The sequence below is a fragment of the Streptomyces sp. 7R007 genome (assembly GCF_054850255.1).
Window position 1 is genome coordinate 56,378 of sequence record NZ_JBTWMV010000019.1, and the last position, 56,315, is coordinate 112,692.

General features: G+C 71.8%; 51 protein-coding genes and 5 tRNA genes (2 of these 56 running past the window's edge). 16 read left to right on the top strand and 40 right to left on the bottom strand.

The features are described from left to right. The 5 genes from ffh to nsdA all read right to left on the bottom strand — a co-directional run. A protein-coding gene (gene ffh / locus ACYF6T_RS24570; protein WP_461698994.1) for a signal recognition particle protein crosses the window boundary here: on the bottom strand, positions 1–805 show its 5' portion. The gene continues 746 nt to the left of window position 1, outside the view; the window shows 805 of its 1,551 coding nt (coding positions 1–805); its start codon is at positions 803–805; the stop codon falls past the left edge of the window. Positions 806–898: 93 nt separating this feature from the next. Beyond that, positions 899–3,346: a [protein-PII] uridylyltransferase gene (locus ACYF6T_RS24575; RefSeq protein ID WP_461698996.1), complete on the bottom strand. Its 2,448-nt coding sequence runs from the start codon at positions 3,344–3,346 to the stop codon at positions 899–901. Positions 3,347–3,372: 26 nt separating this feature from the next. Then, positions 3,373–3,711 (bottom strand): P-II family nitrogen regulator, encoded by a 339-nt coding sequence (locus ACYF6T_RS24580; protein WP_003997576.1) that lies wholly within the window; start codon positions 3,709–3,711, stop codon positions 3,373–3,375. Further along, positions 3,708–5,039, bottom strand: coding sequence for an ammonium transporter (locus ACYF6T_RS24585; protein ID WP_461698999.1), 1,332 nt, complete (start codon positions 5,037–5,039; stop codon positions 3,708–3,710). Before ACYF6T_RS24585 ends, ACYF6T_RS24580 begins: the two co-directional genes overlap by 4 nt. Positions 5,040–5,351: 312 nt before the next feature. After that, complete coding sequence (nsdA, locus tag ACYF6T_RS24590; protein WP_461699001.1) at positions 5,352–6,830, bottom strand: transcriptional repressor NsdA; 1,479 nt, start codon at positions 6,828–6,830, stop codon at positions 5,352–5,354. 446 nt (positions 6,831–7,276) lie between these two features. Between nsdA and ACYF6T_RS24595 the strand changes: the two genes are divergently transcribed. Then, on the top strand, positions 7,277–7,933 hold the full coding sequence (locus ACYF6T_RS24595; protein ID WP_461699002.1) for a bifunctional DNA primase/polymerase: 657 nt from the start codon (positions 7,277–7,279) through the stop codon (positions 7,931–7,933). A 102-nt stretch (positions 7,934–8,035) separates the two neighbouring features. On the opposite strand, the gene ftsY is transcribed toward ACYF6T_RS24595, so the two are convergent. Beyond that, positions 8,036–9,241, bottom strand: a complete 1,206-nt coding sequence (gene ftsY / locus ACYF6T_RS24600) for a signal recognition particle-docking protein FtsY (protein WP_461699003.1) — start codon at positions 9,239–9,241, stop codon at positions 8,036–8,038. A gap of 108 nt (positions 9,242–9,349) precedes the next feature. On the opposite strand from ftsY, the gene ACYF6T_RS24605 reads away from it, so the two are divergent. Continuing rightward, a complete protein-coding gene (locus ACYF6T_RS24605; RefSeq protein ID WP_461699004.1) occupies positions 9,350–10,321 on the top strand; it encodes an LLM class flavin-dependent oxidoreductase in 972 nt (323 codons plus the stop codon). A gap of 87 nt (positions 10,322–10,408) precedes the next feature. Here ACYF6T_RS24605 and ACYF6T_RS24610 read toward each other — a convergent pair whose 3' ends face one another. The 4 genes from ACYF6T_RS24610 to ACYF6T_RS24625 form a co-directional block, all read right to left on the bottom strand. Continuing rightward, entirely contained in the window at positions 10,409–11,827 is a 1,419-nt protein-coding gene (locus ACYF6T_RS24610; RefSeq protein WP_461699006.1) for a sugar porter family MFS transporter, read from the bottom strand. Between the two features lie 185 nt (positions 11,828–12,012). After that, positions 12,013–15,615, bottom strand: coding sequence for a chromosome segregation protein SMC (gene smc, locus ACYF6T_RS24615; protein ID WP_461699008.1), 3,603 nt, complete (start codon positions 15,613–15,615; stop codon positions 12,013–12,015). A gap of 206 nt (positions 15,616–15,821) precedes the next feature. Next, positions 15,822–16,025 carry a hypothetical protein gene (locus tag ACYF6T_RS24620; RefSeq protein WP_003997584.1) on the bottom strand — a complete coding sequence of 68 codons (204 nt, stop codon included), beginning with the start codon at positions 16,023–16,025 and terminating at the stop codon, positions 15,822–15,824. A 382-nt stretch (positions 16,026–16,407) separates the two neighbouring features. Beyond that, positions 16,408–16,689, bottom strand: coding sequence for an acylphosphatase (locus tag ACYF6T_RS24625; RefSeq protein ID WP_461699009.1), 282 nt, complete (start codon positions 16,687–16,689; stop codon positions 16,408–16,410). A 167-nt stretch (positions 16,690–16,856) separates the two neighbouring features. Here ACYF6T_RS24625 and ACYF6T_RS24630 point away from each other — a divergent pair, with 167 nt between their 5' ends. After that, positions 16,857–17,990 carry a CAP domain-containing protein gene (locus ACYF6T_RS24630; protein WP_461699011.1) on the top strand — a complete coding sequence of 378 codons (1,134 nt, stop codon included), beginning with the start codon at positions 16,857–16,859 and terminating at the stop codon, positions 17,988–17,990. Between the two features lie 31 nt (positions 17,991–18,021). Here ACYF6T_RS24630 and ACYF6T_RS24635 read toward each other — a convergent pair whose 3' ends face one another. Continuing rightward, positions 18,022–18,603 carry a flavodoxin family protein gene (locus ACYF6T_RS24635; RefSeq protein ID WP_461699012.1) on the bottom strand — a complete coding sequence of 194 codons (582 nt, stop codon included), beginning with the start codon at positions 18,601–18,603 and terminating at the stop codon, positions 18,022–18,024. A 118-nt stretch (positions 18,604–18,721) separates the two neighbouring features. Between ACYF6T_RS24635 and ACYF6T_RS24640 the strand changes: the two genes are divergently transcribed. After that, positions 18,722–19,123: a winged helix-turn-helix transcriptional regulator gene (locus ACYF6T_RS24640; protein ID WP_461699013.1), complete on the top strand. Its 402-nt coding sequence runs from the start codon at positions 18,722–18,724 to the stop codon at positions 19,121–19,123. Here the strand turns inward: ACYF6T_RS24640 and mutM are convergent. From mutM to recG, 8 genes are all read right to left on the bottom strand, one after another. Next, positions 19,096–19,956, bottom strand: coding sequence for a bifunctional DNA-formamidopyrimidine glycosylase/DNA-(apurinic or apyrimidinic site) lyase (gene mutM, locus ACYF6T_RS24645; protein ID WP_461699014.1), 861 nt, complete (start codon positions 19,954–19,956; stop codon positions 19,096–19,098). The two genes, ACYF6T_RS24640 and mutM, sit on opposite strands and share 28 nt — an antisense overlap. A gap of 68 nt (positions 19,957–20,024) precedes the next feature. Continuing rightward, positions 20,025–20,861 carry a ribonuclease III gene (rnc, locus tag ACYF6T_RS24650; protein ID WP_461699016.1) on the bottom strand — a complete coding sequence of 279 codons (837 nt, stop codon included), beginning with the start codon at positions 20,859–20,861 and terminating at the stop codon, positions 20,025–20,027. A gap of 7 nt (positions 20,862–20,868) precedes the next feature. Continuing rightward, positions 20,869–21,042, bottom strand: a complete 174-nt coding sequence (gene rpmF, locus ACYF6T_RS24655) for a 50S ribosomal protein L32 (RefSeq protein WP_003951102.1) — start codon at positions 21,040–21,042, stop codon at positions 20,869–20,871. A gap of 2 nt (positions 21,043–21,044) precedes the next feature. Further along, positions 21,045–21,689 (bottom strand): YceD family protein, encoded by a 645-nt coding sequence (locus ACYF6T_RS24660; RefSeq protein WP_461699032.1) that lies wholly within the window; start codon positions 21,687–21,689, stop codon positions 21,045–21,047. 133 nt (positions 21,690–21,822) lie between these two features. Next, complete coding sequence (locus tag ACYF6T_RS24665; protein WP_461699033.1) at positions 21,823–22,875, bottom strand: ATP synthase F0 subunit B; 1,053 nt, start codon at positions 22,873–22,875, stop codon at positions 21,823–21,825. Positions 22,876–22,934: 59 nt separating this feature from the next. Then, positions 22,935–23,414, bottom strand: coding sequence for a pantetheine-phosphate adenylyltransferase (gene coaD, locus ACYF6T_RS24670; RefSeq protein ID WP_461699114.1), 480 nt, complete (start codon positions 23,412–23,414; stop codon positions 22,935–22,937). 26 nt (positions 23,415–23,440) lie between these two features. Continuing rightward, entirely contained in the window at positions 23,441–24,040 is a 600-nt protein-coding gene (rsmD, locus tag ACYF6T_RS24675) for a 16S rRNA (guanine(966)-N(2))-methyltransferase RsmD (protein ID WP_461699034.1), read from the bottom strand. Positions 24,041–24,081: 41 nt separating this feature from the next. Next, entirely contained in the window at positions 24,082–26,283 is a 2,202-nt protein-coding gene (gene recG, locus ACYF6T_RS24680; protein ID WP_461699035.1) for an ATP-dependent DNA helicase RecG, read from the bottom strand. A gap of 169 nt (positions 26,284–26,452) precedes the next feature. Here recG and ACYF6T_RS24685 point away from each other — a divergent pair, with 169 nt between their 5' ends. Both ACYF6T_RS24685 and ACYF6T_RS24690 read left to right on the top strand, forming a co-directional pair. Beyond that, positions 26,453–28,303, top strand: coding sequence for an HSP90 family protein (locus ACYF6T_RS24685; protein WP_461699036.1), 1,851 nt, complete (start codon positions 26,453–26,455; stop codon positions 28,301–28,303). Beyond that, on the top strand, positions 28,303–31,230 hold the full coding sequence (locus tag ACYF6T_RS24690; protein ID WP_461699038.1) for a tetratricopeptide repeat protein: 2,928 nt from the start codon (positions 28,303–28,305) through the stop codon (positions 31,228–31,230). The genes ACYF6T_RS24685 and ACYF6T_RS24690 overlap by 1 nt, the downstream gene beginning before the upstream one ends. 3 nt (positions 31,231–31,233) lie before the next feature. On the opposite strand, the gene ACYF6T_RS24695 is transcribed toward ACYF6T_RS24690, so the two are convergent. Next, complete coding sequence (locus ACYF6T_RS24695) at positions 31,234–32,916, bottom strand: DAK2 domain-containing protein (RefSeq protein ID WP_461699039.1); 1,683 nt, start codon at positions 32,914–32,916, stop codon at positions 31,234–31,236. A gap of 255 nt (positions 32,917–33,171) precedes the next feature. On the opposite strand from ACYF6T_RS24695, the gene rpmB reads away from it, so the two are divergent. The 3 genes from rpmB (at position 33,172) to ACYF6T_RS24710 (ending at position 37,736) form a co-directional block, all read left to right on the top strand. After that, positions 33,172–33,357 carry a 50S ribosomal protein L28 gene (gene rpmB, locus ACYF6T_RS24700; protein ID WP_003993230.1) on the top strand — a complete coding sequence of 62 codons (186 nt, stop codon included), beginning with the start codon at positions 33,172–33,174 and terminating at the stop codon, positions 33,355–33,357. A 115-nt stretch (positions 33,358–33,472) separates the two neighbouring features. Next, positions 33,473–36,496: a BTAD domain-containing putative transcriptional regulator gene (locus ACYF6T_RS24705; protein WP_461699040.1), complete on the top strand. Its 3,024-nt coding sequence runs from the start codon at positions 33,473–33,475 to the stop codon at positions 36,494–36,496. 34 nt (positions 36,497–36,530) lie between these two features. Continuing rightward, positions 36,531–37,736, top strand: coding sequence for an FAD-dependent monooxygenase (locus tag ACYF6T_RS24710; RefSeq protein ID WP_461699041.1), 1,206 nt, complete (start codon positions 36,531–36,533; stop codon positions 37,734–37,736). On the opposite strand, the gene thiD is transcribed toward ACYF6T_RS24710, so the two are convergent. Both thiD and ACYF6T_RS24720 read right to left on the bottom strand, forming a co-directional pair. Beyond that, the gene (gene thiD, locus ACYF6T_RS24715; RefSeq protein WP_461699043.1) at positions 37,724–38,521 is read right to left on the bottom strand and encodes a bifunctional hydroxymethylpyrimidine kinase/phosphomethylpyrimidine kinase; all 798 of its coding nucleotides are present in this window, start codon (positions 38,519–38,521) and stop codon (positions 37,724–37,726) included. The two genes, ACYF6T_RS24710 and thiD, sit on opposite strands and share 13 nt — an antisense overlap. After that, complete coding sequence (locus ACYF6T_RS24720; RefSeq protein ID WP_461699045.1) at positions 38,518–39,486, bottom strand: thiamine-phosphate kinase; 969 nt, start codon at positions 39,484–39,486, stop codon at positions 38,518–38,520. Before ACYF6T_RS24720 ends, thiD begins: the two co-directional genes overlap by 4 nt. A 206-nt stretch (positions 39,487–39,692) precedes the next feature. Between ACYF6T_RS24720 and ACYF6T_RS24725 the strand changes: the two genes are divergently transcribed. Beyond that, on the top strand, positions 39,693–39,926 hold the full coding sequence (locus ACYF6T_RS24725) for an Lrp/AsnC family transcriptional regulator (RefSeq protein WP_003997603.1): 234 nt from the start codon (positions 39,693–39,695) through the stop codon (positions 39,924–39,926). A gap of 20 nt (positions 39,927–39,946) precedes the next feature. Next, positions 39,947–40,429, top strand: a complete 483-nt coding sequence (locus ACYF6T_RS24730; protein WP_461699047.1) for a DUF3515 domain-containing protein — start codon at positions 39,947–39,949, stop codon at positions 40,427–40,429. Between the two features lie 37 nt (positions 40,430–40,466). Here the strand turns inward: ACYF6T_RS24730 and ACYF6T_RS24735 are convergent, their stop codons facing one another. The 3 genes from ACYF6T_RS24735 to ACYF6T_RS24745 all read right to left on the bottom strand — a co-directional run bounded on the left by ACYF6T_RS24735 (position 40,467) and on the right by ACYF6T_RS24745 (position 43,475). Further along, positions 40,467–41,621 carry a D-alanine--D-alanine ligase family protein gene (locus tag ACYF6T_RS24735; protein WP_461699048.1) on the bottom strand — a complete coding sequence of 385 codons (1,155 nt, stop codon included), beginning with the start codon at positions 41,619–41,621 and terminating at the stop codon, positions 40,467–40,469. 82 nt (positions 41,622–41,703) lie between these two features. After that, a complete protein-coding gene (locus tag ACYF6T_RS24740; protein ID WP_461699050.1) occupies positions 41,704–42,714 on the bottom strand; it encodes an NAD(P)H-dependent glycerol-3-phosphate dehydrogenase in 1,011 nt (336 codons plus the stop codon). Continuing rightward, a complete protein-coding gene (locus tag ACYF6T_RS24745) occupies positions 42,711–43,475 on the bottom strand; it encodes a lysophospholipid acyltransferase family protein (RefSeq protein WP_461699051.1) in 765 nt (254 codons plus the stop codon). Before ACYF6T_RS24745 ends, ACYF6T_RS24740 begins: the two co-directional genes overlap by 4 nt. Positions 43,476–43,659: 184 nt before the next feature. On the opposite strand from ACYF6T_RS24745, the gene cofC reads away from it, so the two are divergent. Then, positions 43,660–44,298, top strand: a complete 639-nt coding sequence (gene cofC / locus ACYF6T_RS24750; RefSeq protein ID WP_461699052.1) for a 2-phospho-L-lactate guanylyltransferase — start codon at positions 43,660–43,662, stop codon at positions 44,296–44,298. 21 nt (positions 44,299–44,319) lie between these two features. Beyond that, positions 44,320–44,523: a hypothetical protein gene (locus ACYF6T_RS24755; protein ID WP_461699053.1), complete on the top strand. Its 204-nt coding sequence runs from the start codon at positions 44,320–44,322 to the stop codon at positions 44,521–44,523. Positions 44,524–44,626: 103 nt separating this feature from the next. On the opposite strand, the gene ACYF6T_RS24760 is transcribed toward ACYF6T_RS24755, so the two are convergent. The 4 genes from ACYF6T_RS24760 to leuC form a co-directional block, all read right to left on the bottom strand. Further along, on the bottom strand, positions 44,627–45,265 hold the full coding sequence (locus ACYF6T_RS24760) for an HU family DNA-binding protein (RefSeq protein WP_461699055.1): 639 nt from the start codon (positions 45,263–45,265) through the stop codon (positions 44,627–44,629). 137 nt (positions 45,266–45,402) lie between these two features. Next, positions 45,403–45,633: an SCO5555 family protein gene (locus ACYF6T_RS24765; RefSeq protein WP_461699057.1), complete on the bottom strand. Its 231-nt coding sequence runs from the start codon at positions 45,631–45,633 to the stop codon at positions 45,403–45,405. Between the two features lie 277 nt (positions 45,634–45,910). Further along, positions 45,911–46,504, bottom strand: a complete 594-nt coding sequence (gene leuD, locus ACYF6T_RS24770) for a 3-isopropylmalate dehydratase small subunit (protein ID WP_461699058.1) — start codon at positions 46,502–46,504, stop codon at positions 45,911–45,913. Between the two features lie 6 nt (positions 46,505–46,510). After that, a complete protein-coding gene (leuC, locus tag ACYF6T_RS24775; RefSeq protein WP_461699059.1) occupies positions 46,511–47,935 on the bottom strand; it encodes a 3-isopropylmalate dehydratase large subunit in 1,425 nt (474 codons plus the stop codon). A 186-nt stretch (positions 47,936–48,121) separates the two neighbouring features. Here leuC and ndgR point away from each other — a divergent pair, with 186 nt between their 5' ends. After that, entirely contained in the window at positions 48,122–48,838 is a 717-nt protein-coding gene (gene ndgR / locus ACYF6T_RS24780) for an IclR family transcriptional regulator NdgR (protein WP_026278050.1), read from the top strand. 72 nt (positions 48,839–48,910) lie between these two features. Here ndgR and ACYF6T_RS24785 read toward each other — a convergent pair whose 3' ends face one another. Then, on the bottom strand, positions 48,911–49,414 hold the full coding sequence (locus ACYF6T_RS24785; RefSeq protein ID WP_461699060.1) for a DUF4188 domain-containing protein: 504 nt from the start codon (positions 49,412–49,414) through the stop codon (positions 48,911–48,913). 83 nt (positions 49,415–49,497) lie between these two features. On the opposite strand from ACYF6T_RS24785, the gene ACYF6T_RS24790 reads away from it, so the two are divergent. Continuing rightward, positions 49,498–50,145, top strand: coding sequence for a MerR family transcriptional regulator (locus ACYF6T_RS24790; protein ID WP_461699061.1), 648 nt, complete (start codon positions 49,498–49,500; stop codon positions 50,143–50,145). A gap of 53 nt (positions 50,146–50,198) precedes the next feature. Here ACYF6T_RS24790 and ACYF6T_RS24795 read toward each other — a convergent pair. From ACYF6T_RS24795 to ACYF6T_RS24840, 10 genes are all read right to left on the bottom strand, one after another. After that, positions 50,199–50,271 (bottom strand) — tRNA-Glu (locus ACYF6T_RS24795). Positions 50,272–50,299: 28 nt separating this feature from the next. Next, positions 50,300–50,371 (bottom strand) — tRNA-Gln (locus ACYF6T_RS24800). 20 nt (positions 50,372–50,391) lie between these two features. After that, a tRNA-Glu gene (locus ACYF6T_RS24805) sits at positions 50,392–50,464 on the bottom strand. 19 nt (positions 50,465–50,483) lie between these two features. Beyond that, positions 50,484–50,556 (bottom strand) — tRNA-Glu (locus ACYF6T_RS24810). Positions 50,557–50,595: 39 nt separating this feature from the next. After that, a tRNA-Gln gene (locus tag ACYF6T_RS24815) sits at positions 50,596–50,667 on the bottom strand. Positions 50,668–50,759: 92 nt separating this feature from the next. After that, positions 50,760–51,491, bottom strand: a complete 732-nt coding sequence (locus ACYF6T_RS24820) for an HAD family hydrolase (RefSeq protein ID WP_461699063.1) — start codon at positions 51,489–51,491, stop codon at positions 50,760–50,762. Positions 51,492–51,534: 43 nt separating this feature from the next. After that, a complete protein-coding gene (locus tag ACYF6T_RS24825; protein ID WP_461699064.1) occupies positions 51,535–52,044 on the bottom strand; it encodes a hypothetical protein in 510 nt (169 codons plus the stop codon). A gap of 114 nt (positions 52,045–52,158) precedes the next feature. Then, the gene (gltX, locus tag ACYF6T_RS24830) at positions 52,159–53,643 is read right to left on the bottom strand and encodes a glutamate--tRNA ligase (RefSeq protein WP_461699066.1); all 1,485 of its coding nucleotides are present in this window, start codon (positions 53,641–53,643) and stop codon (positions 52,159–52,161) included. After that, positions 53,636–54,421, bottom strand: coding sequence for a fumarylacetoacetate hydrolase family protein (locus tag ACYF6T_RS24835; RefSeq protein WP_461699068.1), 786 nt, complete (start codon positions 54,419–54,421; stop codon positions 53,636–53,638). The genes gltX and ACYF6T_RS24835 overlap by 8 nt, the downstream gene beginning before the upstream one ends. A gap of 122 nt (positions 54,422–54,543) precedes the next feature. Continuing rightward, positions 54,544–54,732 carry a hypothetical protein gene (locus tag ACYF6T_RS24840; protein WP_461699070.1) on the bottom strand — a complete coding sequence of 63 codons (189 nt, stop codon included), beginning with the start codon at positions 54,730–54,732 and terminating at the stop codon, positions 54,544–54,546. Positions 54,733–55,302: 570 nt separating this feature from the next. Here ACYF6T_RS24840 and ACYF6T_RS24845 point away from each other — a divergent pair. Next, positions 55,303–56,315 carry the beginning of a sensor histidine kinase gene (locus ACYF6T_RS24845; RefSeq protein WP_461699072.1) on the top strand. It continues 2,824 nt past the right edge of the window, so the window shows 1,013 of its 3,837 coding nt (coding positions 1–1,013); its start codon is at positions 55,303–55,305; the stop codon falls past the right edge of the window.

The window sequence follows — 56,315 nt, forward strand, 5'->3', positions numbered from 1 at the left end:
CGGTGATCTGCCGGATCGACAGGGCCGCACCGCCGCGGGCGTCGCCGTCGAGCTTGGAGAGCACCACGCCGTCGAAGCCGACGCCGTCACGGAAGGCCTCGGCGGTGTTGACGGCGTCCTGGCCGATCATCGCGTCGACGACGAAGAGGATCTCGTCCGGCGAGACCGCGTCCCGGATGTCCGCGGCCTGCTGCATCATCTCCTGGTCGATGCCCAGGCGGCCGGCGGTGTCCACGATCACGATGTCGTGGACCTTGGACTTCGCGAAGTCGATGGAGTCCTTGGCGACCTTGACCGGGTCGCCGACGCCGTTGCCCGGCTCGGGCGCGTACACGGCGACGCCCGCGCGCTCGGCGACGACGCTCAGCTGGTTGACGGCGTTCGGGCGCTGGAGGTCGGCGGCGACCAGCAGCGGCGAGTGCCCCTGCTCCTTCAGCCAGCGGCCCAGCTTGCCCGCGAGGGTGGTCTTACCGGCACCCTGCAGACCCGCCAGCATGATCACGGTCGGCGGCTGCTTGGCGAAGCGCAGGCGCCGCGTCTCGCCGCCGAGGATCGTGACGAGCTCGTCGTTGACGATCTTCAGGACCTGCTGGGCCGGGTTGAGCGCCCTGGACACCTCGGCGCCCAGGGCACGCTCCTTGACGTTCTTGATGAACGTCCGCACGACCGGCAGCGCCACGTCCGCTTCGAGCAGCGCGATCCGGATCTCGCGCGCGGTGGCGTCGATGTCCGCCTCGCTCAGACGCCCCTTGCCGCGCAGATTCTTGAAGGTCGCTGAGAGGCGATCGGAGAGAGTGTCGAACACGGCGGCGTCGGTCCTCGGTGTCGGGGGCAGTGTGAGCGTCTTCCAGGGTATCCGGCCGCGCAAGACAATCGACCCGCCCGGACCCCTTCGGGGTCACCCCCGCAGCGTCTCCTCCAGCTTGCGTGCCACGCTCGCCGCCTCGTCGCCCGGCAGGGGCGCCCCGTCGGGCCCGGTGACGTAGAAGGCGTCCACCGCGTTCGCGCCCAGCGTCGACACGTGCGCGCTGCGCACCCGTACGCTCGCCTCCTCCAGCGCCCGTCCGATGCGGAACAGCAGGCCCGGCGCGTCCTGGGCGCGGACCTCGATCACCGTGGCGTGCCGGGAGGCGGCCGGGGCGACCGTGACGCGGGCGGCCGGGGCCACCCAGCCGCGGCGCCTGGGGTAGGCGGCGTCGCGTTCGGCGAGACGGCCGGCGATGTCCAGGGTGCCGTCCAGCGCCCGTACGAGATCCGCCCGCAGCCGGGCGGCCTGGGGCAGGGAGCCGTACTCGGCGGCGACCCGCCAGTCCAGCAGCAGCACCGCGCCCTCGACGCCGTCCGGCAGCTCCTGGGCGCGCAGTTCGGCGGTGCGGACGGTCAGCCGGTGCATGGCGAGGACGCCGGCGACCGCGGGCAGGACGCCCGGCTGGTCGGGTACGGCGATGAGCAGCTCGACCCCGAGCGGCTCGGGGTCCCCGGCGGGCTGGTCCTCGGTCGGCGGCTCGGTCTGCGCGCGCAGCGCCAGCACCGGACTGCCGGTGGCGATCGCCTCGATGGCGAGCCGTTCCTGCTCGGCGGTGGGCGCGGCGGCCTCGGGCTCGTCCAGGTCGTCCCCGGCGAACACCGCCGAGACCCGCTTGACCAGGTCGGCGACGAGGGAGCCGCGCCAGGACGACCAGGCCGCCGGCCCGGTGGCCAGGGCGTCCGCCTCGGTGAGGGCGTGCAGCAGTTCCAGGGTGCTCTGTGTGCCGACCGCCTCGGCGACCGAGCGGACGGTGGCGGGGTCCTCCAGGTCGCGCCGGGTGGCGGTCTCGATGAGCAGGAGGTGGTGGCGTACGAGCGTGGAGAGCACCGTGACGTCCGCGCGGTCGAAGCCGATGCGGGCGGCGACGTCCTTGGCGATGATCTCGCCGGCCACCGAGTGGTCGCCGGGCCAGCCCTTGCCGATGTCGTGCAGCAGCGCGGCGACCAGGAGCAGGTCGGGGCGGCTGACGCGGCGGGTGAACTCGGAGGCGCGCACGGCGGTCTCGATCAGGTGCCGGTCGACGGTCCAGACGTGCACGGCGTTGCGCTGCGGCCGGCAGCGCACCCGCTCCCAGTCGGGCAGCAGGCGGGTGATCAGGCCCTCGGCCTCCAGCGCCTCCCACACCTCGACGGTGGGCCGGCCGGAGCCGAGCAGGGTGACGAGCTGTTCGCGCGCCTCGGCGGGCCAGGGTGTGGGCAGCGGGCGCACGGTGGCCGCCAGGCGCCGTACGGCGTGCAGGGAGAGCGGCAGGCCGGCCTGCGCGGCGGCGGCAGCGGCGCGCAGCGGCAGCACCGGGTCGCGCTCGGGGCGCGCGGCGCGGGCGAGCACCACCTCGCCGTCCTGCTCGACCACGCCCTCGGCCAGCGGGGAGCGCTCGGCGACGGGTTTGCCGCCCCCGAGCATGGCGCGCAGCCGGGGCCGTACGGCGCGCGAACGCAGCACGCGCCCCACTTCGCGCCAGGTGACGTCACTGGCGTACGAGATGACCCGCGCCGCCTCGTAGACCTGGCGCAGCAGGGTGTCGGCGTCGAGCAGTCCCAGTTCGGCGGCGACCTGGTCCTGTTCCTGGAGCGCGAGCCGGTCGGTGGCGCGGCCCGTGGTGAGGTGCAGGGCGTCGCGGACGTCGAGCAGCCGGCGCCGGGCGTCGTCGAGGCCCTCGCGGGGGGCGTCGGCCAGCCAGGAGGCGGCGACGGCGCGCAGGGTGGTGGCGTCGCGCAGGCCGCCGCGGGCCTCCTTGAGGTCGGGCTCCAGCAGGTACTGCAGCTCGCCCTGGCGGTCGGCGCGTTCGGCGCACAGTTCCTGGAGTTCGGGCAGGCGCTTGGGCGCCTGGTTGCGCCAGTCGGCGAGGACGGCGGTGCGCAGGGCCGCGGTCAGCCCCAGGTCGCCGGCGATGTGGCGGGCGTCGAGGAGGCCGAGCTGGACCTTCAGGTCCTCGCCGGCGGTCTTGCGGGCCTCTCCGGGGGTGCGCACGGAGTGGTCGAGGGCGAGGCCGAGGTCCCAGACGGGGTACCAGATGCGGTCGGCCAGGGCGGCGATCGCCTTGGTGTCGCCGCCGTCGTGCAGGAGCAGCAGGTCCAGGTCGCTGCGCGGGGACAGCTCGCCGCGCCCGTAGCCGCCGACGGCGACCAGCGACACCCCGCGCATCCCCTCGGCCGCCGCGCCGAACAGCCCTGTCAGCCAGTCGTCGGTCAGCTCCGACAGGGCCGCACGGCGCGGCGGCCCGGACCGCTCCCCCTCGGTGAGGAGGTGCAGCCGGGCCGCCGCGTAGCCGCTGGGTCCCGAGTCCTCTGCTTCGTTGCGCACGTCCGTACTCGACACCCAGCAGCTCCTGTTCTGTTCTCCGGTCAGAGCGCGTCGGGTCCGCGCTCGCCGGTCCGGACCCGGACGGCCGTCTCGACCGGCAGGGACCAGACCTTGCCGTCACCGATCTTGCCGGTGCGGGCCGCCTTGACGATGACGTCGATCAGCTGCTCGGCGTCGTCGTCCTCGGCCAGCACCTCGATGCGGATCTTGGGCACCAGGTCGACGGTGTACTCGGCACCACGGTAGACCTCGGTGTGACCCCGCTGACGACCGTAACCGCTCGCCTCGGTGACCGTCAGGCCGTGCACCCCGAAGGCCTGGAGGGCTTCCTTGATCTCGTCGAGCCGGTGCGGCTTGACGACGGCGGTGATGAGCTTCATGCGTCCACCTTCTTGCTGTCGGCGCCGACACCGGCCGGGACGGCGGTCCGGGCGGCACCGCCGCCGGCCCCGCTGAAGTCGTATGCGGTCTCGGCGTGCTCGGCCTGGTCGATTCCGGAGATCTCCTCGTCCTCGCTGACCCGCATGCCGATGGTCTTGTCGAGGATGAAGGCGAGGATCGCGGAGGCGATCAGGGAGTAGGCGAGGACACCGAAGACACCGGCGCACTGGATCCAGAACTGGTGCATCCCGCCGCCGTAGAAGAGGCCCTTCACGTCGGACTGGCCCTTGCCGCTGGCGAACAGGCCGATCAGCAGGGAGCCGAGGATACCGCCGACCATGTGGACACCGACGACGTCGAGGGAGTCGTCGTAGTTGAAGCGGTACTTCAGGCCCACGGCGGCGGCGCAGCCGACACCGGCGATCGCGCCGACCGCGATGGCGCCCAGCGGGGAGACCGCGCCACCCGAGGGGGTGATGGCGACCAGGCCCGCGACCGCGCCGGAGGCGGCGCCCAGCGTGGTGAACGCGCCGTGGCGGATCTTCTCGTAGACGAGCCAGGCGCACATGGCGGCGGCGGTGGCGATCTGGGTGTTGACGAACATCAGCGGGCCGACGCCGTCGTCGTTGCCGAGCCAGGAGCCGGCGTTGAAGCCGAACCAGCCGAACCACAGCAGACCGGCGCCGAGCATGACCAGCGGGAGGCTGTGCGGGCGCATCGGGTCCTTCTTGAAGCCGACGCGCTTGCCGATGACCAGGATCACGCCGAGGGCCGCGGCACCGGCGTTGATGTGGACCGCCGTACCGCCGGCGAAGTCGATCACGCCCAGTTCGAAGGCCCAGCCGCCGGTGCCCCAGACCCAGTGGGCGACCGGGAAGTAGACGACCGTCGCCCACAGGATGAGGAAGAGGGTCCAGGCGGTGAACTTGACGCGGTCCGCGAGGGCGCCGCTTATCAGGGCGGGCGTGATGATCGCGAACATCATCTGGAAGACGGCGAAGACGAACACGGGGATCGTGTAGCCGGACCAGATGTCCATCTTGTCGATCCCGGCCCAGCCGACGTAGTCGCCGGTCCAGCCGATGAGCGAGCCGTGGTCCGTACCGAACGACATCGAGAAGCCGTAGAGCACCCACAGGATGGTGATGACGCCCATGCTGATGAAGCTCATCATCAGCATGTTGAGGGTGCTCTTGACCCGGACCATGCCTCCGTAGAAGAAGGCCAGGCCCGGGGTCATGATCAGCACCAGGGCGGAAGCAATGAGCATGAAGCCTGTGTTGGCGGCAGACAACTTGTCTGCGGCAAGCGTGATGGCTGGTGCCATCGGCGTCTCCTCGTCGTTGGTACGGCCCCGTGCGGGCGAAGCCTGAGCGGATTGAGGGGTGGGCCGGTTATGCGCCATGAGATTGGCGCAGCGCGGTTTCGGTGGAAGCCCCTCGTTGTTTCGCCGCCGTGACGAAGACGCCGTGTGTGTTACGCGTCGATGAACTGCCGGATGTCCGCCGTATCGATCGTTATCGTGGCGCAACCTTCCCTGAGGGAAAGGATCCGGCCGCGGTCGGCCTTCCGATGACCTGGCATGGGGGAGCCGAGTCGGGCAGTTCGGGAGGGCCGGCCACGGCCGGGGTCAGGGGTTTCAGACCGCCTCGGCGGTCTCCGGGAGCTCGATGGCGAGCTTCTCGGTGAGGTCCACGACCTCGGCCACCTCGCCGAAGTCGCGTACGGCCGTGTCGACCGTCTTTCGGATACGAGTGTTCACGCGCTCGGAGCGGACCTTCTTGGCGATGTGCAGGGCCCGCTCGGCCAGCACCGCGCTCTGCTCGGGCTCGCGGCGCAGCAGGTGGACGGTGGCCATGCCGATCAGGTTCAGCGCGTACGACCGCTGGTGCTCGTCGTCCTGGGCGAACAGGTCGACGGCCCGCTGCATCAGGGGCTCGGCCAGGGAGGCGTAGGCGGGGCTGCGGCCGGCGACATAGGCGAGGTCGCGGAAGGAGTGGCTGTTCTCGCCGTAGAGCTCGGCCTCGGAGAAGAAGCGGATCCAGTCGGGGTCCGGCTCGTCCCACTCGCCGGTCTCGGCGAAGGTGTCCTCGGCCATCCGCACGGCCCGCTTGCACTTGCCGGGCTGGCCCATGTTGGCGTAGGCGCGGGCCTCCATCGCATACAGCATCGACTGGGTGCGGGGGCTCGCGCAGTCGCGGCTTCCGTACTGCGCGAGGTGGATGAGTTCCAGGGCGTCGTCGGGCCGGCCGAGGTGGATCATCTGGCGGCTCATGCTGGAGAGGATGTACGAGCCGAGCGGCTTGTCGCCGGCCTCCTTGGCGGCGTGCAGGGCGAGCACGAAGTACTTCTGGGCGGTGGGCTGCAGACCGACGTCGTACGACATCCAGCCGGCCAGCTCGGCCAGTTCGGCGGCGACCTTGAAGAGCTTGCGGGTGGTGGCCTCGGGCTGGGGCTCCTGGAGGAGGTCGGTCACCTCGTGCAGCTGGCCGACGACCGCCTTGCGGCGCAGACCGCCGCCGCACTGGGCGTCCCACTGGCGGAACATCACCGTGGTGGATTCCAGGAGGTCCAGCTCCGGCTTGGACAGCCGGCCGCGGGCCCGGCTCGCGGGTCCGGGCTCCGGCTGCGGGGCCTGGGGGGCGGGCACCAGCCAGCGCTGCATGGGCTCGATGAGGGCCGGGCCCGCGGACAGGACCAGCGAGCTCCCGAGGAAGCCGCGCCGCGCCAGCATCAGGTCGCTGCGCGAGAACTCGCCGAGCAGGGCCACTGTCTGCGGGCCCGTCCAGGGCAGGTCCACGCCGGACACGGACGGTGACTGCCGTGCCGCGCGCAGGCCGAGGTCCTCCACGGAGACCACGAGGCCGAAGCGCTCGGAGAACAGCTCGGACAGGATCCTGGGGATGGGTTCGCGGGGGTTCTCGCCGTCCAGCCAGCGGCGGACCCGCGAGGTGTCGGTGGAGATGTGGTTGGCGCCCAACTGACGGGCCCGGCGGTTGACTTGACGGGCCAGTTCGCCCTTCGACCAGCCGCTGCGCACGAACCAGGACGTGAGCAACTCGTTCGGGCGCTTCTCGCTGCCGGTCGCGGTCGCCCCGCCTTGGCCGTTGTCGCTCACTGGAACGCCCCCATCCCTGAGACCACTTGTCGCCGAGTGCGCCAAGCCCTATCAGAATGCCGGTGAATACGGCCTCTCGTCCGCCGGTTCTCACCCTTCGAACGGGATACCGACTTGCCTCCGGCATACCCACGAGCGCATGTGCCCCCAGGCCTCGTGCACTCACGGTAATCCTACGATCACCCGTCCAGCCATGGCGATCCCGGAAACGCCACCATTCGCCACCCCTTCGAATGAACTCCTGGTCGCCACTACGCGATTCACTTGACATAGGACGACCGGGGGTGGGCGGAGTGGTGCACTCAGGGGCGCACGCAGCCGAACTCACCACCCGGGGCACTTCCGAGCGCCGCCCAGACCCCGCGGAGCCGGGGCACTGGGAACACAGAGGGTCACGATCCGCTTCCGCGCCGTAACCGTCGGCGCTTCGGACCGTTGGAGGGGGCATGGGTTTCACGATCGGCGGCATCCGGGAGATCCGTTCCGGCACGCGTCGGCGCGGCCGCTCCTCGGAGTGCACGACTGTCGCCGAGTACACGGGACTGTGGGGCTGGGACGTGGTGCCGGGCGCACGGGCCGCGGCGGGCGCCTGTTCCTGCGGCCGGGCGGACTGCCGGGCGCCGGGCGCGCACCCGCTCGACTTCGCGCCCCCGGTCCCCGCCGGCGCCACCCTCGACGACGTGACCAAGGCCTGGTCGGAGCTGCCCGGCGCCTCCGTGATGCTGCCGGTCGGCCGTGCCTTCGACGTGATCGAGGTGGCCGAGCCCGCCGGGCGCCGTGCCCTGGTCCGCCTGGAGCGCATGGGCCTGCCGCTCGGCCCTGTCACCGCCACCCCCGAGGGCCGCGCCCACTTCTTCGTCGCCCCCGGCGCCGCCGCCGAGCTGCCGGACCTGCTCTACCGCATGGGCTGGGACGACCCGACCTCCCTGGACCTGCGCGGCCTCGGCCCCGGCGCGTACATCACGGCCCCGCCGTCCGACCGGGGCGGCCTGGGCCCGGTGCGCTGGCTGCGGGCGCCCTCGCTGGACACGGCGTCGAAGCCGCCGGCGGCACGGCTGCTGCTGGGCACGCTGGCGTACGTGGCGCACCGGTCACGGGCGTAGCCGGGGCGGTGGCAGGACCGTACACAGCGAAGCACCCGTCTCCCGACTGCACCTCGGGAAACGGGCGCTTCTCCGTCCACGCACCGACACAGTTGTCCGGCGTCACTCCCCGATAAGGGCGTCAACGAACGCCTCCGGCTCGAACGGCGCCAGGTCGTCCGCGCCCTCGCCCAGGCCCACCAGCTTCACCGGCACGCCCAGCTCGCGCTGCACGGCGACCACGATGCCGCCCTTGGCGGTGCCGTCCAGCTTGGTCAGGACGATGCCGGTGATGTCGACGACCTCGGCGAAGACGCGGGCCTGCACCAGGCCGTTCTGCCCGGTGGTGGCGTCCAGCACGAGCAGCACCTCGTCCAGCGGCGCGTGCTTCTCCACGACGCGCTTGACCTTGCCGAGCTCGTCCATGAGGCCGGTCTTGGTGTGCAGGCGGCCGGCGGTGTCGATGAGCACCACGTCGGCGCCCATCTCCTTGCCCTCCTTGACCGCGTCGAAGGCGACCGAGGCGGGGTCGCCGCCCTCCGGCCCGCGCACGGTGTAGGCGCCGACGCGCTCGCCCCAGGTCTGCAGCTGGTCGGCGGCGGCGGCACGGAAGGTGTCGGCGGCGCCGAGGACGACGGACTGTCCGTCGGCCACCAGGACGCGGGCGAGCTTGCCGGTGGTGGTGGTCTTGCCGGTGCCGTTGACGCCGACGACCATCACGATGCCGGGCTTGCCGGTCTCCGGCTCGGTCCTCACCGCGCGGTCGAAGTCGGTGCCGACCAGCTTCAGCAGCTCGTCGCGCAGCAGGCCGCGCAGTTCCTCGGGGGTGCGGGTGCCGAGCACCCTGACGCGCTCGCGCAGGCCGTCGACCAGCTCCTGGGTGGGCTGCACGCCGACGTCGGCGGTGAGCAGGGTGTCCTCGATCTCCTCCCAGGTCTCCTCGTCGAGGTGCTCGCGCGACAGCAGCGTGAGCAGGCCCTTGCCGAGGGCGTTCTGGGAGCGGGAGAGACGGGTGCGCAGGCGCACGAGCCGGCCGGCGGTCGGCTCGGGGACCTCGATCTCGGGGACTTCCAGGGAGGGCGGTTCCTCGACGGCGACCGGCGCCGGGCCACCGCCCGGAAGATCCACCTCCTCTATCGTGCGGCGCGGTTCGTCGCGCGGCGTCTCGGCCTCGTCGCCGACGTGCGGCTCGGCCGGCGGGGTGGTGATGTCGGGCGCGGAGGGCGGCGGCGGGGGCAGCGGCTTCTTGCGCCGGCTGCCGATGACGAGCCCGCCGAGCGCGCCGAGCACGACCACGGCGATGACTACAGCAAGGATGACGGTTTCCATAACGCGTCCAGTATCGGCCATGGGGTCCCGTGGCACCCCTCTGGATGTCTGACGGGTCGTCAGCTAACGTCCTCCCCCACACCCGCCCGGCGAAGGAGGACGATCTCCATGCCCGTCACGGTCGTACGGTTCAACCTCGTCGAACCCGGGGCCACGCCCGCCTCCCTCGGCGCGCGCTACCAGGCCGCCCTGGAGATGGCCGGCTACGCCGACGAGCACGGCGTCACCACCGTGCAGACCGAGGAGCACCACGGCGTCGGGAACAACTGGCTGCCGTCGCCGTTCGCCTTCGCCGCCGCCGTGTTCGGGGCCACCCGGCGGATCGCGGTGACGGTCTCGGCGGTGATCGGTCCGCTGCACGATCCGCTGCGGCTGGCCGAGGAGATCGCCGTGCTGGACCTGCTCAGCGGCGGGCGCTTGGTGACGGTCGCGGGGATCGGGTACCGGCCGGAGGAGTACGCCCAGTTCGGGGTGGAGTGGAAGCGGCGGGGCAGGCTCCAGGACGAGCTGCTGGAGACCCTCCTGAAGGCGTGGACCGGGGAGGAGTTCGAGTACCGCGGCCGTACGGTACGGGTCACTCCGCGCCCCTTCACCGAGCCGCACCCCCTGCTGCTGGTCGGCGGCTCCTCCCAGGCCGCCGCCCGCCGGGCCGCCCGCCTGGGTCTGCCGTTCTTCCCCAGCGCGCACCTGCCGGAGCTGGAGGCGTACTACAAGGAGCGGCTCGTCGAGTACGGCACCGAGGGCTGGACCATGATGCCGACCGCCGAGACCCCGCTACTGCACCTCTCCGAGGACCCGGACCGGGCCTGGGCGCGGTACGGCGAGCACTTCCTGCACGAGGCCCGGACGTACGCCTCCTGGCAGTCCGGCGACATCACCTCGGCGGTGCGCTCGGCGGCCACCACCGTGGCGGAGCTGCGTGCCGAGGGCGTCTACCGGATCCTGACGCCGGACCAGTGCGTGGCGCTGGGGCTCGACAACCTCGTCCTGCATCCGCTGGCGGGCGGCATGCCGGTGGACGAGGGCCGGCGCAGCCTGCGGCTGTTCTGCGAGGACGTACTGCCCCGGCTCGGTGGGTGAGCCGGGGCAGTACGCCGTGGGGATACGGGGAGAAGGGCAGCGGGGACTTGGCCCGTCTCCCCGGGCCGGAAGGGGCCCCGGGGGGCCTCAGCCCATCTCCTCCAGCGCCTTGCCCTTCGTCTCCTTGACGAACTTCAGGACGAACGGCACGGACAGCGCGGCGAAGACCGTGTAGATCACGTAGGTCGCGGAGAGGTTCCAGTCGGACAGCGACGGGAAGCTCGCGGTGATGGCCCAGTTGGCGATCCACTGCGCGGAGGCGGCCACACCCAGGGCGGCGGCGCGGATCTTGTTGGGGAACATCTCGCCGAGCATGACCCAGACGACCACACCCCAGGACAGGGCGAAGAAGAGCACGAACACGTGGGCGGCGATCAGGGCGGTCCAGCCCTGCGCGGCCGGCAGCTTGCCGTCGACCAGGTCGTACGAGAAGGCCCAGGCCTCAAGGGCGAGACCGATGACCATGCCGACGGAGCCGATGAGGGCGAGCGGCTTGCGGCCGACGCGGTCGACGAAGATCATCGCGATCACGGTGCCGACGATGTTGATGATCGACGTGGTGAAGGAGTAGAAGAACGAGTCCGTGGGGTCGACGCCGACCGACTGCCACAGCGTCGAGGAGTAGTAGAACGCGACGTTGATGCCGACGAACTGCTGGAAGACCGACAGGCCGATGCCGATCCAGACGATCGGCTTGAAGAAGAAGCCGCCGCCGAGCAGGTCCTTGAAGGTGGACCTGTGCTCGCTCTTCATGGCGTGCTCGATCTCGGCGACGCGGGCGTCCAGGTTCACGTCCTGGCCCTCGACCTCGGCGAGGATCTCGCGGGCGCGGTCGTGCTTGCCGACGGAGATCAGGAAGCGCGGGGACTCGGGGATGGCGAAGGAGAGCAGGCCGTACAGAACGGCCGGGATCACCATGACGCCCAGCATGACCTGCCAGGCCTCCAGGCCCATCAGCTTGCCGCGCTGGTCGCCGCCGGCGGCGTTGAGCAGACCCCAGTTGACCAGCTGCGAGATGGCGATGCCGACGACGATCGCGGCCTGCTGGAAGGAGCCGAGCCGGCCACGGTAGGCAGGCGGGGCGACCTCGGCGATGTAGGCGGGGCCGATCACGGAGGCCATGCCGATGGCGAAGCCGCCGACGATGCGCCAGAAGGCGAGGTCCCACAGCGCGAAGGGCAGCGCCGAGCCGACGGCGCTGATGGTGAACAGCACGGCGGCGATCTGCATGCACCGGATGCGGCCGATGCGGTCGGCTATCCGGCCCGCGGTCGCGGCGCCGATGGCGCAGCCGATCAGGGCGATGGCGATGACCTGGGCGAGGGCCGCGGAGCCGATGTCGTAGCGGCCGCGGATGGCCTCGACGGCGCCGTTGATCACGGAGCTGTCGTAGCCGAAGAGGAAACCGCCCATCGCGGCCGCCGCCGCGATGAAGATGACGTGCCCGAGATGATCGGGATGAGCCGTCCTGGCTCCTGACTTCTGTGCCTGCGCTGTGCTGGTCACGTTCTTCTCCTCGGGCACACCGGCAACGCTGCCGGGTGGGGTGAGCCCTTCGAGGTAGGTGGTACCTGAAGGTAAAAGCAACGTTGCCGAGACTATGCCTTCAAGTTTCGAAGTCAAGAGGGCGTAGCTGTGAGATTTCAGCGCAGGGGTGACCTGGTTTCGTTCAAGACTTGAAGGGAAGGCGTTCAGCGGAGTCTCTGGCTGATGACCTTCGAGACACCGTCGCCCTGCATGGAGACGCCGTACAGCGCGTCGGCGACCTCCATCGTGCGCTTCTGGTGGGTGATGACGATCAGCTGAGAGCTCTCCTGCAACTCCTGCATGATCCGGATCAGCCGCTGCAGGTTGGTGTCGTCGAGGGCGGCCTCGACCTCGTCCATGACGTAGAACGGGCTCGGCCGGGCCTTGAAGATCGACACCAGCAACGCCACGGCGGTGAGCGAGCGCTCGCCACCGGAGAGCAGGCTCAGCCGCTTGACCTTCTTGCCCGGCGGGCGGGCCTCGACGTCGACGCCCGTGGTCAGCATGTTGTCGGGGTCGGTCAGGATGAGCCGCCCCTCGCCGCCGGGGAAGAGCCGGCTGAAGACGCCCTCGAACTCGCGGGCCGTGTCCCGGTAGGCCTCGGTGAAGACCTGCTCGACGCGTTCGTCGACCTCCTTGACGACCTGGAGCAGGTCGGCGCGGGTCTTCTTCAGGTCCTCCAGCTGCTCGCTGAGGAACTTGTGGCGTTCCTCCAGCGCGGCGAACTCCTCCAGGGCGAGCGGGTTGACCTTGCCGAGCTGCTGGTAGGCCCGCTCGGCGGCCTTGAGCCGCTTCTCCTGCTCGGCCCGGTGGAACGGCTTCGGCTGGTTGCGGGGGTGCTCGGGGTCCTCGGGCAGCTCCTCGCCCTCGGCGGGCGGGGAGGGCGGTACGAGCCGGTGGGGGCCGTACTCGTCGACCAGCCCCGCCGGCTCCACGCCCAGCTCCTCCAGCGCCCTCGTCTCCAACTGCTCGATCCGCAGCCGCTTCTCGGCGCCGAGGACCTCGCCGCGGTGCACCGAGTCGGTCAGCTTGTCGAGTTCGGCCTTCAGGTCGCGGCCGGCGGTGCGGGCGGCCGCCAGCTCCTGCTCCCGGCGCGCCTTGGCGGCCTCGGCGGCGGTGCGCTCGGCGTCGGCGCGGGCGAGGGAGACCTCGACGTGCGCGAGCAACTGCCGGGCACCGGAGGCGACCGCTTCGGCGACGGCCGCCTCGTGGCGCAGCCGCGCCCGGCGCTGTTCGGCACGCGCGCGTGCCTCGCGCTCCGCTCGGGCGGCGCGGTCGAGGGAGTCGGCGCGGCCGGCGAGCCCCTTGACGCGTTCTTCGTGCGTACGGACCTGGAGGCGGGCCTCCATCTCGGTCTGGCGGGCGTTGGCGCCGTCGGCGGCGAGGCGGTCGCGGACCGAGGTGTCGGGTTCCTCCTCGACCGGCATCTCCTCGGCGACGGCGAGGCGTTCGGCGAGTTCCTCGACCTCTTGCAGGGCCTTGTCCAGGGCGTCCTGCGCTCGCGCGGCGGCCGCGGTGGAGCGTTCGGCCTCACCGGCCGCGCCCCGAGCCTGGCCGGCGAGGCGGCCGAGCTGCTGGGCCACGGCCGACTTCTCGCGGTCGGCGGCGCGGCGGCGCTCGCCGAGTTCCTCCACGAGGGCGGCGCACTCGCGGCGGCGTTCCTGCGCCGCGTGCTGGGCTTCGGTGAGCTCCTCGCAGCGGACGGCCAGTTCCCGCAGCTCGGCGGCCGCCTCGTCGACGGACGCCTGGACTTCGAGGAGGCTGGGGGCGCCCGCGGAGCCGCCGTGGGCGAAGTGGGCGCCGAGGAGGTCGCCTTCGGCGGTGACGGCGGTGAGGTGGGGGTGGCTGTAGACGAGCTCTTCGGCGTCTTCGAGCGTGTTGACGACGACGATGCCGTGCAGGAGGCGGCGGACGGCGGGCATGAGGTCGGAAGGGGCGCGGACGAGGTCCGCCGCGTAGTGCCGTCCGGCGGGTGCGGCTTCGTCGTGGCTGGTCGCGCCCCGCGGCGGAGCCGCATGTTGATGCGGCCCCGCGTCCCTCTGAGGCGCTTCCCCTGCCGGCAACAGAGACGCTCGGCCCGCGTCCTGCTTACGCAGCAGCCGGATCGCGTCCGCCGCCGCCGATGGGGAGGTGACCGCCACGGCATCCGCCGCCGCGCCGAGAGCTGCCGCCAGGGGGACCTCGTAGCCCGGTGTCACCGTCAACAGCTCGGCGGCCGGACCCAGCAGCCCGGTGAGACGGTCCTTCGCGTCCAGCAAGGCGCCCGTGCCGTCCTTGCGGCGCAGGCCCAGCGCCAGCGCATCGTGCCGGGCCTGCGTCGCCGCGCGCCTGCGCTCCGCCGCCGTGGCCGCCTCGCGGGCCGCCGTCAGGGCCGCTTCCGCCTCCGCCAGCCGTCGCTTGGCCGCCTCGTGCCGTTCCGCCAGCTCCGTGTCGCCCGCGTCGAGTTCGTCGACCTCCGCCTTCAGGGCCTCGTACTCCTCCTGCGCGGCGACGGCCCGCTCCCGGGCCTCGTCCCGCGCCGCGGCCAGGCGGTCGATCTCGGCCTGGGCGGAGGCGGCGCGGGAGCGGGCCGCGTTGACCTGGCCGCCCAGACGGGCCAGGCCCTCGCGGCGGTCGGCGATGGCGCGGGCCACGTCCTTCAGGCGCCGTTCCTCCTCGGCGAGCGAGCGCTCCAGCTCGGCGCGGTGCGCGACCGTGTCCTCCAGGGCGCGCTCGGCGGCCTCCAGGGCGGCCTCCAGCTCGGCCTCCTGCTCGCGGATGCGGGCGGCCTCGCGCTCCATGTCCTCCGGATCACGGCCGCGCCGCTCCTCCGGAGGCGCCGAGGTGGCGCTCTTGACGCGGGCGTCGGCCAGCGAGATCGTGCCGCGCACGCGCTCGGCGAGCTGGGAGAGCTCGTACCAGGTCTGCTGGGCCCGCTGAAGGCGGGGGGTGAGCCGGCGGACCTCGTCCTCCAGGAGCGCCTCGCGCTGGAGGGCCTTCTTCAGCTCCTGCTCGGCGGCTTCCTTGCGTTCCTTCAGCGCGGCCTCGTCCGCGACCTCGGCCTGTAGCGCCTGGCGCAGCCGTACGAGATCGTCGGCGAGCAGGCGCAGGCGGGCGTCGCGCAGGTCGGCCTGGATGACGGCGGCGCGGCGTGCGACGGCGGCCTGGCGGCCCAGGGGCTTGAGCTGGCGGCGGAGTTCGTCGGTGAGGTCCTGCACGCGCGCGAGGTTGGCCTGCATGGCGTCCAGCTTGCGCAGCGCCTTCTCCTTGCGCTTGCGGTGCTTGAGGACGCCGGCGGCCTCCTCGATGAAGGCGCGGCGGCCCATGGGATCGGCGTGCAGGACGGAGTCGAGCTGGCCCTGGCCGACGATGACGTGCATCTCGCGGCCGATGCCGGAGTCGGAGAGCAGTTCCTGGATGTCGAGCAGGCGGCAGGTGTCGCCGTTGATCTGGTACTCGCTGCCGCCGTTGCGGAACATGATCCGCGTGATGGTGACCTCGGCGTACTCGATGGGCAGCGCGCCGTCGGAGTTGTCGATGGTCAGGGACACCTCGGCGCGGCCCAGCGGCGGGCGGCCGGTGGTGCCGGCGAAGATGACGTCCTCCATCTTGCCGCCGCGCAGCGACTTGGCGCCCTGCTCGCCCATCACCCAGCTGAGGGCGTCGACGACGTTGGACTTGCCCGAGCCGTTCGGCCCCACGACACACGTGATCCCCGGCTCGAACCGGAGCGTGGTCGCCGAGGCGAACGACTTGAACCCGCGGAGGGTCAGGGCCTTGAGGTGCACGCCGCTGGACTCTACCTGCCAGGGGTGTCTCACTCCATGAACCCGCGGTTTCACCCATGAACGTGCAGGGCACACCAGACGTTAAAGACAGTGAAAGGATGCGCGGGGGAAAGAAAGAAGGGACGCCGAAGCGTCCCTTGCAAATCTGACAACTGAGCGGTGGATACGGGCGGTCCAACCACTGCCGTCATCGTGTGATGCAGTGATCAGGTGAGCGCAGGCTCCGCCTGGTGTGCGTCGATGCTCTCCATGATCCTGTCGTGAGAAGCGGCAGCCTGCAGAGCGTCGTTCTCGGCCTGGATCCGTACGAGCTCGGATTCCAGATCCTGCACGCGCTGCTGGAGCCGTCGCATCTCGGCGAGGAGTCGAGGGTCGGAGCCGCCGACGTAACCGAGAAGCGCCTTTGCCATGATGGATGGTCCTCCACACTGAGTGACCGACCGAAGCGGTGTGGGTCGTGAGGGATTCGCACCCGCGGTGCTTGGCACTGTTGAGTTTGTGCTGCTGTTCAACCATGCCAAACAGCTAGGGTGCGCGGGGTGCTTTCAGCGTCTCACCAAAAAGTTTGACGGTCAACACGATCACGCCCCGTATTGGCGGGCAACCCGGGGGAACGCGGCCGGATCGGCGGCGTTGCGACTCCTGCGGGGCCCTCAGGGCGTGGCGATCATCCTTACGTGCCGGAGCCTGCCAGAGCAAGCGGTTCTTGGCAACCACCAGGCCATTTCTGCTTCCGGCAGCCGCCCGCGGCATGTCCCCCGGCTTCCGCCTGGGCCGCTTTACAGAACCGGCTCAGCGGATGGCGAAGCCGTCGTAACCCCCACGGGGTGTGTCCCAGATCTCGGTGACGCCGTCCACGCGCCCGGGCGTGTCGTCACTCTGGAGCCACTCCAGAAGACCTTCACACCGCTCTCGCGAGCCCTCCGCGACCACCTGGACGCGTCCGTCGCCCAAATTGAGAGCAAAACCACTCAGGCCGCCGAGCTCGAGGGCCTTGGCCCGCGTGAACCAGCGAAAACCCACACCTTGGACGCGTCCTCGCACCCAGGCGACCATCCGCACATCCTCGCTCATGGGTGCAACCTAACCGGCCAATGTCTCTCCGGACACTTCCTCCTCTGGCGCCATGCGGTACCGTCCCCACCCAATGAATCTCATATGAAACTCACTCCATCGAGTGAGTTGCGTCACCCGCAAGATCGCATGAGCCGGGTTGACCGCAGCACGAGGAAGGCATGGACATGGGACGCCACCGACGCTCCGCCGCCGGCCGCGCCGCCACGGGCCGCGCCACGGGGGTCACAGGTACGGACCGTTCCCACACGGACGGCACGGACGGCTTCGACCCGCGGAAGTACTCGTACAGCTACGACGGGCCGCAGGAGTACGCGGGCGGCACCGCGTCCGCCTCCGCCCGCATGGGCACGGCGCCGTATCTGGACACCGAGGCCTACGCCGAGGCGGACGCGCGCAGTGCCGCGTACCTGTTCGCCACGGAGGAGGACTTCGCCACGGTCTTCCCGGAGCACGGGTTCGCGCCCGACAAGGGCTCCCGGCGCGGTGGGAGCCGGCGGCGGAAGAAGAAGACCGTGACACCGGTGAAGTCCGGCCTGCTCGGGGTCTCCGCCGCGGTCGCCATCGGCACGGTCGCGGTGGCCACGGGCGCGGTGCCGGGCCTGGACAACTACAAGCTCGGCGGCAGCAGCAGCAGCGGCGGCTCGGCACAGGCGGCGGGGACGCCGACCAACAGCGCCACCGAGCAGGGCGGCACCTCCGGGAGCGCCACCGGCCGGGACGACGGGTCGTCCACCAGCCGGGACTCCGACCGGTCGGCCTCGCCCTCCGCCGCGCCGTCCACGTCCACCTCCACGGCGGCGCCGAGCGAGGCACCGACGAAGAAGCCGACGGCCACGCCCAGCGAGAAGCCGTCGGCCACGCCGTCGCAGAAGGAGACCAGCCCGCCCCGGCAGACCGCCGCCCCGGTGACGGTCTCCGCGCAGGCCGCCGCCGAGGCGGAGGTGCTCAGGCTGGTCAACGAGGAGCGGGCCAAGGTCGGCTGCAGCGCGGTCGCCGCGAACAGCTCGCTGACCGACCTCGCCGAGAACTTCAGCGAGGCGATGGCCTCGCAGAACTTCTTCGACCACACCGATCCCAGCGGCGCCACGCCGTGGGACCGGGCCGCCAAGCTCGGCATCACCGACCTCGGCGGCGAGAACATCGCCCGGGGCCAGGCCGACCCGGCGGCGGTGATGGAGGCGTGGATGAACAGCCCCGGCCACCGGGCGAACATCCTGAACTGCGACTTCAAGACCCTCGGCGTCGGCGTGCACTTCGGCACGGGCGGCCCCTGGTGGACGCAGGACTTCGGCTACTAGACGGCCGTACGGCGAGCCGGCCCCACGGCGTTCAGGCGGCGCGGCCCAGGCGGAACACCCGCGCCGTCTCCGTCACCCGGCGTCCCAGGTGCTCCGCCGTCTTGACGTCGGCCTTGTGGACGGCTTCCGGGCCCTCGTCGACGTTGGTCTGGGCGGCGGCGCCGGCGAAGACGCCGAGGCGGTTGAGGTCGTGCTCGGAGCCCTCGCTGTTGTTCCAGCCGGGGTGCAGGCCGAGGTTGACCCAGTGCATGCCGTGCTGGCCGGCGAGGATCTGGAAGAACTGCAGGGTGTGCAGCTTGTCGCCGCTCTTGGAGCCGGAGTTGGTGAACCCGGCGGCCAGCTTGTCCTTCCAGTCCTGCCCGAACCAGCGCTTGGAGGACGCCTCGGCGAACACGTGGAAGGCGCCGGACGCGGTGCCCATGTAGGTCGGCGAGCCGAAGACGATGGCGTCCGAGCGGTCCAGCACCGCCCACTGCTCGTCGGTGATCTCGTCGACGTTGATCAGGTGCACCTCGGCACCCGCCTCGGCGGCACCGGCACGGACGGCCTCGGCGAGCACGGCGGTGTGGCCGTAGCCGGAGTGATAGGCGATGGAGACGACAGGGGTGGTCACGATGGGTACTCCTGGGAATCAGCGGCAGCCGGCGATGACCGGCGATATCGAAAGGAAAGCACTAACTTCTGGTTAGTGCAACCTGCGAGTTAGCGCTGCGTTCGAGTACGCTTGAGGCATGGACACCACGCAGGAGCGCACGGCGACGCAGGATCTGCCGTACAACGTGTTCGCCAAGGCCTGCCCTTCGCGCGGCACGCTGGAGCATGTGACGGGGCGCTGGGGCGCGCTCACGCTCGGCGCGCTGCACGAGGGCTCGCTGCGCTTCAACGAGCTGCGGCGCCGGGTCGACGGCGTGAGCGAGAAGATGCTCTCCCAGACGCTGCACGCCCTGGAGCGCGACGGGCTGGTGCACCGCGAGGCGCAGCCGACGAACCCGCCCCGCGTGGACTACGAACTGACACCGCTGGGCCGTCAGGTCGCCGAGCGGCTCCTCGGCCTCATCCGTCTGCTGGAGGGCCGGATGGACGACGTCCTCGCCGCCCGGGAGCGTTACGACGCCACGCGCGGCGCCCTCTGACAGCGCGGGCAGAAGTAGCTGGACCGGTTCATCCAGGGCCGCCTGCGCATCGGCGTACCGCACCGCCTGCACGGCAGCCCCGCACGGCCGTACGCGTCAAGCGAGCGGTCGAAGTAGCCCGACTCGCCGTTGACGTTGACGTAGAGGCTGTCGAAGCTGGTGCCGCCGACGGCGAGGGCCGCGTTCATCACGTCCCGTACGTGGCCGAGGAGTTCGGCCGTGCGCGGGCGGGTGAAGCCGGCCGTCGGGCGCTCGTAGTGGATGCGGGCGCGCCACAGCGCCTCGTCCGCGTAGATGTTGCCGACTCCGCTGATCAACGACTGGTCCAGCAGGGCCCGTTTGATGGTGGTGCGCTTGCGGCGCAGGGCCTGGTGGAAGGCCTCGTCGTCGAACAGCGGGTCGAGGGGGTCACGGGCGATGTGCGCGATGACGTCGGGCAGGCCCTCGGGGGTGTTGTCGTGCAACGACAGTCCGCCGAAGGTGCGTTGGTCGACGAAGCGGAGTTCGGTGCCAGCATCGTCGGCGAAGCGGGCGCGGATGCGCAGGTGCTTCTCGTCGGGGGCCGTGGCCGGCTGGACCAGGAGCTGGCCGCTCATGCCGAGGTGGGCCAGGACGGACTGACGCGTGTCCTCCAGGGGCAGCCACAGGTACTTGCCGCGCCGGCTCGGGACGCCCACGCGGTGACCCTTGAGACGGTGCGCGAAGTCGTCGGGGCCGGCGACGTGGCGGCGCACGGCACGCGGGTGCAGCACCTCGACGTCGGCCACGACACGATGGGCGACCCACCGCTCCAGACCCCGCCGGACGACCTCGACCTCGGGCAGCTCGGGCACCGGTACCCCCGTTGTGGATGAGTCGAGCGCCCGCCCCGGAGGGACGGGCGCTCAGGACGCGCTGTACGTCAGGCTGAGACGGAGTGCGGGCCTTCGCCGTCCTGGGCGGCCTTCTCGGCCGCCGTCTGCTGGGCGCGCTCGTCCGCCGCGGCCCGGATGGACCGCCAGGCGGACTCGGCGGCCTGCTGCTCCGCCTCCTTCTTGCTGCGGCCGGTGCCGGTGCCGTACGAGACGCCTCCGACGCGGGCGGCAGCAGTGAAGGTCTTCTCGTGGTCGGGGCCGGTCTCCGAGACCAGGTACTCGGGCACGCCGAGCCCCTCGGTCGCGGTGAGCTCCTGGAGGGACGTCTTCCAGTCCAGGCCGGCTCCGAGGTTCGAGGACTTCTCGATCAGCGGGTCGAACAGGCGGTGCACCAGTTCGGAGGCCGCGTCGAGGCCCTGGTCGAGATAGACCGCGCCGATCACCGCTTCGAGGGTGTCGGCGAGGATGGACGCCTTGTCCCGGCCGCCCGTGCCCTCTTCGCCCCGGCCGAGCCGGATGAAGGAGCCCAGGTCGAGCCCGCGGCCGACCTCCGCCAGCGCACGCGAGTTGACCACCGCGGCCCGCAGCTTGGCCAGTTGGCCCTCGGGCAGGTCGGGGTGGGTGTTGTACAGCGTGTCCGTGACGACCAGGCCGAGCACGGAGTCCCCGAGGAACTCCAGCCGCTCGTTGGTCGGCAGACCGCCGTTCTCGTACGCGTACGAACGGTGGGTCAGCGCACGCACCAGAAGGGCGGACTCGAGCTTGTACCCGAGCCGCCCTTCCAGGAGCGTGTGGGACGAGGCCGTGTTGTCCGCTTTCTTCTTGGCGGACGGGTCCGCCTTGGCGTCATCCGCCTTCTTGGCAGTGGACACGGTGCCTCTCACCAGCCGCTCAGACCTCGAGGACCTGGCGCTTGTTGTAGGTGCCGCAAGACGGGCACGCGATGTGCTGCTGCTTGGGCTCGTGGCAGCGCTCGCACGCAACCAGGGTGGGGACCGCAGCCTTCCACTGCGACCGGCGGTGGCGCGTGTTGCTGCGCGACATCTTCCGCTTCGGAACAGCCACGGCTACTTCTCCTGCTTCTCGTCGACGCCCGGTTCGGCGCCGCTCATCTCGTCCTTCTCGCCGTCCGTCATGGTCTCGGCGAGTCCCTGCAGTGCCGCCCAACGGATGTCGACGGCGTCATGGTGGTGGTCCGGGTCGTCCGCCAGCCGCGCTCCGCACTCGGAGCACAGACCCGGGCAGTCTTCCTGGCACACCGGCTGCATCGGCAGTGCGAGCACCACCGCATCGCGCAGCACGGGTTCGAGGTCGAACAGGCCGTCCTCGATGAAGAGCCTGTCCTCGTCTTCCTCGGCGTCGTCGGCCGGCTCCGCCTTGGGGCGGCCCCGGTCGTCGGCGTCAGGGTACGAGAACATCTCCTGGAAGTCCGCTTCGACGTCGAGCTGAAGCGGCTCCAGACACCTTACGCACTCCCCCTCGGCCTGTGCACGGGCGGTGCCTGTGACAAGCACCCCTTCCATGACCGACTCGAGTCGGAGTTCGAGTTCCACCGGGGCGCCTTCCGGCACTCCGATGACTCCCTGGACACCGAAGTCCTTGGGAGCGTCGACCGTGCGGGACAGCCGCTGCAGCGCACCGGGACGCCGGCCCAGCTCGTGCGTGTCGAACACGAGGGGGTTGCGGTGGTCGAGGCGAGCGTTGGGGGTCATTCCTGCTTTCGGTCTTCTGAACTCAGAGGGACGCCGCCCTGCGGTGTTCCCGGGCAGCGTAGATCGCGGACGTACACGCGACCGAAGAGCCAGGATACTGGACCTTTCGCTCTCGGCCCAATCCGGCGGTTCCTTACTGGCCCCGGCCCTGCTCGTACGCCCGCAGCTGCTCCGGCGTGATCATGCCGGTGTCGAAGAGGCTGGTCTCGTCGAGGGCGTACGACTGCTGGGGCTGCTGGGGCTGCTGCGGGACCTGGTGGGAGTCGTACGGCTGCTGCTGGGCGTCGTAGCCCTGGTAGGCGTAGGGGTCGGCCTGCTGGTAGCCGTACGCGTCCTGGCCGCCGTAGCCCTGCTGCTGGTACTGCCCCGCGTACGGGTCGGGCTGCTGCTGGTAGCCGTACGCCGGCTGCTGGTCGTACTGGGGCTGCTGCGGCTGCTCCGCCGGGGTGCCCGTGCCCTGCTCCTGCTCCGTGAGGGCGGCGAGGTCGGCGAGGTAGTCGGCGTCGCTGGAGTGCTGGAAGGACGAGGTGTCGGCGGCGAGGGCGCCGAGGTCGTCGGTGGCGATCCGGCCGTGCAGCTTGGCGCGGCCCTTGCCGACCGCCTCCAGCGTCTTGGCCAGGACCGCCTCGAAGGCGCCCAGCTTGGCGTCCACGTAGGCGTCGGCGTCCTTGCGCAGGGTCTCGGGGTCGTGGCTGCGCTCGGGGGCGTCCTCGTCCTCGTAGCCCTGCTCGTCGAGGCCGGGACCGGTGCCGAGCAGCTTCTCGCGGCCGCGGCCGACCGAGCCGAGGGTCTTGGTGAGGACGACCTCGAAGTTGGCGAGCTTGGAGTCGACGTAGTCGTCGGCCTCGGCGCGGATCTCCTCGGCCTCCTGGCGGGCCTCGGCGAGGATCCGGTCGGCCTCGGCCTGGGAGCGGCGGGCGATCTCGGTGTCGGAGATCAGCGAGCCGCGCTCGGCGTGCGCGCCCTGGATGATCCGCTCGGCCTCCTGGCGGGCCTGCTCGACCATCTCCTCCCGGCCGCCGATCAGCTCCTGGGCCTGGGCGAGGGAGTCGGGCAGCGCCGCGCGCACCTCTTCCAGCATCGCGAGCAGTTCGGCGCGGTTGACCACGCACGAGGCCGACATGGGCATCGACCGGGCGCCGGAGACCGCCGCCACGATCTCGTCGAGCTTCTTCTGCACGTCCACCGTGTGCTCGCCACTCTCTACCGATGTGTTGGAGACGGACGGGACGACTGTAGTCCCAATCAGTCGTGGCGGAGGCGCTTGTTCAGGGCTTCGAGCACCACCGGCGGGACCAGGTGGGAGACGTCTCCGCCCCAGGTCGCGACCTCCTTGACGAGGGAGGAGGACAGGAAGCTGTAGGTGGGGTTGGTCGGCACGAACAGCGTCTCGACACCGGAGAGGCCGTTGTTCATCTGGGCCATCTGCAGCTCGTAGTCGAAGTCGCTGACCGCGCGCAGGCCCTTGACGATGGCGGGGATGTCGCGCTGCTTGCAGTAGTCGACGAGCAGGCCGTGGAAGGCCTCGACGATCACGTTGCCGTACTCGGCGGTGACCTGGCGGATCAGGTCGATCCGCTCGTCGATGTCGAACAGGCCCTTCTTGGACTTGTTGATCATCACCGCGACGTAGACCTCGTCGTAGAGGCGGGAGGCGCGGGAGATGATGTCGAGGTGTCCGTTGGTGATCGGGTCGAACGACCCGGGACAGACGGCGCGGCGCACTAGTGATCCCTCGCTCTCCGGTCCGGTCATCGTGCGTCTTCGCACGTAGAGGCGTTATCGCCCGTGGCGGCGCGACCGTACCAAAACGTTCCCTCGCCGTAGCGACGGGCCTTGACCGCGTCGAAGCCGGGCGGCCAGGCGAATTCACCGCCTCTGGTGCTGCGCTCCACGGTGACGAGGGCCTCCGGCGCGAGCCAGTGTTCGGTGCGGAGTGTGAGCAGAATCTCGCGAAGATCGTGGTCCGTCACACGGTACGGCGGGTCCAGGAAGACCAGGTCGTACGGGGCCTCCGGCGCCGACTGGATGATCTGCTCGGCCTTGCCCGCGCGGACCTCGGCGCCGGGCAGGCCCAGGTTTCTGACGTTCTCGCGGAGGGTGCGGGCGGCTCTGGCGTCGGCCTCGACGAGGAGGGTGTGGCCCGCGCCGCGGGAGAGGGCTTCGAGGCCGACGGCGCCGGAGCCGGCGTAGAGGTCGAGGACGCGTTCGCCGTCGAGGGGGCCGCCCAGGAGGGACTGCCAGGTGGAGAAGAGGCCCTCGCGTGCGCGGTCGGAGGTGGGGCGGGTTCCGTTGCCGGGTGGGACGGCCAGTCGACGGCCGCCGGCTGCGCCGGCGATCACGCGGGTCATCTGTGTTCCTCGGGTGTGAGCGGCTTTGCGTTCATTGTCACTCAGCCCTTTTCCAGGTACTGCTCCCTTTCCTCGTCCAGAAGGGCGTCCAGGGCCGTGCGCAGGCCGGGCAGGCCGGTCAGCTCCGGGTCCGCCGCCACCACGGCCGCCGCCTCCTGCCTCGCCTCCGCGATGATCTCCTCGTCGTCGATCACGGCGAGCATGCGCAGGGAGGTGCGGGCGCCCGACTGGGCCTGGCCCAGGACGTCTCCCTCGCGGCGCTGTTCCAGATCGATGCGGGAGAGTTCGAAGCCGTCCAGGGTCGACGCCACCGCGTTGAGGCGCTGGCGGGCGGCGCTCGCCTCGGGCATCTCGGTGACCAGGAGGCAGAGGCCCGGTGCGGAGCCCCGGCCGACGCGGCCGCGCAGCTGGTGGAGCTGGGAGACGCCGAAGCGGTCGGCGTCCATGATCACCATGGCGGTGGCGTTGGGGACGTTGACGCCGACCTCGATGACCGTGGTGGCGACCAGGACGTGGGTCTCGCCGGCGGCGAAGCGGCGCATGACCGCGTCCTTGTCGTCGGGGTGCATGCGGCCGTGCAGCACCTCCACCCGCAGCCCCTGGAGGGGGCCCTTGGTGAGCTGGTCCGCCACGTCGAGGACCGCGAGCGGCGGACGTTTCTCCGCCTCGTCCTCGGCCGACTTGCGGGTCTTCTTGGGGTCGTCCTCCTCGTCGCCGATGCGCGGGCAGACGACGTACGCCTGATGGCCGTTCTCCACCTCCTCGCGCACGCGCTCCCAGGCGCGGGACAGGAAGTGGGGTTTGTCGGCGGCCGGGACGACGTGCGAGGCGATGGGCGAGCGGCCGGCGGGGAGCTGGTCGAGGACCGAGGTCTCCAGGTCGCCGAAGACCGTCATGGCGACCGTGCGCGGGATGGGGGTGGCGGTCATGACCAGCAGGTGCGGGGGCTGTTTGCCCTTGCCGCGCAGGGCGTCGCGCTGTTCCACGCCGAAGCGGTGCTGTTCGTCGACGACGACCAGGCCCAGGTCGTGGAACTGGACCTTGTCCTCGATCAGCGCGTGCGTGCCGATGACGATGCCGGCCTCGCCGGTGGCCAGGTCCAGCATCGCCTGGCGGCGGGCGGCCGTGCCCATGGAGCCGGTGAGCAGCACCACCTTGGTGGCGTGCTCGGCGCCGCCGAGCATGCCGCCCTCGGCCAGCTCGCCCATCATCTCGACGACGGACCGGTGGTGCTGCTGGGCGAGGACCTCGGTGGGAGCGAGCATGGCGGCCTGCCCGCCGGCGTCGACGGTGGCGAGCATGGCGCGCAGGGCCACCAATGTCTTGCCGGAGCCGACCTCTCCCTGGAGCAGGCGGTGCATCGGGTGGTCGGTGGCCAGGTCGTCGAAGATCTCCTTGGAGACCTTCTGCTGGCCCTCGGTGAGGGTGAAGGGCAGGCGGGCGTCGAAGGCGGTGAGGAGGCCGTCGGGGGCGGGCCGCCTGGGGACGGCGGGGAGCTGGGAGTCGGCGTGGCGGCGGCGGGCGAGGGCCACCTGGAGGACGAAGGCCTCGTCCCACTTCAGGCGGGAGCGGGCGTCCTCGATGTCGGCCTTGGTGTGCGGGCGGTGGATCTTGAGGAGGGCCTCGGGAAGGGGGACCAGGCCGCGGCCCTCGCGCAGCGAGTCCGGCAGCGGGTCGAGGGCTTCCTGGGCGCTGGGCAGGACCGTCTGGATCGCCTTGCCGATCTTCCAGGACTCCAGTTTGGCGGTGGCGGGGTAGATCGGGATCAGCGCGCCGGCCCACGTCTCGACTGTTTCCTCCGCGTCACCGCGTAGCAACTCGTAGGCGGGGTGGGCGAGTTGGAGGCGGCGGTTGAAGACGGAGACCTTGCCCGCGAACAGCGCGCGGGTGCCCGGCAGGAGTTCCTTGTGGGGTTTGTGCACGCCGTTGCCGAAGAAGACCAGTTGGAGGCGGCCGCTGCCGTCCGTGATGGTGACCTCCAGTCGCTGCCCCTTGCCCCGGGGCGCCTTGGCGGAGGCGAAGGTGTGCAGACGGGCGTCGGCGACCATCGCGACCACCGTGACGTGCTCGTCCATCGGGAGGTCGGCGAGGTGGGTGAGCTGGCCGCGCTCCTCGTATCTGCGGGGGTAGTGGTGCAGGAGGTCGCCGACGGTGTGCAGGCCGAGATGCTCGGCCATCACCTTCGCGGTGGCTGGGCCGAGCACCTTTTTCAGTGGTTCTTCCAGTGCGGGCACGAGATCCATTGCACACCACACCACTGACATTGCCGTATACGTATCGGGAAACCCCTGGTCAGACGGCTCGTTCGGGCTCTAGGATGGCGCGCCCGGCCCTGCCTCCCCGCGGTCACCGCCCCACCTGGGACCGCCCGACCCCGCGCCGTCGCGAAGTCCCCCCACCGGCGCTGCGACGATGGACTCCCAGACCTCACAGTCATCCCAGCCGTCCCAGTCACCCCAGCCGTCCCACACCTTCCAGGTCGATCTGCGTGGCCTGGTGGACCTGCTGTCCCACCATCTGTACTCCAGCCCCAAGGTCTACCTGCGCGAGCTGCTGCAGAACGCCGTGGACGCCATCACCGCCCGGCGGGCGGAACAGCCCGACGCCCCGGCGCGGGTGCGGCTGTACGCGGAGGGCGGGTCCCTGCGTGTCGAGGACACGGGGGTGGGGCTCACCGAGGCGGACGTGCACACCCTGCTGGCCACCATCGGCCGCAGTTCCAAGCGGTCCGACGGGATCCAGGAGGTCCGCTCGGACTTCCTCGGGCAGTTCGGCATCGGGCTGCTGGCCTGCTTCGTGGTGGCCGAGCGGATCCGGGTGGTCAGCCGCAGCGCCCGTACGCCGGACGCGCCGCCCGTGGAGTGGACGGCGCGCGACGACGGGTCGTACAGCGTGCGCACGCTGCCGCGGGAGGCGAAGCCCGAACCGGGCACCAGCGTCCATCTGGAGGCGCGGGCGGGGGCCGGGGAGTGGCTCACGCCGGAGCGGGTGCTGACGCTGGCGCGGGACTTCGGGTCGCTGTTGCCCTACGACGTCCGGGTCGGCGACGAGGCGGTCACCGACCTGCCGGCGCCCTGGGACCGTCCGTACCCCTCTCCCGCCAACCGGCGGGTGGCGCTGGCCCGGCACTGCCACGAGCTGTTCGGGTTCACGCCGCTGGACTCGATCGAGCTGGACGTGCCGCTCGCCGGGATCCGCGGGGTGGCGTACGTGCTGCCGTCGGCCGTGAGCCCGGCGCAGCGGGCGACCCACCGGGTGCACCTCAAGGGCATGCTGCTGACGGAGCGGGCCGAACAGCTGCTGCCGGACTGGGCGTTCTTCGTGCGGTGCGTGCTCGACACCGACAGTCTGCGGCCCACCGCCTCGCGCGAGTCGCTGTACGAGGACGAGACGCTGGCGGCCGTGCGGGAGGCGCTCGGCGAAAGGATTCGGTCCTGGCTGACCGGGCTCGCGGCCGGTGATCCCGAGCGGCTGGCGGCCTTCTTGTCGGTGCACCACCTGGGGGTGAAGTCGCTGGCGCGGCACGACCGGGAGATGCTGCGCACGATGCTGGCGTGGCTGCCGTTCGAGACGACCGACGGGCGGCTGTCCCTGGAGGAGTTCGCGCAGCGGCACCCGGTGGTGCACTTCACGCGGACCGTGGAGGAGTACCGGCAGGTCGCGCCGATCGCGTCCGCGCAGGGCGTCGGGGTGGTCAACGGCGGTTACACGTACGACAGCGAGCTGGTCGAGGCGCTGCCGTCGGTGCGGCCGGGCACGGTGGTCGCCGAGCTGGACGCGGACACGGTGACCGCGCACCTGGACTCCGTGGACCCGGCGGAGGAGCTGGCGCTGTCGGCGTTCCTGGCGGCCGCCCGGGCGAAGCTCGACCCCCTGGGCTGCGATGTCGTCCTGCGGGCCTTCCATCCGCTGTCGGTGCCCGCGCTGCACCTGGACGACCGGGCCGCCCGCCACGAGCAGGCCCGCGCACAGGCCGAGGAGCAGGCCGACGACCTGTGGGCGGGGATCCTCGGCTCGCTGCGCGGCAGCGCGCCCCGCGCGCGTCTGGTGCTCAACCACCTCAACCCGCTGGTGCGCAGGATCAGTTCGCTGGGCGACGCGGAACTGATCGGCACCGCGACCGAGTCTCTGTACGGGCAGGCCCTGCTGATGGCGCAGCGGCCGCTGCGGCCGGCCGACACGGCGCTGCTGAACCGGGCGTTCATCGGCCTGCTGGAATGGGCGACCCATGGCGAATCCGACACCGCGGGGGGCGGTCACTGATGAGTGGGATCACGGACTTCGACTCCCTGCGCCGGGCGATGGCGGAGAACTCCGAGCAGCCGGAGGGACCGGCCCGCAACGCGCGCGCGGAGCAGCTGCTGGCCGAGGCCGAGCGGCTGAACATCCCGCTGGCGGTGATCGAGGCGCTCGGGCACCAGCTGAAGGTCTACAACTACAGCTCCGAGAAGGACAAGATGTTCGTCCCCTTCGCGCGGCTGCTGCGCATGTGGGACGAACGGCCCGAGGACTTCGACGAGTACGAGACGCACTCGCTGCACTGGGTCTTCAAGTGGATGTCGGCCGGCATGCTCGACCAGCCGCACGTGCCGCTGGCCTCGATCGAGAAGTGGCTCGGCGAGATGGAGCACCGCTACCGGCTCGCCGGGCACTCCGAACGCGCGGTGCGCAGCGCGGAGTTCAGTGTCGCCGCGCACGTCGGTGACATCCCGCGCGCGGAGCGGGCGTACGCCGCCTGGCTGGCCGCGGACCGGGACGGCATGGCCGACTGCCACGCCTGTGAGCTGCACGGGCAGGGGTGGTGGCAGGCGGAGCGGGGCCGGGACGCGGAGGCGCTGCTGCTGTGGCGGCCGGTGCTGGAGGGCGAGTTCACGTGCGCGCACGAGCCGCACACGGTGCTGGCGTCGTCCCTGGCGCCCCTGCTGCGGCTGGGCCGCGCGGAGGAGGCGCGCGCCAACCATCTGCGGGGCTTCAGGCTGGTGCGGCCCATGGAGAGCATGCGGGGCGCGTACGCCGACCACGTGGAGTTCTGCGCGCTGACGGGCAACGAGGCGCGCGGTCTGGAACTGCTCGCGGAGCGGCCGGCGTACTTCACGGACACCGGGCATCCGCGCAGCAGGCTGGACTTCCTGACGGTGGTGGCGCTGCTCATGGAGCGCCTGGTCGAGCGCGGGCTCGGCGACCGGCAGGTGCCCGGTCCGGCCGGGCGGAGCTGGACGGCCCGCGAACTCGGCGCGCACGCGCGCGCGGAGGCGCTCGCCCTGGCCGCGCGGTTCGACGAGCGCAACGGCACGCCGTACGTCAGTGAGCGGGCACGCGCGCGTATGGAGCAGCGCCCGCTGGTGGAGCGGCTGCCGCTCGGCCTGCGTGCCGCCCGGCCGGTCCCGGTGCCGCAGGCGCCGGTCGTCGAGGGCGCCGACGCGTCCGAGCCGGACCTGCCGGCGCTGCTGGCCGAGGCGCGGCGGCTGTCGCGGACGCTGCAACCGCACGCCGTAGAGGCGTGGGCGGCGGTGGCACGCGCCGCCGAGGGCGTCGAGCTGGGCCCCCGCGACCGCGCGGAGATCGTCGACCACGAGGCGATGGGCCGGGGCCCCGAGGGCGCCGGGCTGTTCGAACGGGCCGCCGAACTGTACGCGCAGGCGGGCGACCCGGGAGAGGCGCTGGCGGCACGCACGCGTGCCGCCTACGTCCGCGCGCTGGCCGGCCGGATCGACGAGGCTCTGGCCGCCGTCGCCGAGCCGTACGACCGCGTCCTCGCCCTGTACGCCGACGAAGCGACGGGGGTGCGGCAGACGGCGTCGGTGCTGGTGGGGCGGGCGCGGGTGCTGATGCGGCGGGTGCAGGAGGCGCAGGACGGCGCCGACGAGGGGATTCTGGGCGAGGCCGAAAGCGCCGTCCGCGAGCTGCTCGCCCTGGTCGGCGGGCACACCGGCGACGACGTGCGGCTCGCCTCACGGGCCGCCGAGGCGGAGGCGATGCTGGCCGAGCTGGCGGTGCACCGGGGCGAGGCGGAGCGGGCCGTGGAGCTGCTGCGGCGGGCCTCGGAGGGGTTCGTGGCGGCGGGGCTGCCGTGGTTCGCGGTGGAGTACGAGGCGCGGCTGGCCGGTCTCGCGCACCACCTGGGCGACGTCGCCGAGGCCGAGCGGGCGCTGCGGGCGGCCCTGGAGCACGGCGGGCCGCACCTGGAGGCCGTCGGGCGGGCCCAGCTGCACCTCCAGCTGGCCGAGGTGCTCGGCGGCCGGGGGGCGTCCGAGGAGGCCGCCGAACACGCCCTGCAGGCGGCGCACTGGGCCGACGAGGCCGGGGAGGGGCCGACGCTGGGCGCCTGGGCCCGGCACCAGCTCGGCGGGCTCCTGCTGCGCCAGGGCCGGTTCGCCGAGGCCGCGGAGGTGCTGGAGTCCGCGCTGCCCGACGTGGACGCCGAGACGCACGGCGACGGCGCGGTCGTGCAGACCCTGTGGTGGCTCGGCGACTGCCTGGCCGAGCTCGGCGAGCACCGGGAGGCCGCCGAACGGCGGCTGCAGGCGGCCGAGATCGCCCGGCACTGGCCCGAGCAGCACGACCACGCGACGCTGGCGCACCTGGCCGCCGAGTCCCTGGGGGCGGCGGGGCTGCTCGCGGAGGCGGACAAGGCGTACGCGCGCGCGGGCGACCTGTGGCGCTCGCTGGGCAACATCCACGGTCTCGTACGGTCCCTGCGCGCCCGCGCGTGGCTGGCGCTGCGCGGGGAGGACGGGGCGGACGCGGCCCGGGAGCTGATGGCGGCTGCCGTCCGCGAGTGCGAGGCGGTACCGGACGACGGCGTGGCCGACGCGGAGGCGCGCGAGCGGCTGGTGGCGGAACTCGGCCACACGCACCGCCAGTTCGGCGACCTGCTGGCCCGTTCCGCCGGCGAGGACGCCGACGACGACGCCATCCGGGCCACCCTTGAGGCGGCCCTGTCCGAGGTAGCCGAGGCGGTCGCGGTGTTCGCGTCCCTCGGCGCCGACGCCCTGCACAGCCGCACCGGCGCCGAACTGGCCGCCGGCTGGCTGGAGGCCGACCTCGGCCGGCCCGTGCGGGCGGCGGCACGCGCGCGTGCGGTGCTGGCCGCCTACGACGCGGGCGCCGAGGACGACGAGACGGCACGGGAGCGCCGGGCGGAGGCCCGGCAGATGCTTCAGGTGGTGCGGGAACAGGACGCGGGCTGAGCGCTACTCGACGCCGATCAGCAGCAGGGCCCCCTGGCGTCCGCCCCGGTAGACCACCGTGTCGACGGCGAGGTACGCCTCACGCACGCGGGCTTCGAGCTGGTCGGCGATCCCGTCGGGCGCGTCGGCGCCGAGGACGAGGGTGACCAGTTCGCCGCCGGCCTGGAGCATGCGGTCCAGGACGGTCCCGGCGGTGGAGGTGACGTCGGTTCCGATCACGGCCACGTCGCCCTCGATGAGGCCGAGGACGTCGCCGGCCTGGCAGATGCCGGCCATCGTCCAGGACTGGCGTTCGGCGACGCAGACCTCGGCGTACCGGGTCGCGCCGGCCGCCGACGTCATCGACACGACGTCCTCGTCGAAGCGCCGTCCGGGCTCGTGCACGGCGAGGGCGGCGATGCCCTGGACCGCGGAGCGCGTCGGGATCAGGGCCACGCGCACGCCCTCGGCGCGGGCCTGCTCGGCCGCCGCGGCCGCCGTGTGGCGCAGCTCGGCGTCGTTGGGCAGCAGCACGACCTCGCGCGCGTGGGCCCGCCGTACGGCGTCGACGAGCTCACCGCTGGCCGGCGGTTCCCCGGGGCGGGCGAGCACGGTCGTCGCGCCGGCCTCGGCGTACAGCCCGGCCAGGCCCTCGCCGGGCACGACGGCGACCACGGCACGCTGGGCGCGTTCCCGGGGCGGCCGTTCGCCATGGGTCGTGTGGACGTCACCGGCGGCGAAGTGGGTGATCCGGATCCGGTACGGCCGTCCGGCCTCGACGCCCGCTTCCACGGCGGCGCCCGCGTCGTCCACGTGCACGTGCACGTTCCACAGCCCGTCGCCGCCGACCACGACCAGCGAGTCCCCGAGGCCGTCGAGCCGCTCCCGCAGCCGCGCCACGGCCGCGTCCTCGGCCTCCAGGAGGTAGATCACCTCGAAGGCGGGGCCGTCCTCGTCCACGACCTCCGCGCACTGCCCCACCTCCGCCACGCGCGCGTGCCCCGCCCCGGCCGCCACCACCGGCACGGCCCGGGGCGCCTCCCCCGTGAACGTCTCCACCAGCGCCCCCAGCACCGCCAGCAGCCCCCGCCCCCCGGCGTCGACCACCCCCGCGCGCTCCAGCACAGCCAGTTGCCCGGGCGTCGCGGCGAGGGCGTCCCGCGCCCCCTCGTAGGCGGCCCGCGCGACGGTCCCGCAGTCCCCCTCGGTGCCGCCCGCCGCGTCGGCCGCGTCCGCCGCGGCCGAGGCGACCGACAGGACCGTGCCCTCGACCGGGTGTTCGACGGCCTGGCGGGCGGCGTCGGCCGCGTGCCGCAGGGCGAGGCGGAGACCGGAGCCGTCGGTGTGAGGCGTCTCACCGTCGGCGGCGAGGACCTGCGTCATGCCGCGCAGCAGCTGGGCGAGGATCGTCCCGGAGTTGCCCTGGGCGCCTATGAGGGCGCCGTGCGCCATCGCGCGCACGGCGTCGGCCAGCGCCGGCTTCCCGGGCGCCCGGGCGTCCACCTCGTGCGCGGCGAAGACGGCCTGCACCGCGGCGGCGGCGGACTCCATGGTCAGGTAGAGGTTGGTGCCGGTGTCCCCGTCGGCCACGGGGTAGACGTTGATCGCGTCGATCTCCTCGCGCGCGCGGCCGAGCGCCTCCAGCGCGAGACCGCACCAGGTGCGTACCGCGAGAGCATCGAAGAACGTCTGCGGCACCTGCGCCACCTGCGCCTCCCTGAGCTGCTGGACTGGACGCAGCGTAGACCCAGGGCCGGTGCCCGGCGGTAGAGGGCCGGGGCCGGGCCGCTGAGCAGCCATGGTAGTTTCGTTGTACTGGCGCAGTCGTTGTATGCTGCTCCGGTTGCCCGATCCAGATCGGGCCATTCCCCTGGCAGCGCCACTCAGATCTCTGATCCTGCGATCTTGATCCCGGCATGCCGGGATCAACCGTAAGTGCATCTGAAGTCTTTGGAGTGACCCGTGGCTGCCAACTGCGACGTCTGCGGCAAGGGGCCGGGCTTCGGCAACAACATCTCGCACTCGCACCGCCGTACGTCCCGCCGCTGGAACCCGAACATCCAGCGTGTGCGTACCGTGGTCGGCGGGACGCCGAAGCGCGTGAACGCTTGCACCTCGTGCATCAAGGCCGGCAAGGTCTCGCGCTGACGCCCACAGCTGAGCGCGCGGCCACTGCTGGTTCGCTGCACTGAGCCGGTCCACCGAGAGGTGGGCCGGCTTTTTGCCGTACCCGACGAGCCCGTCCGCCTGAGAAGCTGATCGCATGCGTTTCGGCATCCTGGGCCCCCTGGAGGTGCGCACCGACGACGGCACCCCCGTCGACCCCGGAGGGCCCCGCCCTCGCGCCCTGCTCACGCTCCTGCTCCTCGACGCGGGCCGTACGGTCTCGGTGGAGCGCCTCATCGACGGCCTCTACGGCGCTCGGCCGCCCGCGGGAGCCGCGAACGCGCTCCAGTCGCAGATCTCCCGCCTGCGGCGCCGGCTCGCCCCGCACACGGAGATCGAGGCGACCGCGGCCGGCTACCGCGTCGTCACCGCGCCCGGGACGGTCGACGCCCACCGGTTCGAGGAGCTGGTCGCCCAGGGGCGGGCCGCCGGCGCCGATCCCCGGCAGGCCGCCGCGCGGCTCGCGGACGCCCTCGCCCTGTGGCGTGGCCCGGCGCTGCCCGACCTGCCGGACGCGCAGGCCGAGGCCGCGCGGCTGGAGGAGCTCAGGCTCGGCGCCCTGCAGGACCGGATCGAGGCGGACCTGGCGCTCGGGGGCGGCCCCGGGCTCGTACCGGAGCTGCGGACGCTGCTCGCCGCCCATCCGCTGCGCGAGCGGCTGTACGGACAGCTCATGCGGGCCCTGCACGCCGACGGGCGGCCCGCCGAGGCGCTGACGGTGTACGAGGAGGCCCGGCGCACGCTCGCCGACGAGCTGGGCGCCGACCCCTCGCCGGAACTGGCGGCGCTGCACCGGGAGCTGCTCCAGGGCCGCGAGCCCGAGCGCAGGCGCCTCCCGGCCCAGCTCACCCGCTTCATCGGCCGCGAGCCGGAACTGGCCCGCATCGCCGCTCTGCTCCCCGGCACCCGCCTGCTCACCCTCACCGGCCCCGGCGGAGCGGGCAAGACCCGCCTGGCGATCGAGGCGGCGGGCGCGCTGAAAAACGGGCCGGTCCCCCGCAGCGCGCACCACGCGAACACCCCCGTCCCCGACCTCTGCTTCGTCGAGCTCGCGCCGCTGGCCGACGGCAAGCAGATTCCGTACGCCGTGCTGGCCGCGCTCGGTGTGCGCGAGGGGTTCCGGGCGCCGGCCACCGATGCCACGGACCGGCTGCTGGCCGCGCTGGAGGACCGTGAGCTGTTGCTGGTCCTCGACAACTGCGAGCACCTCGTCGCGGACGCGGCCCGGTTGACGTCGCTGATCCTGTCGACGTGCCCCGGTGTCCGCGTCCTCGCCACGAGCCGCGAGTCCCTGGGGATCACCGGCGAGGTCCTGGTCCCCGTGCCCCCGCTGCCGCGGGATCCGGCGGTGCGGCTCTTCCTCGACCGGGCCCGGGCCGTACGGCCCGATTTCGACGGCCACGCGCGCGTGCCCGGCATCTGCGCCGCCCTCGACGGACTCCCCCTCGCCATCGAGCTGGCGGCGGCCCGGCTGCGCACCCTGACCCCGGACGAGCTCGCGGACCGCCTCGACGACCGGTTCCGGCTGCTGTCCCGCGGCGACCGCTCCAAGGCGCCCCGGCACCGCACCCTGCGCGCGGTCGTGGAGTGGAGCTGGGACTTGCTGGACGAGGAGGAGCGGGAGCTGGCCCGGCGGCTGACGGTGTTCCGCGGGGGCGCGACGCTGGAGGCCGTCGAGGCGGTGTGCGGGCTGCCGTACCCGGAGGACGTGCTGGCCTCGCTGGTGGAGAAGTCGTTCCTGGAGGTGTCCGGGGGCCGCTACCGGATGCTGGAGACGGTCCGGGCGTTCGCTGCCGAGGACCCGCCGGACCTCCGGGACGCGCACGCCGCCTACTTCCTGCGGCTGGCCCGGCGCGCCGAACCGCACCTGCGCGGTGGCGGGCAGCTGCCCTGGCTGGCCCGGCTGGCCGCCGAGCGCGCCAACCTCGACGCGGCCCTGCGCCACCTGGTGCGCCACGCCCCCGCCGACGCCCTGCGCCTCATGGGACCCCTCTCCTGGTTCTGGCGGCTGCGCGGGGTGCACGGCGAACGGGTGGCGACCGCACGGGAGTTGCTGGCCGCCGTGGGAGAGGCGCCGCCGCCCGGCCTGGAGGAGGAGTACGTCCTGTGCGTGATCAACGCGCTCTCCGGCGCCGGCGAGGAACCGGAGCTCATCGCGCGCGTGGACGACGTACTGAGCGCCTACGAGGGGCCGTTGCGGCTGCCGTACGTCCTCGTGCTGTGGGCCGTCGCGGCCGGTCCCCGGCCCGCCGCCGACGCGCACGCCCTCAGCCTGGCCGGCGACTCCCCCTGGGCGCGCGCCCTGCTCGACGTCGGCCTCGGTTTCCGGGCGCAGTTCACGGGACGGCCGCGGGAGTCCGAGGCGTGCTTCGCGCGGGCGCTGGAGGGCTACCGGGCCACCGGTGACCGCTGGGGACTGGCCAACTGCCTCGACCCGCTCGGCATGTTCGCGCACGCGCGTGGTGAGTCCGAGCGCGCCCTGGAACTGCTCGACGAGGGGCTGGCGTGCGTGCGGGAGCTGGCCGCGCCGGAGGAGACCGCCGATCTGCTGCGCAGCCGTGGCCTCGTGCTGCTGCACCGGGGCGACACGGCCGGTGCCGCGGCCCACTTCGAGGAGGCGCTGGTCCTCGCGCGCGGCGCCGGGCTGCCCGACAAGGTGGCGGCCGCCCTGCGCGGGCTCGGCGACACGGCCCGGCTCGCCGGGGAGACGGCACGCGCGCGCGTGCGCTACGAAAGCGCCCTCCAGGAGTGCGCCGCCAACTGGTTCAGCGTCGGCGAGACCGTCCGCAGCCTCATCGGGCTCGGCCGGGTGGCCGCCGCCGAGGGGCACCCGCGGGAGGCCCGCGACTGGTTCCGGCAGGCCGCCGACCTCGCCGTGGAGGGGCCGGGCGACCTGGAACTGGCCGATGCGGCCGAGGCGTTGGCCTCCGTCGCCGGGGACCCCGAGCGGGCCGCCGTGCTGCTCGGGGCCGCGGCGGGCCTGCGGGGCGCCGGCAACGCGTGCGACCCCGACGTCGTACGCACCGAGCGGGACGCGCGCGCGGAGCTGTCCGCCCAGGCGTACGACACGGCCTTCGAGCAGGGCAGGAGGCTGCGGTCAGCGGCGGTCAGCGAACGGTAGGAGGACGGTCAGCGCCTCCGGCGACGCTCATCGCATGACGCAGCAGACGAAGGCCCTGAGCCACCTCACCGTCCTGATCTCCGGCGCGAGCGTCGCCGGCCCCGCCCTCGCCCTCGACCTGTCACGGCTCGGCGCCCGGGTGACCGTCGTCGAGAAGGCCCCGGAGCTGCGCGGCGGCGGCTTCGCGGTCGACTTCCGCGGCCACGTCCACCGCACGGTCCTCACCTCCATGGGCATCTGGGACGAGATCCACGCCCGCCAGACCCACATGGGCCGCCAGACCGTGGTCGACGCGGACGGCAGCCCGCGCGTGGACCTGCCCGCCGACCTGATGAGCGGGGACGTGGAGATCTTCCGCGGCGAACTGGCGCGGATCATGTACGAGCGCACGAAGGACGACGTCGAGTACGTCTTCGGCGACTCGATCGCCTCCCTCGCCGAGGACGCCCGGGGCGTGGACGTCGCCTTCGAGCGGGGCGCTCCGCGCCGCTTCGACCTCGTCGTCGGCGCGGACGGGCTGCACTCGAACACCCGCCGTCTGGTCTTCGGCGACGAGTCCCGCTACCTGCGCTTCTTCGACCACTACGTGGCCGGCTTCGACGTCCCCAACCACCTGGGCCTGGACCGCACCGGCCGCGTCTACAGCGAGCCGGGCCGGGCGATGGTCGTCGGCAACTACGACGGCGACCCGGAGAGGGCGAGCGCGCTGCTGGTCTTCCGGTCCGAGGAGCTGGTGTACGACCGCCGGGACGTCGCGTCGGTCAAAGGGCTGCTGCTGGACCGTTTCGCCGGGATGGGCTGGGAGGGCCCGGCCGTCCTGAAGGCCCTGGAAGAGGCCGACGACGTGTACTTCGACGCGATCGCCCAGATCCACGTCGACCGCCTCACCAAGGGCCGCGTGGCGCTGCTCGGGGACGCCGGGTACGGGGCGACCATGGGCGGGATGGGCACGGGCGTGGCGATCGTCGGCGCGTACGTCCTCGCCGGTGAACTCGCCCTCGCGGGCGGCGACTTCCGCACCGCCTTCGCGGAGTACGAGGCCCGGGTCCGGGACTTCGCCAAGGGCTGCCAGAAGATCTCCGGCAACGCCGGACCGTTCTTCGCCCCGGCGAGCGAGCGGCGCATCCGCAGCCGGGACCGCATGTACCGGATCCTCGCCTCCCGTCCGCTGGCCCGCTTCTTCAAGAGGCTGACGGAGAAGGCGGCCACGGACATCAGGCTGCGGGACTACCCGTTCTGACCGGGCCGGAGCGCCCAGGCGTGGTCCACGGGACCGATCCCGGAGCCGAGCGCGAAGCCCGCGGCGATCGCCCCGGTGACGTACTCCTTGGCGGCCCGCACCGCCTCCGGCACGGACTGCCCCTTCGCCAGCTGCGAGGCGATCGCGGAGGCGAGGGTGCAGCCCGTGCCGTGCGTGTGCCGGTTGTCGTGGCGGGGCGCGCGCAGCCAGTGCTCCTCGGTGCCGTCGGTGAGCAGGTCCACGGCGTCACCGGGCAGATGGCCGCCCTTGACGAGCACCCACCGCGGCCCGTACGCCAGCACGGCCGCCGCGGCCTGCCGGAGCTGGTCCTCCGACTCGACGTGCACGCCGGTGAGTTGGGCGACCTCGTCGAGGTTCGGGGTGGCGACGGTGGCCACCGGGAGCAGCATGGCGCGCACGGACTCCAGCGCGGAGGCCGCGAGCAGCGGGTCCCCGTGCTTGGAGACGCCCACCGGGTCGACGACGGCGGGCACGTCGGTGGCGCCGATCAACTCCGCCGCCGCCTCGACGAGTTCGGCCGAGGCCAGCATCCCGGTCTTCACGGCCTGGACGCCGATGTCGTCGACCACGCTGCGGTACTGGGCCCGCACCGCCGCCACCGGCAGCTCCCAAGCGCCCTGTACGCCCAGGGAGTTCTGCGCGGTGACCGCCGTGACGACGCTCATGCCGTGCACGCCGAGGGCGAGCATCGTCTTCAGGTCGGCCTGGATCCCGGCCCCTCCGCCGGAGTCGGAGCCCGCGACCGTCAGCACGCGGGGCTTCACGACTCGATGTCCCCGCCGAAGTGGTCCCAGCCGCCCTTGCTCGTCCAGGGCGCCCCGTCGACCGTCACCTGGGGCAGGGCCGAGGGGTTGAGGACCTCGCCGATCACCTTCCAGCGGGCCGGCAGTTTCACGTCCGGCGGGAAGGTCGCCACGATCGCGTGGTCCTCTCCCCCGGTCAGCACCCACTGCATGGGGTCGACGCCGACGGCCTGCCCGATGTCGCTCATCTGCGAGGGGATGTCGACCGCGCCGGAGCGGATGTCGATGCGGACCTTGCTGGCCTCGGCGATGTGCCCGAGGTCGGCGATCAGCCCGTCGCTGACGTCGCACATCGCGGTCGCGCCGAGCGCGGCGGCGGCCGGACCCGCGTGGTACGGCGGCTCGGGGCGCCGGTGCGCCTCCACGAAGGCCCGCGGCGAGCGGAAGCCCCGGGACAGCACCGCGTACCCGGCCGCCGACCAGCCCAGCCAGCCGGTCACCGCGACGAGGTCGCCGGGCTGGGCGCCGGCCCGGGTGACGGGCTCCTGGTTGCGCAGGTCGCCGAGCGCGGTGATCGACACCATGATCGTGTCGCCCCGTACGACATCCCCGCCGACCACCGAGGCGCCCGCGACCTGGCACTCGTCGCGCAGGCCGTCCATCAGCTCGCTGGGCCAGGTCACCGGCAGTTCGGCGGGCACGACCAGGCCGAGCAGCAGGGCCGTCGGCACGGCGCCCATGGCGGCGATGTCCGCGAGGTTCTGGGCGGCGGCCTTGCGGCCCACGTCGTACGCGGTCGACCAGTCGCGGCGGAAGTGCCGGCCCTCCAGGAGGATGTCGGTGGAGGCCACGACCCGCCGGTCGGGGGCGGCGACCACCGCGGCGTCGTCGCCGGGGCCGACCCGGACCGCCGGAGTGGTGGTGAGACGGGAGGTGAGCTCCCTGATGAGCCCGAACTCCCCGAGCTCACCAACCGTGCCCTTCATCGCCCTTGCTCCCCTTCTGTCCCTTGCCGTGCCCGGTCGCGCGTGACCAGTGTCCTCGATACGGTCGAGGTGTCCGTCAACCTGTGTCGTGCCCGATCCCCGGCACGCGAGCCCCGGCCCTCGCAGGTCTCCCCGCGGCGCGTGGCGACGCGATACCGTGGCGTTCCTTTTCCCCACATGATCCTCGTGGCCGCCCTGGAGGTTCCGTGGTACAGGCGTACATCCTGATCCAGACGGAGGTCGGCAAAGCGTCGACCGTCGCCGAGACGATCAGCAAGATTCCTGGGGTGATCCAGGCCGAGGACGTGACAGGACCCTATGACGTGATCGTGCGGGCGCAGGCCGACACCGTGGACGACCTCGGCCGCATGGTGGTGGCGAAGGTCCAGCAAGTGGACGGCATCACCCGCACCCTGACCTGCCCGGTCGTGCATCTGTAGCCCCCGTCTACCCTTGGCCGGTGAACCTTTTCCGTCACCGGCTCATCGGTCTGCCCGCGCTCGCCCTGCTGATCACCGCCGTGGGCTGCTCCTCGGCAGACGACAGCGCGTCGGCGGCGGTTCCCTCACCGGGGGCGAAGGTGACCGGACTGTGCCGGAACCTGGACAAGGCGCTGCCGTCCGGGGTCGACGGACAGGACCGCCGGGATCCCACGCCCGCGTCCGCGCTGACCGCGGGGTGGGGGAACCCGGCGATCATACTGCGCTGCGGTGTCGCGCGGCCCGCGGAGATGGGCGATCCGGAGGCCGACGGGGTCGAGGTGAACGGCGTGGGCTGGCTGCTGCAGAAGCAGAAGGACGGTTCCTTCCGGTTCACCACGACCCTGCGCGAGGCGTACGTCGAGGTGACCATCCCCGAGGACCGCACCGGGGGCGGCATGGCGCCGCTGGTGGATCTGGCACCGGCGATCAAGAAGGCGATCCCCAAGGGGATCGCCGACTAGAGCCTGTCCTGGGCCAGCGACCAGGACCTGTCGTGGTTCAGCGCAGACCCGTCGGCCTGCGCAGGGCCGCCTGGATGAGCTGGTCCACCAGTTCGGGGTAGCCGATCCCGCTCGCCTGCCACATCTGCGGGTACATCGAGATCGGCGTGAAGCCGGGCAGGGTGTTGATCTCGTTGATGACGAACCCGTCGTCGGTGAGGAAGAAGTCCGCGCGGACCAGGCCCTCGCAGGAGGCCGCCTCGAACGCCTCCACGGCGAGCTTCCGCACCTCGGCGGTCTGCTCCGGCGTGAGCGGCGCCGGCACGATCCCCGGGGTCGAGTCGATGTACTTCGCCTCGAAGTCGTAGTACGCGTGCGCCTGCGGCGGCGGGATCTCGGCCGGGACGGAGGCGCGCGGCCCGTCCTCGAACTCCAGCACCCCGCACTCGATCTCGCGTCCCCTGAGCGCCGCCTCGACCAGGATCTTCGGGTCGTGCCGCTGGGCCTCGGCGATCGCGTCGGAGAGGCCGGAGACGTCGTCGACCTTGGTGATGCCGATCGACGAACCGGCGCGCGCCGGCTTCACGAACAGCGGCCAGCCGTGCTCGCCGGCGAAGTCGACGATCTTCTTGCGGGCGGCCGCCTCGTCCCGCTCCCACTCTCGCGGCCGGATCACCACGTACGGGCCGACCGTGAGCCCGAAGGAGGTGAACACCCGCTTCATGTACTCCTTGTCCTGGCCGACGGCCGAGGCGAGCACACCCGAACCCACGTACGGGACACCGGAGAGCTCCAGCAGTCCTTGCAGCGTGCCGTCCTCGCCGTAGGGGCCGTGCAGGACGGGGAAGACGACGTCGACCTCACCGAGCGCCTTGGGCACCGATCCGGGCTCGCTGACGACGACTTCGCGGTTGCCGGGGTCGAGGGGGAGCACCACGCCGCCCTCGCTCGACTCCGCCACGTCCTCGACCTCGGGCGTACGGCGGTCGGTGATCGCCATGCGTTCCGGTTCGTCGGCCGTGAGCGCCCAGCGCCCTTCCCGGGTGATGCCGATCGGCAGCACGTCGTACTTGGTCCGGTCGATGGCCCGCAGCACGGCGCCGGCGGTGACCACGGAGATCCCGTGTTCGGAGCTGCGGCCGCCGAACACGACGGCCACGCGCGGCTTGCGCGGCGGCTGCTGAGGGCTCTGGGGAAGGTTCTCGGTGCTCATATCGCGTTGAGAGTACCCGGTGGTAGGGCCCTGAGACAGCGTGCGCCCCCGCGCCGAACGGAGCAAAAAACGGTGCCGTCGCTCAGCGTCGTTCGGGCTTCGCGCTGCGCGACATGAGCTCCTTCACGGCGACCACCGGGGACTTGCCCTCGTGCACGATGGCGACGACCGTCTCGGTGATCGGCATGTCGACGCCGTGCCGGCGCGCCAGATCCAGCACCGACTCACAGGACTTGACGCCCTCGGCGGTCTGCTTGGTGACCGCGATGGTCTCCTGCAGGGTCATGCCCTTGCCGAGGTTGGTGCCGAAGGTGTGGTTGCGCGACAGCGGCGAGGAGCAGGTGGCCACCAGGTCGCCCAGGCCCGCGAGGCCGGAGAAGGTCAGCGGGTCGGCGCCGAGGGCGACCCCGAGGCGGGTGGTCTCCGCGAGGCCGCGGGTGATGAGGGAGCCCTTGGCGTTGTCGCCGAGTCCCATGCCGTCCGCGATGCCGACGGCGAGCCCGATGACGTTCTTGACCGCGCCGCCCAGTTCGCAGCCCACCACGTCGGTGTTGGTGTACGGGCGGAAGTACGGCGTGTGGCAGACGCCCTGCAGGCGCCGCGCGACCGCCTCGTCGGTGCAGGCGACCACCGCGGCGGCCGGCATCCGGGCGGCGATCTCCCGGGCCAGGTTGGGCCCGGTGACCACGGCGATCCGGTCGGCGCCCACCTTGGCGACGTCCTCGATGACCTCGCTCATCCGCATGGCGGAGCCGAGTTCGACGCCCTTCATCAGCGACACCAGGACCGTGTCGGGCGCCAGCAGCGGCGCCCACTCGGCGAGGTTGGCGCGCATCGTCTGGGACGGCACCGACAGCACGGTGAAGTCGGCGCCGGCGGCGGCCTCGGCGGGGTCGGTGGTGGCCCGCAGGTTCTCCGGGAGCTCCACGCCGGGCAGGTAGTCGGGGTTCGTACGGCCGGAGTTGACCGCCTCGGCGACCTCCGCGCGGCGGGCCCACAGGGTGACCTCGCAGCCCGCGTCGGCCAGCACCATGCCGAACGCCGTGCCCCACGAACCGGCGCTGAAGACCGCCGCCTTGACCGGCTTGCTCACTGGGCGCTCTCCTCTTCCCGGCCCGTCTGCGCCTGTGTCCTGCGCCGCTGCTCGATCCGCTCCCGGCGCGGGTCGTACGGCGTCGCGGGCGCCTTCTCGCCGCGGATCTCCTCCAGCTGGCGGGTGATGGCGGCCATGATGACCTCGGTCGCCTCCTTCAGCACGTCCGCGGTCATCTCCTTGCCGTAGAAGCGGGACAGGTCCACCGGCGGGCCCGCGAGCACGTGGTGGGTCTTGCGCGGCAGGAGGTGGGGCTTCTTGGCGTACGGCGGCAGCAGTTCGTTGGCGCCCCACTGGGCGATCGGGATCACCGGGCACCTGGTCTGCAGGGCGACCCGGGCCGCGCCGGTCTTGCCGGTCATCGGCCACTGGTCGGGGTCGCGGGTGATGGTGCCCTCGGGGTAGAAGACCACGCACTCGCCGCGCTCCACGGCGTCGACCGCGGCCCGGAAGGCGCTGAGCGCGTCCGTGGACTCGCGGTAGACGGGGATCTGCCCGGTGCCGCGCATGGCGGCGCCGACGAATCCCTTCTTGAAAAGACCGCTCTTGGCGAGGAATCGCGGGACCCGCCCGGTGTTGTACTGATAGTGCGCGTACGCGAAGGGGTCCACGTGGGAATTGTGGTTCACCGCGGTGATAAATCCGCCCTCGGCCGGAATGTGCTCCATTCCGCGCCAGTCCCGCTTGATCAGAACCACCAGCGGCGGTTTGCAGATCACCGCGGCGAAGCGGTACCAGAAGCCGATTCTGCGGCGGGGCACGCGCGCACCTTCCTCTAGGGGCCGTGGGGCATCGGCCCGGAAACGTCGGGCCGGGGGGCCGCACAAGTGTCGCCCCAGGCCGCCGGTCTGTCGAGAACACCGTACGCCCCGACGCCGCGACCGCCAGATGGCCGAGGTGACGGCTGAGTGACAATGGCCGCGACAAGAGAGGGACGGAACGCTCGTGCTGTGGACCTTGGTCATACCCCTGAAACCTCTGGCGCGGGCCAAGAGCAGGCTCTCGGACACCGCCCACGACGGGCTGCGCCCGGGCCTCGCCCTCGCCTTCGCCCAGGACACGGTGGCCGCCGCGCTGGCCTGTGGGGAGGTCGGGGATGTGGCGGTCGTCACGGACGACGCCCTGGCCGGCCGCGAGCTGGCCGCGCTGGGCGCCCGGATCATCGCCGACGAGCCGCGCGGCGGCCTGAACGCGGCGCTGGCCCACGCGGCGGCCACCGTGCGCGCCGACCGCCCGCGCACCCCCGTGGCCGCGCTGAACGCCGACCTGCCGGCGCTGCGCTCGCCGGAATTGGCCCGGGTCCTGGACGCGGCGAGGGAATTCCCGCGCGCTTTCCTGCCGGATGCCGCGGATATCGGCACCACTCTCCTGGCGGCCGCTGCGGGTGAGGAATTGCGCCCGGCCTTCGGCACGGATTCCCGTTTCCGTCATCGCGCCTCGGGCGCCGTGGAACTCCGGCTGACCGCCGTGGATTCCGTACGCCAGGACGTGGACACCGGCGACGACCTGCGGGCGGCGCTGACGCTGGGGGTGGGCCGCCATACGGCGGCGATGTCGGCGGGACTGCTGATCCCCCGTACCTGAGAAGGCACTACCCTGACCGTCATGCAGGCCACCGCGTACACGTACGACCCCGTCACCCGCGGCGGACAGGTGCTCCTCGACGACGGCACCCCCGTCCCCTTCGACGCGGCGGCGTTCGACGCGGGGGGGCTGCGGCTGCTGCGGCCCGGGCAGCGGGTGCGCATCGAGACCGAGGGGCCCGCGGACGCCCCCCGCATCACTCTGGTCACGCTGCAGACCTTCTGAAACAGCCTGCTCGACCGAACAACCTGGTTGAACAGTCCGCGCACACGCCGCGGGCCGGACTCCGACGCGGAGTCCGGCCCGGCGCGTGAGTGCCCTGCTGCCCCTACCTCTTGCGGGCGGTGGCCTTCTTGGCGGTGGTGGTGCGAGCCGTCGACTTCTTGGCGGGCGCCTTCTTGGCGGTCGCCTTCTTCGCCGGGGCCTTCTTGGCCGTCGCCTTCTTGGCGGTGGTCTTCTTCGCGGCGGTGGTCTTGGCCGTCGCCGTGGTCTTCTTGGCGGGAGCCTTCTTCGCCGTGGTCTTCTTCGCCGTCGCCGTGGTCTTCTTGGCGGTGGTCTTCTTCGCCGTCGCGGTCGCCTTCTTGGCGGTGGTCTTCTTCGCCGCGGCCTTCTTGACCGTGGCGGACGCACCGCCGGACAGGCTGCCCTTCGGCGCCTTCTTGACGGCGACCTCGCCGCCGCGCGGGAGCTTCTTCGAGCCGCTCACCAGGTCCTTGAAGCCCTGGCCCGCGCGGAAGCGCGGCACGGAGGTCTTCTTGACCCGAACCCGCTCGCCCGTCTGGGGGTTGCGGGCGTACCGGGCCGGACGGTCGACCTTCTCGAACGAACCGAAGCCGGTGACCGAGACCCGGTCGCCGCCGACCACCGCGCGGACGATGGCGTCCAGGACCGCGTCGACCGCGTCGGCGGCCTGCTGGCGGCCGCCCATCTTGTCGGCAATCGCTTCTACGAGCTGCGCCTTGTTCACGTCTTCCCCTTCGGAGACATTGCCAGAACGAATGCGTTCAAGCCTTTTCGCACGTTAGGCAGATATATACCGCAAATCAAACACGAAACGGGCTTATCACCCTTGTGCCGCAACGGACTCGACTGTCTGGGAGTTGCTCAGCGTTCCTCTTCGGGGATTCGCCCCTCGTCGAGGTCCGCCTCGAACCGCTCCAGTCGCCTTGCCGCGTCGGCGAGATCGTGCTTGGCCACGGCCGTAATGACCAGCAGCTTCCGGGTCAGCGCCATCCGTACGCCCTCCGGGACTTGCAGTGCGCGCACCCTTGCGTGCGCTCTCTTGAGTTGGTCCGCGACCGCCGCATAGAGCTTGAGTTGGCCGTCGTGTTCCATGCACAGATTGTGCCATCTGGGGCGAGTTGTCGCCTGCCCAGGGTGCAACTGCCACCTCAAACGGCCGTCCGGGCGCATCCGGAAGTCACGGCTTCAGCTCTCGCGTACCCCGGCAACACCCGTTCTAACGTGGGAAGTTGAATGAAAGCCAATCGGCGCGCCGAGCCGTCCGGGCCCGGACACGGCAGTACCCCCGATCGGGCTGATCGGGGGTACCGGGGTGGCTGAAACTCGCCCTGTTCAGATGGGGCTCAGAGGCTCCTCAGAGGGACGCCGCTCAGACCGGGAGCGTCTTCGGCTTGTACGACGGCCGCTTCGCCTCGTAGGCCGCGATGTCGGCCTCGTTCTGGAGGGTGATGGAGATGTCGTCCAGCCCGTTCAGCAGCCGCCAGCGGGAGTTCTCGTCCAGCTCGAAGGAGGCGGTGACGCCCTCGGCGCGCACCTCGCGGTTCTCCAGGTCGACGGTGATCTCGGCCTCGGGGTCCTCCTCCGTGAGCTCCCACAGGGCGTCCACGATCTTCTGGTCGAGAACCACCGTGAGCAGGCCGTTCTTCAGCGAGTTGCCGCGGAAGATGTCGGCGAAGCGGGAGGAGATGACGGCCTTGAAGCCGTAGTTCTGCAGCGCCCAGACGGCGTGCTCGCGGGAGGAGCCGGTGCCGAAGTCGGGGCCGGCGACCAGGACCGTGGCGCCCTTGCGCTCGGGGCGGTTGAGGATGAAGGTCTCGTCCTTGCGCCAGGCCTCGAACAGCCCGTCCTCGAAGCCGTCCCGGGTCACCTTCTTGAGCCAGTGAGCAGGGATGATCTGGTCGGTGTCGACGTTGGAGCGGCGCAGCGGGACGGCCCGGCCGGTGTGCGTGGTGAAAGCTTCCATGGCTGATCAGACTCCAGCGGGCGCGGGGGCGTCGGACAGGTCGGCGGGCGAGGCCAGGTGGCCCAGCACGGCGGTCGCGGCGGCGACCTGCGGGGAGACCAGGTGCGTCCGGCCGCCCTTGCCCTGCCGGCCCTCGAAGTTGCGGTTGGAGGTGGAGGCGGAGCGCTCACCGGGGGCGAGCTGGTCGGGGTTCATGCCCAGGCACATCGAGCAGCCCGCGTGCCGCCATTCGGCGCCGGCCTCCTTGAAGACGACGTCCAGGCCCTCGGAGACGGCCTGCAGACCAACCCGCGCGGAGCCCGGGACGACCAGCATCCGTACGCCGTCGGCGACTTTGCGGTCCTTCAGGATGTCGGCGGCGGCGCGCAGGTCCTCGATGCGGCCGTTGGTGCACGAACCTACGAAGACGGTGTCCACCCTGATGGAGCGCAGCGGCTGTCCGGCCTCCAACCCCATGTATTCCAGGGCCTTTTCGGCGGCGAGGCGCTCCGAAGCGTCTTCGTACGAAGCAGGGTCGGGGACCGACGCCGAAAGCGGTGCGCCCTGGCCGGGGTTGGTGCCCCAGGTGACGAACGGCGACAGCGAGGCGGCGTCGATGACGACCTCGGCGTCGAACTCGGCGTCCTCGTCGGTCCTGAGCGTCTTCCAGTACGCGACCGCCGCGTCCCACTCCTCGCCCTCGGGGGCGTGCGGGCGGCCCTTGAGGTATTCGAAGGTGGTCTCGTCGGGGGCGATCATGCCCGCGCGGGCGCCGGCCTCGATCGACATGTTGCAGATGGTCATCCGGGCCTCCATCGAGAGCTTCTCGATGGCGGAGCCGCGGTACTCCAGGATGTAGCCCTGGCCGCCGCCGGTGCCGATCTTGGCGATGATCGCCAGGATCAGGTCCTTGGCGGTGACGCCCTCGGGCAGCTCGCCGTCGACCGTGATGGCCATGGTCTTCGGGCGGGCCAGCGGCAGCGTCTGGGTGGCCAGCACGTGCTCCACCTGGGAGGTGCCGATGCCGAACGCCAGGGCGCCGAAGGCACCGTGCGTGGAGGTGTGGGAGTCGCCGCAGACGACGGTGGTGCCGGGCTGGGTCAGGCCCAGCTGCGGGCCGACGACGTGCACGACGCCCTGCTCGACGTCGCCCAGCGGGTGCAGCCGGACGCCGAACTCCGCGCAGTTCTTGCGCAGCGTCTCCAGCTGGGCGCGGGAGACCGGGTCGGCGATGGGCTTGTCGATGTCGAGGGTCGGGGTGTTGTGGTCCTCGGTCGCGATGGTGAGGTCGAGACGGCGCACCTTCCGGCCGTTCTGCCTCAGGCCGTCGAAGGCCTGCGGGCTGGTCACCTCGTGCAGCAGGTGCAGATCGATGAAGAGGAGGTCGGGCTCGCCCTCGGCGCGCCGGACGACATGGTCGTCCCAGACCTTCTCCGCGAGTGTCCTACCCATCGCTTTCCCTCCGGCCGGCAAACGTCCACCGGCCCAACTAGAGATCTTGAGGAGGCAGCGCCCGCGCCCCTTTTCGGGCGTCCGCCGCCGGGCCCCTGGTCCACGGGCCGCTGTGTCATTCCAGAGTGGCGTGTTCCACGGAAAATTGAACTTGCGTTTCACAGAGTGAGACGCGAGTATCGTTTCATGGACAACAGTAGCGGCGTGGGAGTTCTGGACAAGGCGGCCCTTGTCCTGAGCGCCCTGGAGTCCGGTCCGGCCACCCTCGCGGGCCTGGTCGCGGCCACCGGACTCGCACGACCAACGGCCCACCGACTGGCCGTGGCCCTGGAACACCACCGCATGGTGGCACGGGACATGCAGGGCCGTTTCATCCTCGGCCCGCGCCTGGCGGAGCTGGCCGCGGCCGCGGGCGAGGACCGGCTGCTCGCCACGGCGGGCCCGGTGCTCACGCACCTCAGGGACGTCACGGGCGAGAGCGCCCAGCTCTACCGCCGCCAGGGCGACATGCGCATCTGCGTCGCCGCGGCCGAGCGCCTGTCCGGCCTGCGGGACACCGTTCCGGTCGGCTCGACCCTCACCATGAAGGCCGGCTCCTCCGCGCAGATCCTGATGGCCTGGGAGGAGCCCGAGCGCCTGCACCGGGGCCTGCAGGGCGCCCGCTTCACGGCCACCGCCCTGTCGGGCGTACGGCGCCGCGGCTGGGCCCAGTCCATCGGCGAGCGCGAGCCGGGCGTCGCGTCCGTCTCCGCGCCCGTCCGCGGCCCCTCCAACCGCGTGGTGGCCGCCGTCTCGGTCTCCGGGCCCATCGAGCGCCTGACGCGTCACCCGGGCCGTATGCACGCCCAGGCGGTCATCGACGCCGCCGCCCGCCTCTCCGAGGCCCTGCGCCGCTCCGGCTGACCCCGGGAACGCCGAGGGGGAGGGCCCGCCCCAACGCCGCGGCAGGCCCTCCCCCTTCCCCCGATCCCCCGGTCACCCGGCCTCTTCGGTCACCTTCCGCGAGCGGTGGGCGAACCGGTCCTTCGCGTACCGGCCCCGCTTCTCCAGCGGGATCTGCCCGTGCGCCGCCGCGAGGCCGAACGCCGGCATGTCCGCGTAGATCGCCTCGTAGGACCCCTCCGGCACGACGTACGCCTCGTGCCAGATGCCCACCTGCCCGCGCAGCTTCCCGCTGCGCTCCTTGCGGTTGAGGGCGGACCACGCCTGGTGGTGGAAGGCGTCCGGCGCGGTCGCGTAGGCGTAGAGCTTCTCCTTGGACTCCCAGTACTGCACGACGTAGTACGTGCGCGGCGAGGCCGTCAGCAGGACGTGCCCGCGCAGGCCCCGGGCGGGGTCCCTCGCCAGCTCGCGCAGCATGCGCAGCATCGCGAGCATCACCGGAAGCCACAGGTGGACGGCCCGGAAGCGGTTGACGCGCATGCCGATCAGCAGGACGACGACATCGCCCTTCGCGTCGGCGGTCGTACGGGACACCATGGCCTCTCCCCCTCGTTGGCGAGCGACGCTATCCGAGCGGCGCATGTTTGGATAGTGCCGGTATCCGAGGAAGGGCGCAAGGGATGAGGCTGGCCGAACTCAGCGAGCGCAGCGGAGTCTCCACCGCGACGATCAAGTACTACCTGCGCGAAGGGCTGTTGCCGCCCGGCCGGCAGGTCAACACGACGACGGCCGAGTACGGCGAGGAGCACCTGCGCCGGCTGCGGCTGGTGCGGGCGATGATCCAGGTGGGCCGCATTCCGGTGGCGACGGTCCGGGAGGTCCTCGGGCACGTCGACGACGACTCGCTGGGCGGCTCGATCCGGCTGGGCGCGGCGCTGTGGGCGCTGCCGCAGGTGCCGGAGCCGGACGAGGAGGACGAGTACGTCCGGGCCGCCCACCGCGAGGTCACCGCGCTGCTGGACCGGCTCGGCTGGGAGAACGCCCGGCGGCTGACGACCGTCTCCCCCGCCTACCGCTCGGCGGTCGCGGCGGTGGCCGCCTTCCGCCGGCTCGGCTACGCGTGGGGGGCCGAACAGCTCGCGCCGTACGCCGAGTTGATGTACCGCACGGCCGTGCTCGACCTGGACAACATGGAGACGTACTCGCCGCAGGCGGCCGGCCGGGTGGAGTTCGCGGTGCTGGGCGCGATCCTGAACGAGCCGCTGCTGCAGGCCCTGCACCGGCTGGCCCAGGAGGAGGAGTCGACGCGGCGGTACGGCTTCGAGTGAGCCCCGGAACGGCGAAGGCCCCCCACCCTGAGGTGGAGGGCCTCGCCTCGGTGTACCCCCGACCGGATTCGAACCGGCGCTACCGCCTTGAGAGGGCGGCGTGCTAGGCCGCTACACAACGGGGGCATGGACGCTGCGTCGCCGCAGGTCCGAGCTGGTCTACCTGGACTCGAACCAAGACTAACTGAACCAGAATCAGTCGTGCTGCCAATTACACCATAGACCAATGTGGTTTAGACCAGTCAGTACCCCCGACCGGATTCGAACCGGCGCTACCGCCTTGAGAGGGCGGCGTGCTAGGCCGCTACACAACGGGGGCCTCGATCCCGAAGGATCCGTACCCCCGACCGGATTCGAACCGGCGCTACTGCCTTGAGAGGGCAGCGTGCTAGGCCGCTACACAACGGGGGCTTGCGGATGTGATCCGCGGGCGCAGATGAGCTCTGCGAGCTGGCCTACCTGGACTCGAACCAAGACTAACTGAACCAGAATCAGTCGTGCTGCCAATTACACCATAGGCCACTGGAACGCAAGCCCCTGTGGGGATCTCGTTCTAGTTCGCTCCTCCGGCTCTCGGACCTTTCGGCCCGCTCCCCGGCGGCGCAGGAAGAACATTACCTGAAGGTGGACGGGGCTCCAAAACGGGTATCGGCGCCGAGGACCGCTGGGAGTTCGGCGAGCGAGGCGATCCGGTGCGGGCCTGCGGGGACGTCCGCGCCGGTGTACACGCCGCCGCGGTCGATCCACACCGACAGCAGTCCGGCGTCGGCGGCTCCGCGGCCGTCGATCTCCGGGTGGTCGCCGACGTACGCCACCTCGTGCGGGGCGAGCCGCAGGGCGTCGCAGGCGGCGCGGAAGGCGGCGGCCTCGGGCTTGGAGACGCCCAGTTCGGCGGCGCACAGGATGACCTCGAAGCGGTCGTGCACGCCCAGGACGCGCAGCTTGCGGTCCTGGACGGTGAGGCTGGAGTTGGACAGCACCGCGTGCCGGTGGCTGGCGGCGAGCGCGTCGAGGGCGGGCAGCACGTCCGGGAACAGGCCCCAGGCGGTCTCGTAGTGGACCATGTACCGCCGGAACCAGGCGTCGGCCTCGGCGTCGCTCAGCTCCCGCCCCAGGAACACCCGCACACGGTCGCGCCGCTGCCCCTCGAACGTCGTCTCCCCCGCCGAGAACCGCGCCCACTGGGCGTCGGTGACCGCCCGCCACCGCACGAGGGCCTGCTCCGGGGTCTCGTCCCCCGTCAGCAGGCCCTCGGCGCGCAGATGACGGCGCATGCCTTCGCGGTCCGCGGTGGTGTAGTCGAAGAGGGTGTCGTCCACGTCCCAGATCACGGCGCGAATGCTCATGATCCGACGGTATCCCGGCCCCGACGGGACCGGGAGGGGACCGTCAGTCGTGCGCGCCCCACCAGATGAACCGCTCGGGCTCGATGCCGTACTGGTTCACGACGCTGATCGGGCTGGCGTAGACGGCGTCACCGTTGGAGGAGCTGCGCAGCAGGTCGCCGTCGTAGTTGGTCAGCGAGTCGCTGCCCCGCCAGAACTGCCCCGAGCTGCCGCCGCAGGTGCTCGTCCACACGACGTTGGTCGCGGTCTTCTGGTCCGTGGTCAGGCACTTGCCGTTGACCTTGCTGACCAGCCGGTGGAAGGCGACGCCGTTGATGTCGGTGAGCTCGTCGCTGCTCCAGTACCAGTTGCGGCTGGCGAGGGAGTCGTCGCAGGCGGCCGTCCAGACGCTGTCGGTCGTGCCCGACGCGGTGAGGCAGGTGCCCTCGTAGTCGTTGCGGAAGGTCCAGTAGGTGGCGGCGGAGGCCGGCGTCAGGGCGCCGGTGGCCACGAGCGTCAGGGCCGCGAGGCCGACGGGGACGGTCAGTCTGAGGGTGGTTCTCCCGGATGACATGCCCATGAGAGTGCGGGAGCCGGGCGAAGATCGCGTGACGCGGCCGTGAACATCGCGCGGTACGCGTGCAGGACGGCGCCCGGGGGCCGGGTGCCGTCCTGCACGGGGACTCGGCTACGCCGTCAGCTTCGCCAGCGCGGCGTCGATGCGGGCCAGCGTCTTCTCCTTGCCCAGGACTTCCAGGGACTCGAAGAGGGGGAGGCCGACCGTGCGGCCGGTGACCGCCACGCGGACCGGGGCCTGGGCCTTGCCGAGCTTGAGGCCGTGGGCCTCGCCGGCGGCCAGGACGGCCTCCTTCAGGGACTCGGCCGAGGTCCAGTCCGCCGACTCCAGCTTCTCGCGGGCCGTGCGCAGCAGGGCGTCGCTGCCCTCCTTCATCGCCTTCGTCCAGGACGGCTCGTCGAAGACCGGCTCGGGCAGGAAGAGGAAGTCGACGTTGTCGGTGATCTCCGACAGGACCTTCAGGCGGGTCTGCGCGTGCGGGGCGATCGCCTGCCACTTCGACTCGTCGAAGTCCTCCGGCGCCCAGGGCGCGAACGGGGCCTTCAGCCAGGGAGCGCAGCGCTCCGTGAAGTCCTTGACGTCCAGCAGCCGGATGTGGTCGCCGTTGATCGACTCGCACTTCTTGAGGTCGAAGCGGGCCGGGTTCGGGTTGACGTCGGCGATGTCGAAGGCCGCGATCATCTCCTCGACGGAGAAGACGTCCCGGTCCGCCGAGAGCGACCAGCCCAGCAGCGAGAGGTAGTTGAGCAGGCCCTCGGGCAGGAAGCCCTGCTCGCGGTAGAGGTTGAGGGACGCCTGCGGGTCGCGCTTGGACAGCTTCTTGTTGCCCTCGCCCATGACGTACGGCAGATGGCCGAACTCGGGGACGCCCTTGGCGATCCCGAGCTCGATCAGCGCCCGGTACAGGGCGATCTGGCGCGGGGTGGAGGAGAGCAGGTCCTCGCCGCGCAGGACGTGGGTGATCTCCATCAGGGCGTCGTCGACGGGGTTGACCAGCGTGTACAGCGGGGCGCCGTTGGCTCGTACGATCCCGTAGTCCGGGACGTTCTCCGGGGTGAACGTCAGCTCGCCGCGGACCAGGTCCGTGAAGGTGATCGTCTCGTCGGGCATGCGGAACCGGACGATCGGCGTACGGCCCTGGGCCCGGTACTCCTCGACCTGCGCGGCCGTGAGGTCGCGGCAGTGGCCGTCGTAGCCGGACGGCCTGCCGGCGGCGCGGGCGGCCTCGCGGCGGCTGTCCAGCTCCTCCTGGGAGCAGTAGCAGTGGTACGCGTGGCCGGCGTCGAGAAGCTTGCGCGCGACGTCGGCGTAGAGGTCCATGCGCTGCGACTGGCGGTACGGCGCGTGCGGGCCGCCCACCTCGGGGCCCTCGTCCCAGTCGAAGCCCAGCCAGCGCATCGCTTCGAGGAGCTGGTGGTAGGACTCCTCGGAGTCGCGGGCCGCGTCGGTGTCCTCGATGCGGAAGACGAGGGTGCCCTGGTGGTGCCGGGCGAACGCCCAGTTGAACAGGGCGGTGCGGACCAGGCCCACGTGGGGGTTACCGGTGGGCGAGGGGCAGAAACGGACGCGTACGGGGGAGCCGGGTGCGCTAGCCACGCTTGACAACCTTGTTGGTGAGAGTGCCGATGCCTTCGATGGTGACGGCGACCTCGTCGCCGACGGTGAGCGGTCCGACGCCTGCCGGGGTGCCCGTGAGGATCACGTCGCCGGGGAGCAGCGTCATGGCCTCGGTGATGTTGACGATCAGGTCCTCGATGGGGTGGATCATCTCGCTGGTACGGCCGAGCTGGCGCTGTTCGCCGTTGACCGTGAGCTGCACGGTCAGGTCCGAGGCCGTCGCGAGGTCCAGGCCGGTCTCCACCCAGGGGCCGAGCGGGCAGGAGGAGTCGAAGCCCTTGGCCCGCGCCCACTGCTTCTCGCGCTTCTGCACGTCACGCGCGGTGACGTCGTTCGCGCAGGTGTAGCCGAAGATCACGTCGGCCACGCGCTCGCGCGGGACCTCGCGGCACATGCGGCCGATGACGACGGCCAGTTCCGCCTCGTGGTGGAGGTCCTCGGTGAAGGACGGGTACCGGATCTCGTCGCCGGGGCCGATCACCGAGGTGGACGGCTTGAAGAAGGCGAACGGCGCGTCGGGCACCTCGTTGCCCAGCTCGCGGGCGTGCTCCGCGTAGTTGCGGCCGAAGGCCACGACCTTGTTGGGGAGCACCGGCGGCAGCAGCCTGACCTTGTTCAGCGGCACCTTCGTGCCGGAGAGCTCGAAGTCCGCGAACGGGATGCCCTTGATGATGTCGAGGACGAGCTCGTCCGGCCTGTCGCCCTCGACCGCGCCGAAGGCGACGTTGCCGTCGATGGAGAATCTGGCGATGCGCACGGGTGCTGGCGCCCCTCTACTGAGCCGGCTGGAGTCTGACGCTCCAGGCTAACGCGGCCGAGGTCCGCCGCCCTGCGCACGACCGCCGGGGCGCCTTGAGTGATCAGCGCCCCGCGTGCGTACTACTCCGCGGCGGAGGCCGAGGAGGGGACCTCCACGAGGACGGTGCGCTTGGGGTTGGCGGTCTGGGTGGGAAGATCGAGGGAGTGCTCCGGCTGCTCCGGGGTCTGCAGTTCGCCGGCGTCCGTGAGGTGGGCCAGGGTCGTGCGCCGCGGGTTGGCTATGTTGCGGAACATCAGCGTCGTCTTCACGGTTGAACTTGACCTCGTCCTCAGTGATGGGTGTGCAGTTGCCTGCATCCTGTAAAGCGTCAGGCTAAACATGCAATTCCCTGCGGAAGACGCTCAGACGCCTTGATCGGCATGTGAGTTTGCTCACGGGCTCGCACGCAAACCGGTCAATTCAGACCCGCAACTCACCCCAACGAAACGGACATTGACGGCCTGAAGCCATCATTCCGCTCCTGATCATGGCGACTGGGACACCGTCCGGTCCCGGGCAACTCGCGGGCTTACGCCCGGTATGCGCCGGATCCCGCTCTACGGCTGGTGACCCCCTACTCACGAGCTGTCACGTAGGTCACGGCATGACCCATGAGCCTTGTTGGAGATCCTGCACTGTGCTGGAATGCCACGGACCGCCGCAGGATCGAGCCGGCGCGCAGGGGGCGCAACGCAGCGCCGAGTGGCGGCGAGACAGGGGGAGCCAGCGCCGGTCACTGACGACCACCAGGGGGGCGCGTTCAGGGCGCTCCCCACAACGCCGACACCGTGTCCTTCCGTTCACGCGGAAGGGCGCCTGGTCCAGAGGTTGCGACGCTAGTGCAGGGACGTTTCAAGAGGGATAACGGCGCTTCGGCGGAGCCGGAGCCGCACGGCGGGACTGGCCCGATGGCCGGCAGCTCCTCGCCCCAGCACGCCCAGAACCCGGGCCCGGCCCCGGCCGGCGACAGCGCCGGCGAGCGCCCCGGGCGTCCCGGCGTGACGGCGTCCACCGGGTCGGCGAGCCCCACCGCTCCGGTCGTCAAGCCGCCCAAGGGCCCGACCGGCCCCGGCTCGCGCATGGCCCTGCGCAACTGGCGCATCTCCACGCGTCTGGTGTCGCTGCTCGCGCTGCCCGTGGTCGCGGCCACCTCGCTGGGCGCGCTGCGCATCAGCGACAACATGGACGACATCCAGCAGCTCGACAACATGAAGCTGCTGACGGACATGACCAACCAGGCCACCGAACTGGCCGCCGCGCTCCAGGAGGAGCGCGACCTGTCCGCCGGTCCGCTCGCGCACGGCTCCTCGACGTCGACGAAGTACACGGTCAAGGGCTACCGCGACAAGACGGACCAGGCCGAGGCGAACTTCAAGGACGCCGCGGAGAAGATCGACACCTCCGCCATCAAGTCCGGCAACCTGCAGGGCGTGCGCGAGACCCTGGTCGGTCTGGTGCGCGACCTGGACACGCTGGCGAAGATACGCAACACGGCGTACGAGTCGAAGGGCAACTCCACCCAGACGGTGGAGGCCTACCACCGGCTCATCACCAACCTGCTGGACCTCTCGCAGGACATGGCGCAGGCCACCAGCAACCCCGAGATGATCCAGCGCACCCGCGCCCTGGCCGCGTTCTCCTCCGCCAAGGAGTACGCGTCCGTGCAGCGCGCGGTCCTCGCCGCGGCCCTGCCCGCCAACACCGACACCTCCGGCGACCTGTCGTCCAACGACCGCCTGTACGCCCAGTCGGCGCTGGCCAGCGAGGAGTCCGAACTCCGCACCTTCAAGAGCCTCTACGGCACCGAGGCCGCCGCGCAGCTCCTCAAGCCCATCGAGGAGAACAACGCCAC

Excerpts from the sequence above, each read along its gene's own strand:
- ftsY (WP_461699003.1), bottom strand. The coding sequence starts at position 9,241 with ATGGAAACCGTCATCCTTGCTGTAGTCATCGCCGTGGTCGTGCTCGGC.
- ACYF6T_RS24705 (WP_461699040.1), top strand. The coding sequence starts at position 33,473 with ATGCGTTTCGGCATCCTGGGCCCCCTGGAGGTGCGCACCGACGACGGC.
- ACYF6T_RS24820 (WP_461699063.1), bottom strand. The coding sequence starts at position 51,491 with ATGAGCATTCGCGCCGTGATCTGGGACGTGGACGACACCCTCTTCGAC.
- ACYF6T_RS24605 (WP_461699004.1), top strand. The coding sequence starts at position 9,350 with ATGCCCGTCACGGTCGTACGGTTCAACCTCGTCGAACCCGGGGCCACG.
- ACYF6T_RS24625 (WP_461699009.1), bottom strand. The coding sequence starts at position 16,689 with ATGAGCGAGGATGTGCGGATGGTCGCCTGGGTGCGAGGACGCGTCCAA.
- ACYF6T_RS24790 (WP_461699061.1), top strand. The coding sequence starts at position 49,498 with ATGAGGCTGGCCGAACTCAGCGAGCGCAGCGGAGTCTCCACCGCGACG.
- ACYF6T_RS24595 (WP_461699002.1), top strand. The coding sequence starts at position 7,277 with ATGGGTTTCACGATCGGCGGCATCCGGGAGATCCGTTCCGGCACGCGT.
- ACYF6T_RS24825 (WP_461699064.1), bottom strand. The coding sequence starts at position 52,044 with ATGTCATCCGGGAGAACCACCCTCAGACTGACCGTCCCCGTCGGCCTC.
- ACYF6T_RS24710 (WP_461699041.1), top strand. The coding sequence starts at position 36,531 with ATGACGCAGCAGACGAAGGCCCTGAGCCACCTCACCGTCCTGATCTCC.
- ACYF6T_RS24765 (WP_461699057.1), bottom strand. The coding sequence starts at position 45,633 with ATGGAACACGACGGCCAACTCAAGCTCTATGCGGCGGTCGCGGACCAA.
- ACYF6T_RS24640 (WP_461699013.1), top strand. The coding sequence starts at position 18,722 with ATGGACACCACGCAGGAGCGCACGGCGACGCAGGATCTGCCGTACAAC.
- ndgR (WP_026278050.1), top strand. The coding sequence starts at position 48,122 with ATGGACAACAGTAGCGGCGTGGGAGTTCTGGACAAGGCGGCCCTTGTC.
- ACYF6T_RS24620 (WP_003997584.1), bottom strand. The coding sequence starts at position 16,025 with ATGGCAAAGGCGCTTCTCGGTTACGTCGGCGGCTCCGACCCTCGACTC.
- ACYF6T_RS24690 (WP_461699038.1), top strand. The coding sequence starts at position 28,303 with ATGAGTGGGATCACGGACTTCGACTCCCTGCGCCGGGCGATGGCGGAG.
- ACYF6T_RS24735 (WP_461699048.1), bottom strand. The coding sequence starts at position 41,621 with ATGAGCACCGAGAACCTTCCCCAGAGCCCTCAGCAGCCGCCGCGCAAG.
- ACYF6T_RS24580 (WP_003997576.1), bottom strand. The coding sequence starts at position 3,711 with ATGAAGCTCATCACCGCCGTCGTCAAGCCGCACCGGCTCGACGAGATC.
- ACYF6T_RS24720 (WP_461699045.1), bottom strand. The coding sequence starts at position 39,486 with ATGAAGGGCACGGTTGGTGAGCTCGGGGAGTTCGGGCTCATCAGGGAG.
- ACYF6T_RS24785 (WP_461699060.1), bottom strand. The coding sequence starts at position 49,414 with ATGGTGTCCCGTACGACCGCCGACGCGAAGGGCGATGTCGTCGTCCTG.
- ACYF6T_RS24685 (WP_461699036.1), top strand. The coding sequence starts at position 26,453 with ATGGACTCCCAGACCTCACAGTCATCCCAGCCGTCCCAGTCACCCCAG.
- ACYF6T_RS24630 (WP_461699011.1), top strand. The coding sequence starts at position 16,857 with ATGGGACGCCACCGACGCTCCGCCGCCGGCCGCGCCGCCACGGGCCGC.
- recG (WP_461699035.1), bottom strand. The coding sequence starts at position 26,283 with ATGGATCTCGTGCCCGCACTGGAAGAACCACTGAAAAAGGTGCTCGGC.
- rsmD (WP_461699034.1), bottom strand. The coding sequence starts at position 24,040 with ATGACCCGCGTGATCGCCGGCGCAGCCGGCGGCCGTCGACTGGCCGTC.
- ACYF6T_RS24755 (WP_461699053.1), top strand. The coding sequence starts at position 44,320 with ATGCAGGCCACCGCGTACACGTACGACCCCGTCACCCGCGGCGGACAG.
- leuD (WP_461699058.1), bottom strand. The coding sequence starts at position 46,504 with ATGGAAGCTTTCACCACGCACACCGGCCGGGCCGTCCCGCTGCGCCGC.
- ACYF6T_RS24660 (WP_461699032.1), bottom strand. The coding sequence starts at position 21,689 with ATGACCCCCAACGCTCGCCTCGACCACCGCAACCCCCTCGTGTTCGAC.
- ACYF6T_RS24585 (WP_461698999.1), bottom strand. The coding sequence starts at position 5,039 with ATGGCACCAGCCATCACGCTTGCCGCAGACAAGTTGTCTGCCGCCAAC.
- leuC (WP_461699059.1), bottom strand. The coding sequence starts at position 47,935 with ATGGGTAGGACACTCGCGGAGAAGGTCTGGGACGACCATGTCGTCCGG.